The organism is Kiloniella sp. EL199 (assembly GCF_900313065.1).
Lineage (GTDB): Bacteria > Pseudomonadota > Alphaproteobacteria > Kiloniellales > Kiloniellaceae > Kiloniella.
This window is the reverse complement of record NZ_OMPU01000006.1, coordinates 402,127-459,797: the sequence shown is the minus strand read 5'-3', so window position 1 is coordinate 459,797 and position 57,671 is coordinate 402,127. Positions and strand designations below refer to the sequence as shown.

The 57,671-nt window shown below is 44.8% G+C and carries 49 protein-coding genes and 1 riboswitch (2 of these 50 only partly in view); of the genes, 23 read left to right on the top strand and 26 right to left on the bottom strand.

Annotated features, from left to right (window positions below):
• Nucleotides 1-1,339: the 5' portion of a chemotaxis protein CheW gene (locus tag D9A03_RS05465; RefSeq protein ID WP_120496184.1), read on the bottom strand. 1,421 nt of this gene lie to the left of the window's left edge; the window shows 1,339 of its 2,760 coding nt (coding positions 1-1,339); the start codon lies at nt 1,337-1,339; its stop codon lies off the left edge, out of view.
• Between the two features lie 291 nt (nt 1,340-1,630).
• Between D9A03_RS05465 and D9A03_RS05460 the strand changes: the two genes are divergently transcribed.
• Nucleotides 1,631-3,328: an iron ABC transporter permease gene (locus D9A03_RS05460; protein WP_120496183.1), complete on the top strand. Its 1,698-nt coding sequence runs from the start codon at nt 1,631-1,633 to the stop codon at nt 3,326-3,328.
• 93 nt (nt 3,329-3,421) lie between these two features.
• Here D9A03_RS05460 and D9A03_RS05455 read toward each other — a convergent pair whose 3' ends face one another.
• Both D9A03_RS05455 and D9A03_RS05450 read right to left on the bottom strand, forming a co-directional pair.
• Nucleotides 3,422-4,447: a Fe(3+) ABC transporter substrate-binding protein gene (locus D9A03_RS05455; protein ID WP_120496182.1), complete on the bottom strand. Its 1,026-nt coding sequence runs from the start codon at nt 4,445-4,447 to the stop codon at nt 3,422-3,424.
• A gap of 264 nt (nt 4,448-4,711) precedes the next feature.
• Nucleotides 4,712-5,347, bottom strand: coding sequence for a histidine phosphotransferase family protein (locus tag D9A03_RS05450; protein ID WP_120496181.1), 636 nt, complete (start codon nt 5,345-5,347; stop codon nt 4,712-4,714).
• Nucleotides 5,348-5,761: 414 nt separating this feature from the next.
• On the opposite strand from D9A03_RS05450, the gene D9A03_RS05440 reads away from it, so the two are divergent.
• The 4 genes from D9A03_RS05440 (at nt 5,762) to D9A03_RS05425 (ending at nt 12,437) form a co-directional block, all read left to right on the top strand.
• A complete protein-coding gene (locus D9A03_RS05440; protein ID WP_120496179.1) occupies nt 5,762-7,492 on the top strand; it encodes an NAD(P)H-dependent oxidoreductase subunit E in 1,731 nt (576 codons plus the stop codon).
• A complete protein-coding gene (fdhF, locus tag D9A03_RS05435; protein WP_120496178.1) occupies nt 7,492-10,272 on the top strand; it encodes a formate dehydrogenase subunit alpha in 2,781 nt (926 codons plus the stop codon). Before D9A03_RS05440 ends, fdhF begins: the two co-directional genes overlap by 1 nt.
• A gap of 224 nt (nt 10,273-10,496) precedes the next feature.
• Nucleotides 10,497-11,090 carry a cytochrome P460 family protein gene (locus D9A03_RS05430; RefSeq protein ID WP_120496177.1) on the top strand — a complete coding sequence of 198 codons (594 nt, stop codon included), beginning with the start codon at nt 10,497-10,499 and terminating at the stop codon, nt 11,088-11,090.
• 112 nt (nt 11,091-11,202) lie between these two features.
• A protein-coding gene (locus tag D9A03_RS05425; RefSeq protein WP_120496176.1) for an IS3 family transposase occupies nt 11,203-12,437 on the top strand; the annotation gives its coding sequence in 2 pieces (ribosomal slippage) (nt 11,203-11,545 and nt 11,545-12,437; 1,236 coding nt in all).
• A gap of 42 nt (nt 12,438-12,479) precedes the next feature.
• On the opposite strand, the gene D9A03_RS05420 is transcribed toward D9A03_RS05425, so the two are convergent.
• Nucleotides 12,480-14,081 carry a PAS domain-containing sensor histidine kinase gene (locus D9A03_RS05420; RefSeq protein WP_120496175.1) on the bottom strand — a complete coding sequence of 534 codons (1,602 nt, stop codon included), beginning with the start codon at nt 14,079-14,081 and terminating at the stop codon, nt 12,480-12,482.
• Between the two features lie 348 nt (nt 14,082-14,429).
• Entirely contained in the window at nt 14,430-15,887 is a 1,458-nt protein-coding gene (locus D9A03_RS05415; protein WP_120496174.1) for a catalase, read from the bottom strand.
• Between the two features lie 201 nt (nt 15,888-16,088).
• On the opposite strand from D9A03_RS05415, the gene D9A03_RS05410 reads away from it, so the two are divergent.
• Both D9A03_RS05410 and D9A03_RS05405 read left to right on the top strand, forming a co-directional pair.
• Nucleotides 16,089-17,051: a hydrogen peroxide-inducible genes activator gene (locus D9A03_RS05410; protein ID WP_216825386.1), complete on the top strand. Its 963-nt coding sequence runs from the start codon at nt 16,089-16,091 to the stop codon at nt 17,049-17,051.
• A gap of 64 nt (nt 17,052-17,115) precedes the next feature.
• Nucleotides 17,116-18,546: an amidase gene (locus tag D9A03_RS05405; protein WP_120496173.1), complete on the top strand. Its 1,431-nt coding sequence runs from the start codon at nt 17,116-17,118 to the stop codon at nt 18,544-18,546.
• Here the strand turns inward: D9A03_RS05405 and D9A03_RS05400 are convergent.
• The 7 genes from D9A03_RS05400 to D9A03_RS05370 form a co-directional block, all read right to left on the bottom strand.
• Nucleotides 18,543-20,702 (bottom strand): calcium-binding protein, encoded by a 2,160-nt coding sequence (locus D9A03_RS05400; RefSeq protein WP_120496172.1) that lies wholly within the window; start codon nt 20,700-20,702, stop codon nt 18,543-18,545. The two genes, D9A03_RS05405 and D9A03_RS05400, sit on opposite strands and share 4 nt — an antisense overlap.
• Before the next feature lie 406 nt (nt 20,703-21,108).
• Nucleotides 21,109-22,098, bottom strand: coding sequence for an ABC transporter ATP-binding protein (locus D9A03_RS05395; RefSeq protein WP_120496171.1), 990 nt, complete (start codon nt 22,096-22,098; stop codon nt 21,109-21,111).
• Entirely contained in the window at nt 22,095-23,072 is a 978-nt protein-coding gene (locus tag D9A03_RS05390; RefSeq protein WP_120496170.1) for an ABC transporter ATP-binding protein, read from the bottom strand. The genes D9A03_RS05395 and D9A03_RS05390 overlap by 4 nt, the downstream gene beginning before the upstream one ends.
• Before the next feature lie 13 nt (nt 23,073-23,085).
• Nucleotides 23,086-23,985, bottom strand: coding sequence for an ABC transporter permease subunit (locus tag D9A03_RS05385; protein WP_120496169.1), 900 nt, complete (start codon nt 23,983-23,985; stop codon nt 23,086-23,088).
• A complete protein-coding gene (gene oppB, locus D9A03_RS05380) occupies nt 23,985-24,905 on the bottom strand; it encodes an oligopeptide ABC transporter permease OppB (RefSeq protein WP_120496168.1) in 921 nt (306 codons plus the stop codon). The genes D9A03_RS05385 and oppB overlap by 1 nt, the downstream gene beginning before the upstream one ends.
• A gap of 77 nt (nt 24,906-24,982) precedes the next feature.
• Nucleotides 24,983-26,629 (bottom strand): peptide ABC transporter substrate-binding protein, encoded by a 1,647-nt coding sequence (locus tag D9A03_RS05375; protein WP_120496167.1) that lies wholly within the window; start codon nt 26,627-26,629, stop codon nt 24,983-24,985.
• 306 nt (nt 26,630-26,935) lie between these two features.
• Nucleotides 26,936-27,283, bottom strand: coding sequence for a RidA family protein (locus D9A03_RS05370; protein ID WP_120496166.1), 348 nt, complete (start codon nt 27,281-27,283; stop codon nt 26,936-26,938).
• A gap of 170 nt (nt 27,284-27,453) precedes the next feature.
• A riboswitch (TPP riboswitch) is annotated at nt 27,454-27,569 on the top strand.
• Nucleotides 27,570-27,646: 77 nt separating this feature from the next.
• Here D9A03_RS05370 and thiD point away from each other — a divergent pair.
• Genes thiD through D9A03_RS05350 form a run of 4 tightly spaced genes read left to right on the top strand, consistent with a single transcriptional unit; the run spans nt 27,647 to nt 30,981 of the window.
• Nucleotides 27,647-28,453: a bifunctional hydroxymethylpyrimidine kinase/phosphomethylpyrimidine kinase gene (gene thiD / locus D9A03_RS05365; protein WP_120496395.1), complete on the top strand. Its 807-nt coding sequence runs from the start codon at nt 27,647-27,649 to the stop codon at nt 28,451-28,453.
• 42 nt (nt 28,454-28,495) lie between these two features.
• Nucleotides 28,496-29,254 (top strand): ABC transporter ATP-binding protein, encoded by a 759-nt coding sequence (locus D9A03_RS05360; RefSeq protein WP_120496165.1) that lies wholly within the window; start codon nt 28,496-28,498, stop codon nt 29,252-29,254.
• Nucleotides 29,251-30,009, top strand: coding sequence for an ABC transporter permease (locus D9A03_RS05355; RefSeq protein ID WP_120496164.1), 759 nt, complete (start codon nt 29,251-29,253; stop codon nt 30,007-30,009). Before D9A03_RS05360 ends, D9A03_RS05355 begins: the two co-directional genes overlap by 4 nt.
• Before the next feature lie 24 nt (nt 30,010-30,033).
• Nucleotides 30,034-30,981 carry an ABC transporter substrate-binding protein gene (locus D9A03_RS05350; RefSeq protein ID WP_254054976.1) on the top strand — a complete coding sequence of 316 codons (948 nt, stop codon included), beginning with the start codon at nt 30,034-30,036 and terminating at the stop codon, nt 30,979-30,981.
• Nucleotides 30,982-31,046: 65 nt separating this feature from the next.
• Here the strand turns inward: D9A03_RS05350 and D9A03_RS05345 are convergent, their stop codons facing one another.
• The 3 genes from D9A03_RS05345 to fdhD form a co-directional block, all read right to left on the bottom strand.
• Entirely contained in the window at nt 31,047-32,357 is a 1,311-nt protein-coding gene (locus tag D9A03_RS05345) for an MFS transporter (RefSeq protein ID WP_162937983.1), read from the bottom strand.
• A gap of 419 nt (nt 32,358-32,776) precedes the next feature.
• Entirely contained in the window at nt 32,777-33,421 is a 645-nt protein-coding gene (gene mobA / locus D9A03_RS05340; RefSeq protein ID WP_120496161.1) for a molybdenum cofactor guanylyltransferase MobA, read from the bottom strand.
• Nucleotides 33,414-34,397, bottom strand: coding sequence for a formate dehydrogenase accessory sulfurtransferase FdhD (fdhD, locus tag D9A03_RS05335; RefSeq protein WP_120496394.1), 984 nt, complete (start codon nt 34,395-34,397; stop codon nt 33,414-33,416). The genes mobA and fdhD overlap by 8 nt, the downstream gene beginning before the upstream one ends.
• 368 nt (nt 34,398-34,765) lie before the next feature.
• Here fdhD and D9A03_RS05330 point away from each other — a divergent pair, with 368 nt between their 5' ends.
• The 4 genes from D9A03_RS05330 to D9A03_RS20170 all read left to right on the top strand — a co-directional run bounded on the left by D9A03_RS05330 (nt 34,766) and on the right by D9A03_RS20170 (nt 38,520).
• Complete coding sequence (locus D9A03_RS05330; protein WP_120496160.1) at nt 34,766-35,740, top strand: ABC transporter substrate-binding protein; 975 nt, start codon at nt 34,766-34,768, stop codon at nt 35,738-35,740.
• 160 nt (nt 35,741-35,900) lie between these two features.
• Nucleotides 35,901-36,797, top strand: coding sequence for an ABC transporter permease (locus D9A03_RS05325; protein ID WP_120496159.1), 897 nt, complete (start codon nt 35,901-35,903; stop codon nt 36,795-36,797).
• A 1-nt stretch (nt 36,798) separates the two neighbouring features.
• Nucleotides 36,799-37,593 (top strand): ABC transporter ATP-binding protein, encoded by a 795-nt coding sequence (locus D9A03_RS05320; protein ID WP_120496158.1) that lies wholly within the window; start codon nt 36,799-36,801, stop codon nt 37,591-37,593.
• A 105-nt stretch (nt 37,594-37,698) separates the two neighbouring features.
• The gene (locus D9A03_RS20170; RefSeq protein ID WP_120496157.1) at nt 37,699-38,520 is read left to right on the top strand and encodes a M23 family metallopeptidase; all 822 of its coding nucleotides are present in this window, start codon (nt 37,699-37,701) and stop codon (nt 38,518-38,520) included.
• A gap of 30 nt (nt 38,521-38,550) precedes the next feature.
• Here D9A03_RS20170 and D9A03_RS05310 read toward each other — a convergent pair whose 3' ends face one another.
• From D9A03_RS05310 to D9A03_RS05300, 3 genes are read right to left on the bottom strand one after another with little or no spacing between them, the layout of a single operon-like run.
• Complete coding sequence (locus tag D9A03_RS05310) at nt 38,551-39,030, bottom strand: DUF6463 family protein (protein WP_120496156.1); 480 nt, start codon at nt 39,028-39,030, stop codon at nt 38,551-38,553.
• 2 nt (nt 39,031-39,032) lie between these two features.
• A complete protein-coding gene (locus D9A03_RS05305; RefSeq protein ID WP_162937982.1) occupies nt 39,033-40,406 on the bottom strand; it encodes an AarF/ABC1/UbiB kinase family protein in 1,374 nt (457 codons plus the stop codon).
• Complete coding sequence (locus tag D9A03_RS05300; protein WP_120496154.1) at nt 40,366-41,112, bottom strand: TetR family transcriptional regulator; 747 nt, start codon at nt 41,110-41,112, stop codon at nt 40,366-40,368. Before D9A03_RS05300 ends, D9A03_RS05305 begins: the two co-directional genes overlap by 41 nt.
• Before the next feature lie 338 nt (nt 41,113-41,450).
• Between D9A03_RS05300 and D9A03_RS05295 the strand changes: the two genes are divergently transcribed.
• The 4 genes from D9A03_RS05295 (at nt 41,451) to moaA (ending at nt 46,489) form a co-directional block, all read left to right on the top strand.
• Complete coding sequence (locus D9A03_RS05295) at nt 41,451-42,764, top strand: mechanosensitive ion channel family protein (protein ID WP_120496393.1); 1,314 nt, start codon at nt 41,451-41,453, stop codon at nt 42,762-42,764.
• Between the two features lie 44 nt (nt 42,765-42,808).
• On the top strand, nt 42,809-44,269 hold the full coding sequence (locus D9A03_RS05290) for a DUF6880 family protein (protein ID WP_120496153.1): 1,461 nt from the start codon (nt 42,809-42,811) through the stop codon (nt 44,267-44,269).
• A 103-nt stretch (nt 44,270-44,372) separates the two neighbouring features.
• On the top strand, nt 44,373-45,227 hold the full coding sequence (locus D9A03_RS05285) for a C40 family peptidase (RefSeq protein WP_120496152.1): 855 nt from the start codon (nt 44,373-44,375) through the stop codon (nt 45,225-45,227).
• Between the two features lie 272 nt (nt 45,228-45,499).
• A complete protein-coding gene (moaA, locus tag D9A03_RS05280; RefSeq protein WP_216825399.1) occupies nt 45,500-46,489 on the top strand; it encodes a GTP 3',8-cyclase MoaA in 990 nt (329 codons plus the stop codon).
• A 44-nt stretch (nt 46,490-46,533) separates the two neighbouring features.
• Here moaA and D9A03_RS05275 read toward each other — a convergent pair whose 3' ends face one another.
• Together D9A03_RS05275 and D9A03_RS05270 are read right to left on the bottom strand one after the other, a co-directional pair.
• The gene (locus tag D9A03_RS05275) at nt 46,534-47,757 is read right to left on the bottom strand and encodes an MFS transporter (RefSeq protein ID WP_120496150.1); all 1,224 of its coding nucleotides are present in this window, start codon (nt 47,755-47,757) and stop codon (nt 46,534-46,536) included.
• 39 nt (nt 47,758-47,796) lie between these two features.
• The gene (locus D9A03_RS05270; protein ID WP_254054975.1) at nt 47,797-48,282 is read right to left on the bottom strand and encodes a molybdopterin-guanine dinucleotide biosynthesis protein A; all 486 of its coding nucleotides are present in this window, start codon (nt 48,280-48,282) and stop codon (nt 47,797-47,799) included.
• A gap of 158 nt (nt 48,283-48,440) precedes the next feature.
• Between D9A03_RS05270 and D9A03_RS05265 the strand changes: the two genes are divergently transcribed.
• Nucleotides 48,441-49,208, top strand: coding sequence for an NAD kinase (locus D9A03_RS05265; RefSeq protein WP_120496149.1), 768 nt, complete (start codon nt 48,441-48,443; stop codon nt 49,206-49,208).
• Nucleotides 49,209-49,395: 187 nt separating this feature from the next.
• Here the strand turns inward: D9A03_RS05265 and D9A03_RS05260 are convergent, their stop codons facing one another.
• Complete coding sequence (locus tag D9A03_RS05260; RefSeq protein ID WP_120496148.1) at nt 49,396-49,632, bottom strand: DUF1127 domain-containing protein; 237 nt, start codon at nt 49,630-49,632, stop codon at nt 49,396-49,398.
• Nucleotides 49,633-49,774: 142 nt separating this feature from the next.
• Between D9A03_RS05260 and D9A03_RS05255 the strand changes: the two genes are divergently transcribed.
• Nucleotides 49,775-50,794 carry a transcriptional regulator GcvA gene (locus D9A03_RS05255; RefSeq protein WP_120496147.1) on the top strand — a complete coding sequence of 340 codons (1,020 nt, stop codon included), beginning with the start codon at nt 49,775-49,777 and terminating at the stop codon, nt 50,792-50,794.
• A 606-nt stretch (nt 50,795-51,400) separates the two neighbouring features.
• Here D9A03_RS05255 and D9A03_RS05250 read toward each other — a convergent pair.
• From D9A03_RS05250 to D9A03_RS05235, 4 genes are all read right to left on the bottom strand, one after another.
• Nucleotides 51,401-52,456, bottom strand: coding sequence for an endonuclease/exonuclease/phosphatase family protein (locus D9A03_RS05250; protein WP_120496146.1), 1,056 nt, complete (start codon nt 52,454-52,456; stop codon nt 51,401-51,403).
• A 419-nt stretch (nt 52,457-52,875) separates the two neighbouring features.
• Nucleotides 52,876-53,211, bottom strand: coding sequence for a PilZ domain-containing protein (locus tag D9A03_RS05245; RefSeq protein WP_120496145.1), 336 nt, complete (start codon nt 53,209-53,211; stop codon nt 52,876-52,878).
• Nucleotides 53,212-53,469: 258 nt separating this feature from the next.
• The gene (locus D9A03_RS05240; protein WP_120496144.1) at nt 53,470-54,195 is read right to left on the bottom strand and encodes a molybdopterin-binding protein; all 726 of its coding nucleotides are present in this window, start codon (nt 54,193-54,195) and stop codon (nt 53,470-53,472) included.
• A 76-nt stretch (nt 54,196-54,271) separates the two neighbouring features.
• Complete coding sequence (locus tag D9A03_RS05235; protein WP_120496143.1) at nt 54,272-54,721, bottom strand: YtoQ family protein; 450 nt, start codon at nt 54,719-54,721, stop codon at nt 54,272-54,274.
• A 197-nt stretch (nt 54,722-54,918) separates the two neighbouring features.
• On the opposite strand from D9A03_RS05235, the gene D9A03_RS05230 reads away from it, so the two are divergent.
• Both D9A03_RS05230 and D9A03_RS05225 read left to right on the top strand, forming a co-directional pair.
• Nucleotides 54,919-55,287, top strand: a complete 369-nt coding sequence (locus D9A03_RS05230; RefSeq protein ID WP_120496142.1) for a DUF2946 family protein — start codon at nt 54,919-54,921, stop codon at nt 55,285-55,287.
• Between the two features lie 149 nt (nt 55,288-55,436).
• Nucleotides 55,437-56,867 (top strand): PepSY domain-containing protein, encoded by a 1,431-nt coding sequence (locus D9A03_RS05225; RefSeq protein WP_216825384.1) that lies wholly within the window; start codon nt 55,437-55,439, stop codon nt 56,865-56,867.
• Nucleotides 56,868-56,934: 67 nt separating this feature from the next.
• Here D9A03_RS05225 and D9A03_RS05220 read toward each other — a convergent pair whose 3' ends face one another.
• Nucleotides 56,935-57,671, bottom strand: the 3' portion of a protein-coding gene (locus D9A03_RS05220; protein ID WP_120496141.1) for an MFS transporter. It continues 508 nt past the right edge of the window; 737 of the gene's 1,245 nt are visible here — the last part of the coding sequence; its start codon lies beyond the right edge, outside the window; its stop codon occupies nt 56,935-56,937.

The window sequence follows — 57,671 nt, the reverse complement described above, 5'->3', positions numbered from 1 at the left end:
CAACACCACGGCCCGACACAGCAGTAACCTCAGCTGCGGTCGAGAAACCGGGCTTGAAGATAAACTGCTGGATCTGCTGATCATTCATTCCATCAAGTTCACCTTCAGAGGCAAGGCCATTTTCGATGCACTTTTCTTTAATACGATCAGTGTTTAGTCCTTTGCCATCATCAGAAATCTGGATGATAATATGTCCGCCTTCGTGGAAGGCATTAAGAATGACCTGACCTGTCTCGGGTTTACCAGCGGCAATTCGATCATTCGGCATTTCGAGGCCATGATCCGCAGAGTTACGAACCATGTGCGTAAGCGGATCTTTAATCAGCTCCAGAACCTGACGATCAAGCTCTGTTTCCGCACCTTTCATCACCAGATCAATTTTTTTGTCCAGTTCGTGTGAAAGGTCGCGAATAATACGTGGCAATTTCGCCCATGCATTTCCGATCGGCTGCATTCGGGTTTTCATCACCCCTTCCTGCAAATCGGAAACAACGTGATTCAGACGTTGCAAAGGTGTCGCAAAGTCACTTTCTTTGTGCGCACGCAAGATTTGAAGTGTCTGGTTTCTGGTCAACACAAGTTCAGAAACCATCGTCATCAAGTTCTCGAGAACTTCGACACTCACACGGATAGACTGGTTCGCAACAGAAGATCCGGCATCTCCTGCCGGGGCTGGTGGAGGTGTTGCTTTTTTCTTTGCAGCTGGTTTCGCTGCAGGGGTCGGAGCTGGAGCAGATTCCGCAGGCTCTGCCTTTAGCTCAACAACTTCAGCAACAGGTGCAGCTTCCGGTGTCGCCGCTGCTTCGGCAGCAGCTTGAGCAGCAAGTTCTTCAGGTCCAAGTGCTTCACGGAAAGCTCTTTCCAGCTCATCTTCTTCGACGTCACCATCATCTGCAACGTCTTCAGCAGGTGGCGCCGCAGGAGATGGCACAGGAGCAGTGGCGTCTGATTCTCCAGCATCTCCACCCTCTGCGTGGGCATTCAATCGACTAATCAGGTCAGAGTCATCCCCTTCAGGTTCTTCCTCTGTTGCTTCCAATGTCCCGAGAATTTCTCGAATCTGATCCAAACACTCAAGAATAAGCGATACACCAGTCGCAGAAACCGAAAGTTCCCCGTCTCTGAACTTACCCATGATGTTTTCGCCCGCATGAGCAACAGATTCAAGTCTCGGTAACCCTAGAAATCCACAGGTACCCTTAATCGTATGCATTAATCTAAAAATGCTACTCAGCAGCTCTGCGTCGTTTGGGTTCTGTTCGAGCTTAACAAGTTCCATATCGAGTGTCGTGAGACCTTCATTCGTCTCAGTCAGAAACTCACTCAAAAGATCATCCATAACCGCGCTTCCATTCCATCTCTGATCAACCAAATCGGATGCACAAACATGCAGTCCACTATTAATTCAATGACAAGCTTGGCAAAGGAAGATTAATAACCTCTTACCCAACCCCCATCCTTTATTAACTTTAGTTGGAATAACGCGTATTTTATTGATTTTCAGGGGTTAAAGGGGTCATTTATTTATGACAAAACCTATACAAACCCTAGTCGTCAGGCTTTTGCCATGTTAGCAAATGGGAGTCGCAAAAAAATTTGCGACAATGACTAGTTTGACGGATTCGAGATTATGGCTCAAGGCCCGATAGCGGTTGAACAGAAAGCTTCAACCCTTCGCTTTAAAAACAAATTCAGATTTATGACCTGGTTAGCTCTGTTTGTTTCAGCGCTGTTTACCATACCAATTCTAAGTGTTGTCGGATCTGCATTAACAACAAAAAGTGATATATGGGGTCATCTGGTTGAGACTGTTCTTACAGATTACCTTGTAAATACATTCCTTTTGGCTGTCGGTGTTGCCGTTCTTGTTTCTATCATTGGGACGGGCACAGCATGGCTTGTTACCATGTGCCGCTTTCCGGGCCACAAAGTCTTTGAATGGGCGCTGATACTTCCCATGGCTGTCCCCGCCTATGTAATGGCCTATACTTACACGGATTTTCTGCAAGTAAGTGGCCCGTTCCAGGGAATGATCCGTGATATTTTTAATGTCGAGTTTCGGGAATACTGGTTCCCGGAAATAAGGTCTTTGCCCGGCGCAATTCTTATGCTGTCATTCGTTTTATATCCGTATGTCTATATGCTTTCGAGGGTAGCATTCCTCGAACAATCCATTTGCGCACTGGAAGTCAGCCGTACACTTGGCTGTGGTCCTTGGGGCAGTTTCTTTCGTGTTGCCCTTCCTCTTGCACGACCAGCAATCATCGCTGGAACTTCCCTTGCCTTAATGGAAACACTCGCAGATTTTGGAACCGTTTCTTTCTTTGGTGTTCAAACCTTTACAACAGGCATCATGAACGCCTGGACAAATATGGGTGATCTCCCCGCTGCGCGCCAGCTTTCCGCCTGCCTTTTGATTTTTATCCTCACCGTTTTCATTTTAGAAAGGGTCAGCAGGAGAAACGCACAATATCATCACTCAACAAATCGCTATCAAAATCTACCGGGGTATAAATTAGAAGGCCTTGGACAGTTCGGAGCAATCATCGCCTGTATAACACCCTTGTTTTTTGGATTCATTCTACCCGCAGTATTATTGCTGGATATGTCAATCACTTTGGGGGATCAACAATTCGGGGCCAAGTTTATCAAACTGGTTTTCAACAGTTTCACAATAGCATTGGTTACTGCAATCACGGCTGTTTCTATTGCTATTTTACTGACCTATACCAACCGATTACAACCCAACATTCTTTCAAAGACTGCAACGCGAATAGCATCTATGGGATATTCAGTCCCGGGAACTGTTGTTGCCATTGGGACACTCTTTCCACTTGCCATGCTTGATAATGCAGTCGATGCTTGGATGCGTGAGACTTTTGATATTTCCACAGGTCTCTTATTGACGGGCTCGATCACAGCTCTTGTTTTTGCCTACCTTGTCCGTTTCCTTGCTGTTTCTCTCAATGCCGTAGAAACTGGACTTGGGAAAATACGCCCCAGTATGGAAGATGCATCACGCACGTTAGGCTATGGCCCATTCAAAACCCTTCAACATGTGCATATTCCTATTATGAGTGGCAGCATTATGACAGCAGGCTTGGTGGTTTTTGTCGACGTTATGAAAGAATTACCGGCTACTCTGGTTATGCGCCCTTTCAATTTTGATACTCTAGCAACTCAAGCCTATAATCTCGCATCTGATGAACGTTTGTCAGAATCCTCCACAGCATCGCTAACAATTGTTCTCGTGGGGATTCTTCCTTTGATACTTTTAACGCGGGCAATCTCGAAAAGTCGCGCAGGATCAGAAGCTCAAGAAAGATAAAAGAGGAACGTTAACCAGCGCAATAAAAAAGCCCTGCAACTATTCATAACAGTTGCAGGGCTTTTGTATTCTCAAACTCTTATATCCCAGGTTTTATTTCCAGCCAACGCGGTCAAAAATCTTCTGAGCAGTAACCTGATTTTTGCCATAAACAGAAACGTTCACTGTATCAACCTTGAAATCACCCAAACCTTTAACAGCTGAATTCGGGGCAACACCTGAAACAACCGGGAATTCATTGTTGCCGTCAGCAAAGTAGCTTTGTGCCTGTTGATCAGTCAGATATTCAAGGAATTTCACAGCAGCTTCTTTATTCGGGGCAGATTTCACCACACCAGCGCCAGAAATATTCACATGTGTGCCTCGATCAGACTGGTTCGGGAATACATAACCCAGTTTGTCCGCAAGGCCTTTATCTTTATCTTTTGGCTTTGTCAGCAAACGAACAAAGTAATAGGAATTGGCAACAGCAATTTCACATTCGCCAGAACCAATACCACGCAGTTGGTTCGTATCCCCCTTCACAGGTTGACGTGCAAAGTTTGTCACAACATCAGACGCCCATTTTTCAGCAACTTCTGCGCCCTTTGCTTCTACGATAGAGGCAAGTAAAGACTGGTTGTAAATATTAGAGCTCTTACGAATACAAACTTTGCCCTTCCACTTTGGATCGGCCAGATCTTCGTAGCTTGTAATCTCACCGTCTTTGATTTTGGCTTTATCAAAAAAGATCATCCGGGCACGTGTCGACAAACCATACCATTTCTGACCAGGGTGACGCAGGTTTTCAGGGATATTTGCATCCAGTTTATTTGAAGAAACAGACTGGAAAATATCTTTCTGTTCTGCACGCCACAGGTTTCCGGCATCAACAGTAATCAGAACGTCAGCAGGGCTGTTAGCACCTTCACTTTTAATACGCTCGATAAGTGCAGCACCTTTGCCTTCGATAAGATTGACTTTAATGCCTGTCTCTTTAGTGAAATTATCATAGAGCGCATCATCCGTCTGATAATGACGGGATGTATATACGTTGACGACATCTTCAGCATAAGTTGCTGTGCTACCTATCGAAGCAGCAGTAAGCATTGCAGTTGTTGCTAACCAAGCAGCCTTCATGTGACTGTCTCCTATTTTCATCGACCTCTTTGGCCGATATGAGAACTAATTGAGAGAAACCTCTCTGTGAAACCGCAAGAAATATTGCAAATCATTCTCAATTGATCAACCAAAATTATGCGAATAGTTCTCATTCTTTGTCGTAACCCAAGCACAAAAAACAGCTCTCTGAAAAAGAAAGCTGTTTTACAAACATTACAAATAGTCGGGCATTAGAACAGACAGCATGTATTTCTTTTATTAAAGAAAGGCTTTTAAATGTTTTTAGAACGATACAATAAGTTGAACATGTCCATCGACGGAGTTGTTAATCAATAAATCCGTGCCACTTTGTTGCGCCAGAAAACGAGTAAAAAATGCGTGAACATTGCGCGGTGTCAATTCCTTGGTATCAACATTATCCGTCAAAGCCTCCATGACCTCTTCACGAATCGAAACCTGTTCACCTGATACCGTCACAGCTACAAAGGTTCCTGTATCAGCATTCCCGCTCAACGCAGTAATAACGCCGCCCCTTGGTAACATCTCGACACCCAGTGCGACAAGATTAAGAAGGACTTTACCCCCATTATCCGGCAATCCCTCGGGCGCAGTCAGATCCGGCCATTTAAAATCAACTTTGGTATGAGCCAGGTAATTAACAGCCAGTTGGTTTAAAGTCGCATAATCACTGCCCATGCGGCTCCCCGCCAAACCATAAGCCAGTCGATAAAACTGTAGAGTAGCCGCTGCTTGAGAAGCTGATGCCGATGCCAATTTCAAAGCATCATCTGCCATACCAAAGGAATCATCCTCCATAAGTTCAAGGCCATTGTTAACAGCCCCTACAGGCCCAACTAAATCATGACAGAGGCGCGAGGAAAGAAGCTCAAGAACACGAAAATCAATTTTACTATTCATTGGTTACAAAAATCTCTTTTAAGGATGTAGCTATTTTTTTAGTGAGCATGAAGAATTTCATAATGTTGCATATAAAATACCCGCATGCAGTTAACCAGAGATAAACAAAATTGATAAAACTATTATTGAAGATTGTTACAACAATGGCTTGTTTCACGCTTCCAGATAACATGTTCATAAGTAAACCCTATCAAAGCATAGGACTTTGCGAATGTCCGCTTACTACACTTCCTTGGTAAAGAACTGTAAAATGTAATAAGGAAGCTTCGAGAGTACGATAGAATCGTAGCGCGTATAAGAGCGCTGCCAGGACATCTTTGCCAAGTAAGAGGTTCCCCTTAAAGCAGAACATAATCGGGACAAACCCGAACACATGCCCCAATGAAGGCAAATTGTCGTGGAGAAGCATAAATAATGTCAGATAGCAGCGTCTTGGATGTCCCCTCTAAAAAAGACAGTCCCCCAGTTAAACGCCAAATCCACCCTGGATCCGGTCGTCGTAAGCCACCAGTATTTGCCAAGGGCCGCCAGCTTGAAATAGAAGCTCACGAAGAAATCGTTGCTCTTCTTGGTAATAAATCACGCCAAAGAGATCTTTTGATCGAGCACTTACATCTTATTCAAGACAAATATGGCAGTCTGTCAGCAGGTCATTTACAAGCCTTGGCTGATGAAATGAAACTTCCCATGGCCGAAGTGTACGAAGTTGCTTCCTTTTACGCACACTTTGATATTGTACTCGATGATGAAGAGGCACCTGCGGAAATAACTGTTCGTGTCTGCGAAAGCCTGAGTTGTGAAATGGCTGGTGCAAAAGATCTGCTAAAACATCTTCCCGACTCAGTTGCCCAAAACGTTCGTATTATACCCGCCCCTTGTATGGGACGATGTGATTGTGCGCCTGTCGCTGAAGTCGGTCACAATCATGTTGATAATGCAACAGTAGAGAACATCACGGCCGCGACAGAAAACAAAGACATTCACCCTGCAGCTGTCGATTACAGAGACTACAACGCCTATGTTGCAGATGGCGGTTACAAAGTGCTCCGTGAATGTTACGAAGGTAAATATGACCGTGACGAGATTGTCGAGCTTCTTAAAAACACTGGCCTGCGGGGACTCGGAGGTGCCGGCTTCCCTACAGGCCTGAAGTGGAGCATCATTCGCCAACAACCAAAACCTCGATTAATGGCGATTAATGGTGATGAAGGCGAACCGGGAACATTCAAAGATCGGCATTACTTGGAAACTGATCCACATCGTTTCCTCGAAGGTATGTTGATCGGTGCTTGGGTCGGCGAAGTAGAAGCAAGCTATATCTATATTCGTGACGAATATCCCGCCGTTATCAAACTTCTAAACAAAGAAATCGAGCGTGTTTACGCCGAAGGTCTCAATAACGGGATTAAGATTGATCTTCGCAGGGGTGCAGGTGCCTACATCTGTGGTGAAGAATCAGCTATGATTGAATCCATCGAAGGAAAAAAAGGTTATCCTCGCCACAAACCTCCTTTCCCATCACAGGTCGGCCTGTTCGGTTTACCGACACTCACAAACAATGTAGAAACTGTCTATTGGGTGCGGGATCTTATTGAAAAAGGTCCAGAGTGGTTTACGAGCCACGGCAGAAATGGTCGCAAAGGTTTGCGATCTTTCTCTGTTTCCGGACGCGTAAAAAACCCGGGCGTTAAATTCGCACCAGCTGGTATCACGATCAAAGAGCTTATCGCAGAATATTGCGATGGCATGGCTGATGGACATGAATTCAAAGCCTATTTACCGGGGGGAGCTTCCGGGGGTATTCTCCCCGCGAGCTTGGGCGATGTTCCACTGGATTTTGATACACTTCATGAACATGGCTGTTTTATTGGCTCTGCTGCGGTAATCGTGCTTTCCGATCAGGATAACATGCGAGATGTTGCCGTAAATCTGATGCGCTTCTTCGAAGATGAAAGTTGTGGTCAGTGTACGCCATGTCGTGCAGGAACTGAAAAAGCTGTTAGTCTTATGGAACAAGACAAATGGGACAAGGATCTTCTAAAAGAACTTTCCACAGTGATGATGGATGCTTCTATTTGCGGTTTGGGTCAGGCAGCGCCTAATCCTTTACTCACAGTGATGAAACATTTTCCGGAGGAACTGTAATGTCTGTTACTGCAAACACAAAACCGGTCAACTTTACACTTAACGGAAATGAAGTCATCGCTCAGCCGGGTGAATCTATCTGGCAGGTTGCGGACCGTCTGGGCACAGAAATCCCTCACCTTTGTTATCAGCCTGAACCGGGTTACAGGTCTGATGGGAATTGCCGCGCCTGTATGGTCCAAATAGAAGGCGAGCGTACGCTTGCTGCATCATGTATACGCCAACCGGCAGAAGGTATGGTTGTTAACACAGCAACTGAGCGAGCAAAAAAAGCACGGGAAATGGTGTTTGAACTGCTCGTTGCGGACCAGCCTACTCGCGAAGAAGCCCATGAACCGGATTCAAAATTCTGGAACTGGGCATCAGATATCGGTGTCACATCCAGCCGTTTCCCCGCTCATGAACGTCCAATGGCAGATTTAAGCCATACGGCAATCGCTGTAAATTTGGATGCTTGTATTAACTGTAATCTCTGTGTCCGTGCCTGCCGCGAAGTACAGGTAAACGACGTTATTGGCATGGCTTTCCGCGGGTCGAAATCCAGCGTTGTGTTCGATTTCAATGCCGACATGGGTGACAGTACTTGTGTAGCTTGCGGTGAATGTGTCCAGGCCTGCCCAACAGGCGCGCTCATGGAAAGCTCTCTTCTGAATGATGCAGGTGTCAGAGAAGATTATGCTGATGAAATTGTAAATTCTGTTTGTCCGTTCTGCGGTGTTGGCTGCCAAACCGAAGTTCATGTCAAAGATGATAAAATTATCAAGGTTGATGGCGCAGAAGGCCCCGCAAATGAAAAACGCCTTTGTGTGAAAGGCCGCTTTGGATTTGACTATATTCACAATCCAAACCGCCTGACAAAACCGCTTATCCGTCGCGATGATGCACCACGCGGCTGGAATATTGGTGTCCCCGACAACGATTTCTCTGCTTATTTCCGTGAAGCAACATGGGAAGAAGCACTCGAACGTGCGGCATCGGGTTTGAATAAAATACGCGATGAAAAAGGTCCAAAAGCTCTTGCTGGTTTCGGATCCGCCAAAGGATCAAACGAAGAAGCCTATCTGTTCCAGAAACTTGTTCGGACAGGTTTTGGCAGCAACAACGTTGACCACTGTACACGTCTTTGCCATGCATCATCTGTTGCAGCACTGATGGAAGGTGTGGGTTCCGGTGCGGTGTCTGCGCCGTTCACCTCGGTTGCAGATGCAGAATGTATTATCATTATTGGCTGTCGTCCCGGCTGGAACCACCCGGTTGCCGCCACATACATCAAACAGGCGGCAAAAGATCCAAACAAACACTTGATTGTCATGGATCCTCGCGGGCAAAGCCTTGTGCGTTATGCTGATAATCACCTGCAGTTCAAGCCTGGCCGTGATGTCGCTATGCTAAACGCAATGATCTATACAATCATCGAAGAAAAGCTATATGATCTTCAGTACGTTCAAGCCAACACCGAAGGTTTTGAAGAGTTAAAAGAAAATATCAAGGATTTTGCCCCCGAAGATATGGCAGAAATCTGTGGTATTGATGCGCAAACCCTACGTGAGACTGCACGCCTTTATGCAACTTCCGAAGCCTCCCTTATCCTTTGGGGGATGGGTGTATCCCAGCACACCCACGGTACGGATAATGTTCGCAGCTTGATCGCCATGTCCCTGATCACAGGTCAGATTGGTCGCCCGGGTACAGGTCTTCACCCACTCCGCGGCCAAAACAATGTGCAGGGAGCATCAGACGCCGGCCTTATTCCAATGCTTTACCCAGATTATCAATCGGTCGAGAACGAAGAAATTCGCAGCCGTATGGAAGATTTCTGGGGCATGGAACTCGATAAGAAAAAAGGCCTGACCGTTGTTGAGATCATGGATGCGATTCATGATGGCAACATCACCGGTATGTTCATTCAGGGTGAAAACCCTGCGATGTCTGACCCAGATCAACAGCATGCGCGCGAAGCCCTATCCATGCTGGATCATCTGGTGGTTCAAGATATCTTCATGACAGAAACGGCTTGGCATGCTGATGTCATCTTGCCGTCTTCTGCCCATGCCGAAAAAGATGGTACCTTTACCAATACCAACCGCCAGGTTCAGATGGGGCGTGCAGCCGTACCCCCGCCGGGTGATGCCAGACAGGATTGGGAGCTCATTCAGGAACTTGCCCAACGCATGGGACTTGATTGGAGCTATACGCACCCACGTGATGTTTTCAATGAAATGGCACAGGTTATGCCATCCCTGAACAACATCACGTGGGAAAGGTTATCACGTGAAAATGTGGTCACCTATCCTTGTACAAGCAAAGATGGCCCAGGCACAGAGATCCTCTTTGCTCAAGGTTTCCCGACAGCTTCAGGCCGTGGCAAGCTTGTTTCAACAGCTCTGATTGATCCAGCAGAACTACCGGACAAGGAGTTCCCGCTTGTTCTAACCACCGGACGTCTTCTGGAGCATTGGCACACAGGCGCGATGACCCGTCGTTCTGAAGTTCTAGATAATCTAGAGCCGGAAGCTGTTGTTTTCATCAACCGTTTGGATATGAAAAAACTTGATCTGGATGCTGGTGACTGGGTGGCCGTCTCTACAAGACGTGGAACTGTTAGCCTTAAAGTTCGTCAAGATCGTGAAGTCCCAGAAGGCATGATATTTATGCCATTCTGCTTCTCTGAAGCTGCGGCGAACATGTTAACAAACCCGCAACTTGATCCATTCGGAAAGATTCCGGAATTCAAGTACAGCGCAGCAAGAATTGAACCTCTTGCCGTTGCAGCGGAATAATTCAGATACGTAAATCTTCATGTATCGAAATCTTAAAGGGTCGCATTTTGTGCGGCCCTTTTCTTATGGACGAACTTTATTTAAGCACTTGATCTCACTTGATCGTGAAGAGTCTTTACTCCTACTTTTTTACAGGAATGCTATCTAAAAAGGAGAACAAAAAAACATCGAAACGCGGGTAAGGCGGTAATTCGGTGTCAGTCAGGATAATTGGAGATACCCAAATGAAGATCACGTTCAGCTCATCTGTCAAAAGCTTTCTTCTCTCAACACTATTTGTGCCGGCACTATTTTTGGCCCCCACAGCTGTGAATGCTGAGGACATTACCCCTGAGAAAGCTCATGAACACTATGAAACTCTTTCTCCAAAAATGCGGGCTGGTTATGCGAAGTCTGGCCACCCTGTAGCGACTGAGTATTTCAACTGGACGCGTTATACAACTGCTCCGGGGAAATCAAGCACTCACGGTGGACGAATGGTTCATAACTATGCAAACGACATAGCAAAAGCTTATGGCCAATACGAAGAAATGGGAAAACTTCCTGTAGGCGCTATTGTTGCCAAGGACAGTTTCAAAATAGGTAAAAAAGGCATAAAACCGGGACCTCTTTTCTTAATGGAGAAAATGGAGGCTGGTTTTGCGCCAGAAAACGGTGATTGGAAATATACGCTCGTGACCCCAAGCGGTAAGATTTTTGGCGAAACAAATGGTCATAACTCCAAAAAAGTGAAGTTCTGTGCTGATTGCCACAATGCAGTCGGTGAAGATCAAGACTACATGTTTTTCCCTGAAGAAGACTACCGAGTTGTAAATTAGTAGTCAGTAAAGCTCATTAACTATCAAGGCTGAGTGGTGGGCACTCAGCCTTTTTTCTTTTTCTAATGATACTGTCCCGTCCTGAAATAAGTTTACATATTGGAGACTTATAATGGGACATTCAAAGACAGAGCGGGTTAGGCGTAGTCAAAAGGATTATCCTTTAGGCTTTAAATTTTCAGTTGTTGATGAGATAGAAAAAGGCGATCTGACTTATAAGCAAGCTCAGGATCTTTATGGCATTCAAGGCCGGAGTACTTGCTTAACGTGGCTTCGCAAGCATGGTAAACTTGATTGGTCGAAACCTTTGAACCATTTAGCCATGCCAAAGAACAAAGAAACTCCCGCCCAGAAGATCAAACGCCTTGAACGGGCTCTTGAGGATGAACAGCTCAAGAACATTGTTTATGGGGAAATGATGAATGTTATTCACGAAGAATACGGGATTGATCTGCGAAAAAAGTACTTAAGCACACTCTCTGGGTCAGTAAAGAAAAAGGACTGATCCAGCTCGCAAGGGTGTGCCCTTTGTTTGAGAGAAGCCGTCAGTCGGTTTATCAATGGAGAGGTCGGATTGCAGAACGTCATCGTGTTTTATCCCCGGTCAAAGATCTGGTTCTTTACTGGCGTCGTTTTATGCCTCGAATTGGGACGCGTAAGCTCTATCACCTGATCAAGTCTGAACTTGATACTCAGGGGATCAAGCTGGGGCGTGACGGGCTGTTCTCTTATTTGAAGAACGAGCGTTTATTGGTTCCTGTTCGCAGGAGTTACCAGAAAACGACACAGAGTAAGCACTGGCTCAGAAAACATCCTAACCTTTTGAAGGATCGTCAAGCGGATCAGATTGAACAGGTCTTTGTGAGTGACATCACCTATCTCCAGAGTGATGAGGGAACACATTATCTGTCTCTGGTCACCGATGCCTATTCTCGAAAGATCATGGGCTATGAAGTCAGTAATGAAATGAAGACAAGCGATGTGATCAAGGCGTTGAAGATGGCAATGACACAGAGAAGAACAGATAAACCTGCTATTCATCATTCTGATCGCGGACTGCAATATTGTTCTGGTGAGTATCAAAAACTCCTAGCCCAACAAAAGATATCACCCTCTATGACAGATGGATATGATTGCTATCAGAATGCAATGGCTGAGAGAGTGAACGGGATCCTCAAACAAGAGTTCCTGCTCTATAAATGCAAAACCTTGGCTGAACTGAAGAAGCTGGTTGCTCAGTCCATTACAATATACAATCAACTCAGACCGCACTTGAGCCTGGGTATGAAAACACCTGAACAGGTGCACAAAAAAGCCAGCTGCAATACACAGCTGGCTATAACTTAAAAACCGTCAACATATTTCAGGACGGGTCATACTCAAGTAATTTTAAGCTGTCAGTTTTCGCACAGAGGTCTTGGATTGTAATCCCGTCAGGGCCGTTTCCTTTGCAACGACCCGATCGACCGGGAAGTTTAAAACAACTGATGTCCCAAGCCCGACTTCACTCTCAATAGACAAATCACCGCCATGCAAATGCATAAGAGATCTCGCCAAGGATAGCCCCAGGCCGGTTCCCTCTATCGTTTTTGTATAGCTGGATTCACATTGTTCAAAAGGCTTAATAACCCGTTCAATATCGTCTTTGGCAATGCCAATTCCCGTATCAGAAATAACAATCGCGATACCGTTATCTTCATCAACTCGCCTAATCTCAGCTTTAATCAAGCCGCCATCCGGTGTGAATTTCACAGCATTGGTTACCAGGTTAATGATAACCTGTTTAATCAAACGCTCATCAGCAAAAAGATACGGCAAGTCATCACCAAGCTCGGCATCAAGCGTGATATTTTTTACCTTCGCCTGACGCTTTACAAAACGATAGGCAGATAAAATCGACTGGCGCACACACATCACGGTCTCATTTAGTTGAATCTCGCCAGCTTCAACACGCGATAAATCCAGAATATCATTCACAATGGTCAACAGGTGCCGCCCACTATCCAGTATATCCCCTATATATTCGCGGTATTTAGGGTGCGCTATTGGCCCCAGATGTTCTTCGGTAATAAATTCTGAAAATCCGATAATAGCATTTAGTGGTGTCCTAAGCTCATGACTCATATTTGCCAGAAACGATGATTTCATTTGGCTGGCAATTTCAGCCATCTCTTTTGCTTCACGGAGCTGATTTTGAACTTTAATACGTTCAGAAACATCGCGAACAACAGCTGCAAAAGTCTGTTGCTTTCCCTTACCAATCTTTATGATCGTTGCTTCCGCGGGGAAAACTTCACCATTCTCACGCAAACCGGAAATAGCACCTCGTGCCCCCATGCCACGAGTATCAATTGCTCCCGCGTCAAAATCAGTCATGTAGGCACTATGATCGCCGCGATGCTCTTCAGGAATTAGATTATTCAGGTGTTTGCCTAAAATATCATCAGTACGATAGCCAAAAGTATCTTCTGCTCCTCTGTTAAAAAGTGTGAGATAACCATTTTGATCGGTTGCAATAATTGCATCACCAACCCCGGCAACAATACTTCCCATTAACTGTTGGGAAGATTCCAGCTCCCGGCTGATGGAAACCCGCGCACTGATATCACGTACCAGAAAAGTAAACTGCCGCTGAGATGAAATTTCGGTTACAAAAGATCTAAGTTGAACGTCAATCTGATCACCTCCACTGGATTTAATAAAACCAGGAAGAATGATCTCTGACTCAGGCAAGATATCTTTGTCGCAAACTTTTAAGAGCTTGTTTTGATCATCTTCACTAACAGTAAAGACATCAAAAACTGACTGAAAATAAAGATCTTCTAACCGATACCCGAAGCTTCTGCTAACGGCTGGGTTCGTGTATAGAATTTGTCCCTTCATATCGGTGACAAGAACAGCCTCGAAGCTATTTTCGAGTAATATATTGCTCACATTACTTCGTGCTTCCGAAGTAAGAGCATGCTCATTACGACAATGCTCGCTGGTCATACACACAGCCCATTTCAACTTGAATTACCGGGCTTCTATGTTCTCAAACCAATACTAAAGCGCCGTCTCTGTCATCAGAAAGCAAATAGAACATAAAAGATCAATTTAATTTTGAGCATTAACCATATTATTTCTGTAATACTTAAAAAAAAAGAATATTTACCCAAACATCAGCATCAATAAGATGAATTTAAGCAAAATATATACACGCCTAAGTTACTTTAATTTTTATATTCAGTTTCCTTAAATACCGTTGTAATCACTTCGACATAACTAACCAGTTATTCAAATACAAAAAAGGGAAGGCCCGGCGCGACCTTCCCTTTCGTACTGCCTTTGAATAATTTCTTATTCTGCGGCAGCTATCTCTTCAACATTCAAGCCTAATGCTTTGGCAACACCAGCACCATAGGCAGGGTCTGCTTTGTAACAATTCCGAATATGACGATGCTGAATTTCCAATTTTGCACCACCAACAGCTCTTGCTGTGTTTTCGAACAGAGTTTGTTGCTGCTCAGCAGTCATCAGTTGGAACAAAGCACGCGGTTGAGAATAGTAATCGTCATCCTCTCTGTGGTTCCAGTGATCTGCCGCCCCTTCGATTGACAAAGGTGGTTCAGCAAAATCAGGTTGCTCGTTCCATTCATCCTTCGTATTAGGTTCGTAACCAATCCGACTACCACCATTACCATCAACACGCATTGCCCCATCACGGTGATAAGAATGAAACGGGCAACGAGGGGCATTAACGGGGATCTGGCTATGATTGACACCAAGACGATAACGCTGGGTATCACCGTATGAGAACAGACGCCCTTGCAGCATTTTGTCTGGCGAGAAGCTAATACCAGGAACAACATTTCCGGGGTTAAAAGCAGACTGCTCAACTTCCGCAAAATAGTTTTCAGGATTACGGTTCAGTTCAAATTCACCGACTTCAATCAACGGATAATCTGCTTTTGGCCACACCTTCGTCAGATCGAACGGATTGACATGATAAGACCCCGCTTCTTTTTCAGGCATCACCTGAACAAAGAGTATCCATTTGGGGAAATCACCATTTTCGATTGCATCAAATAGATCCTTTTGATGGCTTTCGCGGTCTTGGCCAACTAGCTCGGCAGCTTCCTGATCTGTAAGGTTTTTAATACCTTGCTGGGTTTTAAAATGGAATTTCACCCAATAGCGCTCATTATTAGCACTGATGAAGCTAAAGGTATGACTACCAAAACCATCCATATGACGATAGGTCGCCGGAATCCCCCGGTCACTCATGACAATTGTCACTTGATGCAGAGCTTCCGGTAAACTCGTCCAGAAATCCCAATTATTATCAGCACTGCGCATGTTTGTTTTTGGATCACGCTTTACAGCATGGTTTAGATCCGGGAACTTCATAGGGTCCCGAAGAAAAAATACAGGAGTGTTATTTCCGACAAGATCCCAGTTTCCTTCTTCTGTATAAAACTTCATTGCAAAACCACGAATATCTCGCTCGGCATCAGCCGCACCACGTTCACCTGCGACTGTCGAAAAACGAAGAAACATTTCCGTCTTTTTACCGATTTCAGAAAAAATCTTGGCCTTAGTATATTTTGTAATGTCATGCGTTACTGTAAATGTACCGTAAGCAGCAGACCCCTTGGCATGCATACGTCTTTCTGGAATGACCTCTCTGTCAAAATGAGCCATTTTTTCCAAAAACCAAACATCTTGTAGTAGAGCTGGACCACGCGGGCCAGCGGTCTGGATGTTCTGGTTATCTACAACCGGAGCACCGAATGCAGTTGTAAGTTTATTTTTCATGCTGCTTACCTTCTCTCCTTGCCCCAGCCTTAAATAAAGCTGGATTTTGATTAAATCTACTTCATCCGGCCTGTTGTGAAGTTGAAATTATTTTTACTTATATTGTCTGGATTGCGCCGGTCGATGAATAAACATTACGCCCTTGATTTAAATCGATCCAACAAGTTATTATGATCACAATAATTGGAAAAATCGATTAATATGCATATACCTACTTTAAAGCAGCTAAAATATCTGGTTGAGCTAGAACGCCATGGTCATTTTGGACGGGCAGCAGATGCTTGTTTTGTCACACAGTCAACACTGAGTGCAGGTATTCAAGAGCTTGAGAATTTACTGGGTTGCAAACTCGTTGAACGGACCAAACGCCGGGTTTTATTCACTGAGCTAGGCAATGACATTGTTCTTCGTGCAATCGAACTCATACGCGGTGCAGAAGATATTGCAACAATGGCACGACACAGTGCGGAAACCCTCAGTGGAGATCTAAAACTTGGTGCGATTCCAACAATTGCCCCTTATCTCTTGCCACAGACACTTCCCCAGTTACGTACAGAATATCGGGACTTGAAGCTCTACTTGGTCGAAGACGAAACTTCTCGGCTCATTGACAGGTTAAGAGCAGGTACAATAGATGCCGCCTTGATGGCTTTTCCCTATAGCGACCCCGGTCTGGAGTGGGTAGAGCTTGCTGAAGATCCCTTTCTTCTTGCCCATCCTATTGATCATCCTATTGCCACGATGGATGCCGCACAACGGAACCGCCTGTTGCAAAGTCAAGCTCTGCAAAGCCAGTTGATCCTTCTCGAAGAGGGGCATTGTTTACGTGATCATGCTTTGGCTGTTTGCCATATGACAAAATTAAAACCGGGTCAAACACTACAGGCATCAAGCTTGCTTACACTCGTACATATGGTCGCAAACGGCCTTGGTGTCACTCTTTTACCTGCACTCTCCTGCCAATCATCACTACTCTCGGGCACAAACGTGACACTAACACCTCTGGAAGAAAACTCAGGTCACAGAAAACTTGGCTTGGCCTGGCGGAAGAGCTCAGTCAGAAAGACAGATCTCAAATTACTCGCCGAACAACTTGCCCAGACCGCACAGAAACAAATCAATTCATTTCTGTCCAAAATGCTATCGACCAAAGAAGCCGGATAGGTATAAGCTAACCGACACAATCTCTCATTGATCCCCTTCTCTATTGTTTTCTCTGGACCTCAAAATGCCTGCAAACAGCACAAATGAACTCATCAATGCCACCGCTTGTGCAATAAGAGATCGCCTTGTGCGCAAGGATATCAAACCAACAGATCTGCTCGATGCGCTTGAAGATCGAATTCAAAATGTGGATGGTCAGGTTAATGCCTTGCCAACGCTTTGTTTTGAACGTGCCTGCGATTTTGCAAAAAAACTTGAAAACAAGCCAATTGAAGAGCGTGGATTACTAGCAGGTATTCCCGTCCCAGTGAAAGATTTAACCGCAGTAAAAGGCGTACGGACAACATCTGGCAGTCCGATTTTTGCAGATCGGATACCAGATTGGTCAGATATTTTGGTTGAAACAATGGAAACAAATGGTGCCATAGTCTATGCCAAATCAAATACACCAGAATTTGGCGCCGGCGCACATACATTCAACCCCGTTCTGGGTACAACCAGAAACCCGTGGGATCTATCAAAATCAGCCGCTGGTTCTTCTGGCGGTGCCGCCGCTGCTCTCGCCACAGGATGTGCTTGGCTGGCTCATGGTTCAGATATGGGTGGGTCACTTCGTAATCCGGCAAGCTTTTGTGGGGTTGTCGGCTTACGCCCCTCTATGCACAGATTGTCCGACGGACCGGGAACATCGCCGTTCCAAACTCTATCCATGCAAGGGCCAATGGCACGAAATGTAGCAGACACAGCTTTATTGCTGGATGCTATGGTTGGCTTCAAAAATATGAACCCCTTGGCACAACCAAGCCCCGAAAATAGCTTCCTGTCTGTTACCAATCAAAAAATTAAACCTACAAAGATTGCATACAGTCCTGACCTCGGTGTTAGTCCGGTTGATCCAGAAGTTGCTGAAATATGCAAAAGCGCCGCCCTACAGTTCGAGAATGCTGATGTCATTGTTGAAGAGAAAACACCCGATCTCAGTGATGCTCCCGAAGTATTTAAACGCTTGCGTGGTTTAGATTTTGTTGTCGGTCTGGGACCTCTTTTAGATCAACATCGAGATAAGCTAAAAGAAGACATCATCTGGAACATTGAATACGGACGCTCTTTAAGCGCAGAAGATATTGCATGGGCAGAGCGCAAAAGAGGCGAAATTTACTACTCCATGCGACAGTTTTTTACTGAATACGATCTGTTGATTTGTCCCACAACCATTGTTCCACCTTTCCCAGTAGAGCAAAGATATGTGGATGAATGTGCTGGCCAGAAGCTGGAAACTTACATTGACTGGTTGGCAATAGTATCGACGATAACGCTCACCGCATCTCCCGCCATTTCAATCCCCTGTGGTCTGACAAGAACGGGACTGCCAGTCGGACTACAACTTGTTGGCAAACCACAAGGTGAAGGGCCTTTGCTCTCTGTAGCAAACCTGTTGGAAGAAATACTCCCCAAGATACAAACACCTATTGATCCAAGAAACAAACCTACTTAGACAACATCAATCATAATGCCATGATCTTCCAGATCCTGTAATGAATCCAATGTATTTCCAGCAGTTCCCAAACCTCTTAAAGTAACGCTATCCCCGTTACCAAATGTAATATCAACGTTGCGACCTGCCCCACCATCTGTAACAGAAACATCGCCCAAACTATCAAGAGCCGCTAACGGATCAGCAGGATTACCCAGATCGGTAAGAATATCTGAAAGAACCAGTGTGTCTCCAGCCTCAAAATCCATTATGGTGTCTCGCCCTTCAGCAAAACTGTTACCAGATCCATCAAGTGAGATATCAAAAACAAAACGATCATTTCCCGCACCACCACGAAGAACGTCGTTACCACTACCGCCAATCAATATATCTGCGCCATCACCACCAGCAAGGTAGTCATTTCCCGTGCCACCAATGATAATATCATCACCGGATGAACCAACAACATGGTCGTTACCGGCACCAGCATCTATGCGATCAACACCTGTAAGCGTCGTGTTGCTCAGATCAATATGATTRCGCGCCGATGTACCGGACAGAACATTTGTCCCTGTTCCAAGATCAATTTCCTCAATGGAATCTGATTTGGTCAGGTGAGAAACCACAAGTGTCTGATCRCCGTCGCTGCCTTGAATCTTATCGGAGCCTGTTCCACCTCTGTAGCGATCAACACCCTGATCATTGCCATCAACAAGAAAAGTATCATTACCGGCACCACCAGCAAGGTAATCATTTCCGGTACCACCAATAATCGTATCATCATCGGATGAACCAACAATATGATCGTTACCGGCACCAGCATCTATGCGATCAACACCTGTAAGCGTCGTGTTGCTCAGATCAATATGATTACGTGCTGATGTACCGGACAGAACATTTGTCCCTGTTCCAAGATCAATTTCCTCAATGGAATCTGATTTGGTCAGGTGAGAAACCACAAGTGTCTGATCACCGTCRCTGCCTTGAATCTTATCGGAGCCTGCTCCACCTCTGTAGCGATCAACACCCTGATCATTGCCATCAACAAGAAAAGTATCATTACCGGCACCACCAGCAAGGTAGTCATTTCCCGTGCCACCAATGATAATATCATCACCGGATGAACCAACAATATGATCGTTACCGGCACCAGCATCTATGCGGTCAACACCTGTAAGCGTCGTGTTGCTCAGATCAATGTGATTGCGCGCCGATGTACCGGACAGAACGTTTTCGCCACCGCACCCATTAATTTCCTCAATGGAATCGCCGCGTGTCAGGTGACTTACGGTGATTACATCGTCCCCTTTGGATCCGTGGATTGTATCTTTTCCAGAACCACCGCTAAAGCGATCAACCCCCTGATCATTCCCCTCAACAAGAAAGAAATCATCTCCTTCTTGCCCATAAAGTCGATCATTTCCTTTGCCGCCAACAATCACATCAGCAGAATCTCCACCATAAATTCTGTCGTGTCCGTCATTACCTTGAATTTCATCTGAACCAGTCGTACCACGTAGCACATTATTCCCATTTGTCCCCTGAATGAGATTCAATGCATCCGGAAGTTTTAACGAACAATCTTCTGGGTCTGGTGTTACTGGGTCTAGTCCCACAACTGTTGTATCAGCATTTGCTTCAGCCACTTGTGGAAGCAAGTCAAGCTCATCGTCTTCTCCATCAATCAGATCGAGTGATAAAGCGTCTACCCCATCAAGAGCTTCGCTTGTAGATAATCCATCAAGGTTCTCGCCCAGTTCATCGTTATAGGTCGAACCCCCGCCACCTTGCGCTGTGAGGTTGCCTCCCGCCGCAGTTTCCAAAGGATCTTCGCCATTCAATGATGCAAGTAATTCGAACAAGGCAAGAATATCAATTGCTTCACCATTGGCGTTGATGATTGGCGTAATCCCGTCTTCATAACCGGAAAGATTAAGGAAAGTAATTTTACTTTCATCTGGGAAGGATAGTGTCAACTGACCTTCAGAACGGCTTGAGACCTGAGCGTTAGATAAATCAAAATCAAGATCGTAAATCTGTCCTGGCTGAGCTTCGACCACAAAGCTTTGCCCTGTATCAGGCTTGCCGACACGGGTCACAGCCTGACCACTATCTAGAAGATCAGTTTCAGGATTATCAGAGTTTACGATTTCTGTTTCGCTTACGGTGCCAGCCATCTAAATCACCAAGAAGTAATAAACATTATTTACACTACATGGTGATTATAACACTAGTAACAACAAAAATTATTAACGGAATTTACTTATAAGTAATTATACTTATACTTAATATATGTTAAATATATAGTATTTTTGTGTAAAATTTTAAATAAAATCAATACATATATTTTTCATTAATTTTCAAATAGATAAGTTTTTCCCAATATCAAAACTTTTCAATTTTCCAGATAAATAAATCAACTTTGAAGTATTCACATAAATATAGATAAAATACGAAATAAAAGAATCGCCTTTAAAAGATAAAAAATAAGGTCACACTCCAGCAAAAGAGTGTGACCTTATTAACTTTTAAGCTTGCTCGTTAGACGCCAAAAGTGACTCTAAACTAAAACTCCTTGCCTGCTTATTCTTCAATAAAGTGGCATGCGGCTTCCCTGTCTCCTGCAAAGGACTTTAAGCCCGGAACTTCCGCTGCACATATATCCTTGGCAAAGGGACAACGCGTTCTGAAAACACAGCCTGATGGCGGGTTTAAAGGACTAGGTAAATCGCCCTTCAAGGCCACGTGCTCTTTATTGCGTTCAATCTCTGGATCGGGGATTGGCACAGCAGAAATCAAAGCTTTGGTATAGGGGTGCAGGGGCTTAGCATAGATAGCATCCCTGTCCGCGACTTCCATCATCCGACCGAGATACAAGACCATGATACGGTGGCTGATATGACGAACAATACTCAGATTGTGCGATATGAATATCAGGCTAAGCCCGAATTCTTTTTGCAATCCCATCAACAGATTAACAATCTGCGCCTGAATAGAAACATCCAGTGCACTCACAGCTTCATCACAGACAATAAGCTTTGGTTCAAGAATCATCGCCCGTGCAATACCAATACGTTGGCACTGACCACCAGAAAACTCGTGCGGATAGCGATTGACCTGCTCGGGAAGAAGGCCGACCTTCGCCATCATTGCCTTGACTTTTTCCTTTACTTCGGCTTTCGACAGCTTGGGGTAATGGGTAATCAAAGGCTCACCAATGATCTGTCCAATTGTCATACGAGGATCAAGAGAAGCCAAAGGATCTTGAAAGATAACCTGAAGATCAGAGCGCACATTTCGGAGCTCTTCCGATTTCATGTCGCCCATTTCCTGACCAAACCAGGCAACCTTTCCGTCGGTTGGCTTTAAAAGGCGTAAAACGGCACGTCCAAGCGTGGACTTACCACAGCCAGACTCACCAACGACCCCCAGTGTTTCGCCCGCTTTGACCTGGAATGAAACACCATCAACGGCTTTCAGTAACCCCGGTTTTTTGAAAAGCTTGCCACTTGGGATCGAAAAATGAACTTTGAGATTCTTTACATCAAGAAGGACTTCCTGTGACATACTCATGCGACCTCCTCCTCTCTATAACAGGCATTATGACTTCCGCTCGGCGTTTCAAATAACGGCGGGCGCTCACAAAGACATCGATCTTTCACATGAGCACACCGCGGTGCAAAGGCACAACCTTGCGGCAAACGCTGCAGGTTTGGGGGTTGTCCGGGAATGGTTACCAGTTCATTGTCATGCGTTTTTTCATCCAGTCTTGGTGTTGAGGCCAAAAGCCCCTGGCTATAGGGGTGACGCGGGGCAGAGAAGACTTCATCAACGGATGAGCGTTCGACAATGCGCCCGGCATACATAACGTTTAAAGTGTCACACAATCCAGCAACAACGCCCAGGTCATGGGTAATCATGACAATTGCCGTATTGAACTCACTTTTCAGTTTTCGCATCAAGTCAAGGATTTGTGCCTGAATAGTCACATCCAATGCCGTTGTTGGCTCATCAGCAATCAACAGGGCTGGCTCACACAACAACGCCATCGCAATCATAACACGCTGACGCATGCCACCTGAAAATTCATGCGGATACATATCAAAGCGTTTCTTCGCTTCGGGAATCCCCACCTTTTCCAACATACTAAGGGCTTCTGCTCTCGCAGCTTGCTCCCCCATACCTTTGTGCAAAACCAAAACTTCAGTCAGCTGTTTTGACACTTTCAGATAAGGGTTCAGCGATGTCATCGGGTCCTGAAAGATCATGGACATTGACTGTCCACGGATCTTGTTCAACTCATCAGCATTCAAGCCAATCAACTCACGTCCCAAAAGCTTGGCACTACCAGTCGTTTTCCCATTCGAAGCCAATAACCCCATTATAGAGAGGAAAGTTTGGCTTTTACCGGACCCGGATTCACCAACAACACCTAGTGCTTCGCCCGCTTTAATCGTGAAGTTCATATTATTCACGGCGTTCACGGGGCCTTCTGGCGTTGAAAAAGTTACAGAAAGGTCTTTCACCTCGAGAATAATATCACTCATTTTTCAGACCTCCCTAGCGATCACGAGGATCAAGCGCATCACGCAGACCATCGCCAATAAAGTTAAAGCAGAAAAGGATGATTGCCAGCGCACTCGCCGGGAACAAAAGTGTCCAAGGCGCAGATTCCATCTGTTGGGCACCTTCTGAAATCAACACACCCAGACTTGTCATCGGTTCTTGCACACCAAGACCAAGGAAAGAAAGGAAGCTTTCGATCAAAATCACCTGCGGAATTGTCAAGGTTACATAAACAATCACAGGCCCCAGTGCGTTGGGAATAATATGTCGGCGGATAATATTAAAATTACTGACACCTGAAGCACGTGCAGCTTCGACAAACTCTCTGTTTTTGATCGAAAGTGCCTGACCACGAACAATACGTGCCATTGTTAGCCACTCAACCGCCCCCAATGCAGCAAAGATCAGGAAGATGTTTCGTCCAAAGATTACCATCAACAAAATCACAAAGAACATGAAAGGCATGGAGTACATAATATCCACAAAGCGCATCATGATATGATCTGTACGACCACCGATGTATCCGGAAATCGCCCCATAGGTAACACCAATTACCAATGAAACACCTGTTGCAACCAGACCAACAAGCATAGAGACACGAATGCCATACAAAGTTCGAACAAAAAGGTCGCGGCCATTGGTATCGGTGCCAAAGTAAAAGCCTGCCTCCATGTCCGGGGCTGCCTGAATGTAATCCCAGTAAACTTCATCAAAGGGATTAGGATGTATCCATGGCCCCACAACAGCGATGAGAACGATAGTTAAAAGGACAACACAGCTAACGACTGAGGCTTTGTTTGTCAGCAAACGCCTGAAAGCATCCTGCCAAAGACTGCGACCCTGTATCTCTTTTTCAACGGAGCCCGCGCTATTCATTCCTATTTCAACAGCCATTATCCCATCCTCACTTTTGGATCGAGGAAACCATAGATAATATCAACAATCAGATTGAACGAGATAATCAACGTTCCATAAAAAATCACAACGCCCATTACGAGGGTATAGTCACGGTTTAAAGCCCCCTGTACAAAGTACCGTCCAATGCCCGGAATTCCGAAGATTTGTTCTATTACAACAGAACCGGTAATCACAGCAGCTGAAGCCGGCCCCAAATAGGAAACAACAGGTAACATGGCAGCCTTTAATGCATGGCGACTAAGCATCAAACGTTCAGGCAAACCTTTTGCCCGCGCAGTTCGCACAAAATTGGATCGGAGAACTTCAATCATTGATCCACGAGTCAAACGTGCGATATAGGCAATTTGTGGCAAAGCCAATGCGATAATTGGCAACACAGCCTGAGACATACCATCGCCCCACCCCCCCACAGGAAGCATGTGTAGATAAACACCAAAAACCAAGGTCAAGAGAGGCGCCATAACAAAGTTCGGAATGGTAATTCCAGTCATCGCCGTCGCCATTACAGCATAATCTATAAATGAATTTTGTTTGAGCGCCGCAACGGCACCAAGTGACACACCGACGGTAATCGCCAGAAAAATAGCGGTTAATCCGAGTGTTAATGATACAGGAAAACCAGATGCAATAAGCTCGGTAACCGAGAAATCTCTATATTGAAAAGAGGGTCCAAAATCCCCCTGAATAGCGCTCCCAAGATAGTATAGATACTGCTCCCATAAGGGATCATCCAAGTGATAAACTGCATTCAGATTTGCAGCAACTTCCGGGGGTATCGTGCGTTCTTTATCAAATGGTCCGCCTGGGGCTGAACGGATAAGAAAGAAGGCAAGTGTAACAATTATAAGTAGCGTCGGAATAGCCCCGGCCAGACGCTTTAAGATAAACGATAACATATATTCGTCCTGACAAAAAAGTCCGGCGCGCCACCAACGTGATGACGCGCCGAGTTTTATTGGGAAACCGGGACTTCCTATTTCTCGACAGTGATATACTGAGAACGGATGTGATCCATCACATTACTCTGCCAGCCTTTCACATATGGCTTAACCATACGCTTGGTCACATAGTGATAGATTGGTGCAACTGCGTTCGCTTCCAAGAAGATTGCTTCAGCTTTCATCAGCAACTCTTTGCGTTTGGTTGCATCCTGCTCTAGGCCAGCCTGCTTAAGAAGGCTATCGAATTCAGGGTTATCAAAACCAGTGTCGTTCAGGCCTGAATCTGACAACCAAAGTTCAAGAAAGGTATTTGGATCATTATAATCCCCGATCCATCCTGCACGGAAAGCCTGTGTCACTTGTTTTTGCTTACGAGTTTCCAGATAGACTTTCCACTCTTCGTTTACCAAGTTTACTTTCGCACCAAAAGCTTTCTTCCACATACTTGCAATCGCAATTGCGATCTTCTTATGGTTATCATTTGTGTTGTAGCGCAACTCAATTTCAATCGGATTGTCTTTGGAATAACCAGCTTCTTCATAAAGTTTCAGAGCAGCCGCGTTACGTGCTTTTTGATCACCAGCTTTAAAATCAGCATAAACGGAGTCATAACCAGTAACACCTGGAACAACAAAAGCGTAAGCAGGTACTTCGCCTGCAGTCACGATTTTTGATGTCAGGATTTCGCGATCAATAGCCATAGAAAATGCTTTACGCAATTTCGGGTCATTGAAAGGTGGTTTTGTCATATTAAAACCGTAGTAATAAACGCCGAGATAGTTAGATACAGAGAATTCATCAGCCAAGTTCTCTTTAATCCACTTGATTTGGTCGTTTGGAACTTCGTAAGTCCAGTCCAATTCCCCAGCACGATACCTTTTTAGTTCTGAAGTCGGGCTTTCCGTAGGATGATACACAACCTTATCAAGCTTAACGGTATCTTTATTCCAGTATGTATCAGATTTTTCAGCAACAATACGGGATTGCGGGGTCCATTCAGTAACTTTGAATGCGCCATTGGAAACCATATTCTCTGGACGTGTCCAGGCTTCACCATGAGCTACCACCGTTGCCTTATGAACCGGATAGGCAACCGAGTGTGTGATCATACCCAAGAAGTAAGGCGCAGGACCTTCCAACTGAACTTCCAGCGTCTTGTCATCAGCAGCTTTTACACCAAGCTGTGCTAACTCCTTTTCTTCACCGCCAGCAATTGCTTGCGCATTTTTAAGAGGATATAGCAAGAATGAGTATTCAGATCCAGTTTTGGGATCAACTGCGCGCTGCCAAGCAAAAACAAAATCATGTGCTGTTACAGGATCGCCATTGCTCCACACAGCATCATCACGGATTTTAAAGGTAAATTGCGTCCCATCATCGCTAATTGTCCAGCTTTCTGCCTGACCAGGGATAATTGAACCATCAGTGTTTTCAGCAGTCAAACCTTCGAATACATCACGTAGAATGTGTGCAGAAGGAACACCCTCTGAAATTTGAGGGTCCAGTGACCCTGGTTCTGCACCATTACCACGGTTAAAGACCATTTCAGCAGATGCCAATGAAGGTGCAACCAATGCAGTTGTGCCAGCTAGAAGAGAAACGCCAAGTGCCACAGCACGTGTTGTTTTTACAAATGTTCCGTCAGTTAGGAACCGTTTGATGCCTGATTTGAACTCCATAACTCTTTCCCTGTTGTTATCGTTCGTTGTGCGCGCCAGATAAACTTATATCCCTGCGTGTAATTCACGCAGGGTGACCTTCTTTTCGCTCAATAACAAGAGGAGGTCCTTGTTTTAGATTAACTCCGCAAGAAACGTAGCGAAATAGCTATTTTTCTTTATGAATTGATCAAAACTGGCGAGCATTTAGGCATTATACTTTATACAAAGATGAGAATCCAGCCTAAGTCGCTTAGGTCATAAAAAAAGCTGCCCGATTCATCCCATCGAGCAGCTCAAAAGCGACTATATACCCTTGATATACGACTATTTTGCAGCCGTAATAATAATTTCAACACTGAGTTCTGCACGTGCAAGTTTAGCTTCCCCACAAGCACGGGCAGGTGCATGCCCTTCCGGAACCCAGACATTCCACACTTCGTTTAATTCTGCGAAGTATTTCATATCACTTAACCAAATCACGGCTTGAAGAATTTTGCTTTTGTCACTCCCAACAGACTCAAGGCATGTGTCAATTTTGTTTAAAATTTCTTTTGTCTGTTGAGCAACGGATTCTCCCGCCGTTCCCACTTGACCTGACAGATAAACTGTATTGCCGTGCTCAACAATTTTACTGGACCGTGCCGTCGTGTCGTGACGGATAATTTCACTCATTTAAATCACTCCCTTTAAAGAAACACACCCCTGCCAGATTTCTCTGTGGGTTGAGAAAGTCTATATGCCTGTAAATCACCCCATAGGTCCAGATTTGACTATGATATAAACCAGACAATTCAAAAATAACTTTCCCTCTTGCCAATTTTTAAAAGCACCGCATAATTCAAGGAATCTCGTCGGGGTGCTCAATCATGCAATATGTTGACTGAGCTGAGAGGCTAACGCTAACCCGCAGAACCTGATCCGGTTAATACCGGCGGAGGAAATTGAGATGCTGGGATTGACAAGAGCCAACAATCCACAATCCCCAAAATGGGAACAGCATCAACAACTTCCTCTGAGCATAAAACGGAGGAAAGCATGTCTGCATCAATAGCTCTTACAATCGCCGGATCAGACAGCGGTGGTGGCGCTGGTATTCAGGCTGATATAAAAACTATGTCAGCTCTGGGTGTTTATGCTGCATCGGTCATCACTGCCCTGACAGCGCAAAATACCTGTAAAGTGCATTCAATCTTTCCGGTATCGACAGGTTTCATACAGGACCAGCTATATACAGTTTTTGAGGATCTAAACATCAAGGCTATCAAAATAGGTATGCTGGGCACCCCGGATATTATCAGTTCTGTTGCAGATGTTCTGAAACACTTTCCGCAAATCCCAGTCGTCCTTGACCCTGTTATGGTGGCAAAAAGTGGCGACAAACTACTTCAAGATGATGCTGTTGCCAGTTTAAAGGAAAACCTGCTACCTCTTGCAGAAATCATTACCCCTAATCTTCCGGAAGCAGCTGTCTTAACAGGAGAGAAAGAACCAACCACCATCGAAGAAATGAAAGCCATGCTCACAGCCCTTCAAGCCATCATCCCCAAAGCCATTCTTCTGAAAGGCGGACACCTTGGCGGAGACAAAAGTGATGATTTGCTCTTTGACGGACAAACTGAGATCTGCCTGAGTTCGCAGCGTATAGATACTAAAAATAGTCACGGAACCGGTTGTACACTCTCTGCTGCCATTGCAGCAGGAATTGCTAAAGGTCTCTCGCTTCTGGAAGCCGTTAATGCTGCCAAAGAGTATCTAACCGAGGCTCTTCGCCATGCCGATAAGTTAGATATAGGAAAAGGTCACGGCCCCGTTCACCATTTCCACGCCAATTGGAAAGCTTAAACACAACGTTTTTACCAACAAAATAATAAATTGTGTTTAATAATGCTCCATACAGCAGGCGACATTCATATTCAAAACTTCTGCCTTTCTTATAAAGAAAAGCAAGTCTTCGAAAACTTTTCTCTCTGCCTAGAAGGCGGAAAGTGGAACGTATTACTGGGGCGTAGCGGCGTTGGAAAATCATCATTGCTAAAGGCTATTGCAGGCCTTCTTCCGCCCTCGTTTTATAAAGGAACAATCAAAACAGCAGATGGCTCTTCTTTATCCGGACAAATAAGCTGGATGACGCAAGACGCCCTGTTGCTTCCCTGGCTCAGTGTTTTACAAAATGCTCTGATTGGCAACAAGCTGAGACAACTTTCTGAGAGAGACGCAATTAGCGATAAACAAGCAAGATCACTATTGTCGGATTTAGGTTTGGAGCCATATCTGGATATGAAGCCAGATAGTCTGTCTGGCGGTATGCGACAAAGAACAGCCTTGGCAAGAACCCTGTTGGAAGATCATCCAATTGTTCTTTTGGACGAACCCTTTTCTGCACTGGATGCCATAACGCGTGCAGAAATGCACGACCTTACTAGTCACTATCTGACGGGTAAAACCGTTGTCATGATTACCCATGACCCTCTTGAAGCACTGAAACTCTCTGACATAATCTACGTCTTAAAAGGCCCTGTAATTAAGAGTGCAGAAACATTAACGCCGTCCTCTAGACCGCTACGTAACATCAAAGACAGTTCTCTATTGCAAGAGCACGAAGTGCTGATGAAGCAACTATCTGATAGCAAAGCCCTGTCATGATAAAATTCATCCGCCCTTTCGCCATCATCACTGGGCTTTTGCTCGCTTGGCAGGCTCTTGTTTATATCACAGAAGCACCACCCTATATCCTGCCCGATCCTCTTGCCGTGTCTCAAACTCTGTACAGGCGCCTTGACACATTGATCAATCACGCTGGAATAACTTTTCTTGAAATTATTCTTGGCTTTCTTTTTGGTAGCCTGCTGGGTTGTTGTTCAGCCCTGATCCTTGCCACAGTCAAATCAGCCCGGGACTGGCTGACACCAGTCCTTGTTATCACTCAATCGCTGCCCGTTTTTGCGCTCGCCCCCATCCTTGTTTTATGGCTGGGCTATGGCTTGCCATCCAAGGTTGCCATGACGGTTTTGATCATCTACTTCCCGGTAACAGCCGCCTTTTACGATGGACTAAGACGCACCCCAAAAGATTGGCAGGCATTGGCCAAAGTAATGAACGCAAAGCCAATGGCTTTTCTCATACATGTTCGCATCCCTCTTGCTCTACCATCTTTGTCATCAGGCCTACGCGTCGCCATGGCAACAGCCCCGATTGGCGCCATTGTTGGTGAGTGGGTCGGATCATCAGAAGGTTTAGGTTACCTGATGCTTCATGCAAATGGCCGTATGCAAATTGATCTGATGTTCGCCGCCTTGCTCATCCTCTCAATAATGGCTGTCTCCCTCTACCTCACAACAGACCATCTCTTACACAGACTTCTCCGGCATCTTTCACTAGATGACCACAAAACACGATAAATAACCTTACTTAAGGATTTTATGATGCTACGAAAAATTACTGTTGCGGCATTCGCCTTGGGCGGCTTGTTAAGCCTTTCCTCACAAGCAATTGCCAACGAAAAGCTAACTGTCTTGCTCGACTGGTTTGTGAACCCGGATCACGCCACGCTTGTCGTAGCCAAGGAAAAGGGCTTTTTTAGTGAACAAGGTCTTGATGTGGATCTGATTGCCCCTGCAGATCCGAACGATCCCCCGAAGCTGGTCGCGGCAGGAAAAGCAGAGCTCGCTGTTTCCTATCAACCCCAACTTCACTTGCAAGTCGCCGAGGGACTTCCTTTAACACGTGTGGGCACGCTGGTCGCAACACCTTTGAATTCTCTTGTAGTTCTGAAAGACAGTCCAATCAAATCCATTGCTGATTTGAAAGGCCGTAAAGTTGGTTATTCCGTTGGTGGCTTCGAAGATGTCATTTTGGACGCAATGCTTGAAAAACATGGCTTGGATGTAAAAGATGTTGAGCTAATCAATGTTAACTTCACGCTGTCCCCTTCGCTTATCTCTGGCCAAGTCGACGCTGTAATCGGGGCTTTTCGAAACTTTGAGCTGAACCAGATGGACATCGTCAAAAAACCGGGTCGTGCTTTTTATGTGGAAGAAGAAGGTGTTCCCTCTTATGACGAACTTATTCTTGTGGCGAACAATCAGAATGTAGAAGACCCACGCTTCCCTCGCTTCCTCAAAGCATTAGAACAAGCCACCACCTATCTGATTAATCATCCGCAAGAAAGCTGGGATCTTTTCATTAAAGCTTATCCAGATCTGGACGACGAACTGAATCGAAGAGCTTGGAAAGATACCCTTCCGCGGTTTGCCCTACGTCCCGCAGCCTTGGATGAAAGACGTTACAGTGATTTTGCTGATTTCTTGAAGGCCAAAGATTTGATTAAGGAAACCGGTGACGTATCAAACTATGCCGTCACCATTAAGTAAAAAATCTTTACCATGAAACCAAATAAGGACTGCCTATCCAGAGCAGTCCTTATTTACATTTTATATCACTTAAAAGGATTTTGCTTTTCTTTGGCAAAGAGTACCAAAATGGCAGCAACAACCAGCCAAATAATCATAGGAATGAACCCGGCCTCAAAAGCAGGAACATTATAAACACGTTGCCCGGCTTCAGTTGCACCACTCCAGTTCAAATCAATTAGAATGCCTGTCAGAGGCTGTAAAACCATAGGACCAATCATAACGCCCGTATTACACCAGCCTAACGATGTTCCCTGCAGACGGGCCGGAACTGCTTCTTTAGCCCAAGATAATCCGACAATCATCACACAGCTTCCTGATGCTGCCGTCAATAACCCCAAACCAAGAACGACTATTGGAAGATCAGGTATCTGTGTAACCACAAACCATCCCAATGCAGCAATAAGTGCCAGAACTGTAAAAGGTAACTTCCGTTTCCCCGATGCATCAGACCAATGCCCCAACAAAACACCACTCCCAGCCCAAACAAGCAAGGTCACAGTGGTTATCAACGCAGCCTCAGATGTCGTAAAACCATAAGCAACTTTGAGAAAAGGCACGCCCCATAGCCCACCAAAGGTAAGCATTGACCCAGCCGATGCCCCGCATGCCAGCGTCAAAAGAAAAACTGTCCGATAGGTAATTGCTTCTTTTAAATCGGCTAGTATGGATTGTTTGGGTTGCGTTTCATCGTGCTCATGACCATAGCTTTTATAACCGAGATCCGTCGGATCATCCCGCAACCAGATCCCTGTTGCCAATGCCAGTAAGCCAGTAATGCCAGCAAAACCAAGCATGACATAACGCCAGCCAATCAACTCAATCATTTGCTGTAACGGCGCGCCGGCAACGACAGCCCCCAGATTGCCGGATAAAAGCCCTAGACCAACCAGCAATGCAAAACGCTTAAGGTCAAACCAATGCAGGGCGATTTTCATCATTGTGACAAAGGCCACAGCAACTGAACCACCGATCAACAGACGACCAAAACTAATAATCCAGTAATTAGGCGCAAGCGCAAAAATCGCCGTCCCAATTGCAGCAATAACCGCCCCCGTGGTTAAGAGTTTTCGGGGACCGAAACGGTCTGCCATAACCCCTACAGGCACCTGCATAACGACATAGCTATAATAATAGAAACTCGCCAAGGTTCCCAAAGTTGTTGCCGTCAACCCAAACTCTATGGTCAGAGGTTCCGCCATAACACCAAAGGCAATACGATGAAAGAACCCGATCAAAAAGAGCATCGCACCCAACAACCACATCAACCATGACAGGCTGGCAGGGGGTTTTTCCAAAGGCGTCGGACGCTCAGACATAACAACAGATTGCGACAAATGAATTTTCCCATAACAGAAATGCGAAGAAAGAACTGGCCGAGTAAGAAGTATTTCAGCCTCTATCCACAAACGGGGGAGTTTTGAAATTAATCAAATCATGTAACTGATATCAGCACAGTAGACAAAGAAATCAAGCTGATTTCACATCAACTTTATAGCCAAACAAGAATTTATATCCCAAACTCATTTCAGAGCACATAATCTCACCTGGATGAAATATCCCCCAGAATAGTACTCTTTGTAAAGTTTGGGATATAAAAGACTGGCAAGCTTCTAATAGGCATAATTTCAAGAAAATTAGCAAAGCCTATTGTTACACATTCAGGTTCGCAAAAATGCCAAGCATCTGAAAAGGGATGCCATGCTTGTTAGGCGCATACCTAATCACACAACACGCCTAACGTTCTTTCATATATCTATTTTTGCCTATCCAATAAACTCTCAACCCTCACCAGATCGTCCGGTTTATTCGCGTTATAGAAGGGATCGAAAGACTCATTCCCAATAACAATATCATCAAAAGAAACATGACAAATTCCATGTCGTTCGGTCCAGCGATCAACCTTACGCATTTCTTCCTGCACAATTGCCTGTCGTAAATCATCACGTAATGCGACAGACCATAAGCCAACAACGGGATGCGTTCGACCGTGCGACATGGCACAAGCCAGAGGCATGCTCTGTTTTGTAGCCTCGGATCGTAATCTTTCCACAAGATCCATTGGAAGAAAGGGGGCATCACACGGAACAGATACCATCCATTTCACATCAGGTGCATGTGCTGCGACCCATTCCAACCCTGTCAGGATACCAGCCAAGGGCCCGGGGTTATCGCCAATAACATCTGCCGCAACAGGTAATGAAAATGCCTTGAAACGTTGGCTATCACCATTGGCGTTTAGCACCAACGGCCCGACTTGAGGCTTAATGCGCTTAACAATACGAGCAAGCAGGCTTTCGCCGGCCAAGGATTTCATCCCCTTGTCACCGCCGCCCATCCGACGAGCCAAGCCACCCGCTAAGATGACACCCGCAACATCATTCTCGTCAACATCAATCATTGATCTGACTTTCTTTAATTTCAGTTCCTTGGGCTTTAGTCTCTGTTCCTCGGGCTGCGGCTCTTTGATGTCGGGGATCTTCATCTTTCAAATCAATGGCCTGATGGTCGAATACAATCCGATCCTGTCCAGCAAGGGCCGTAAAACGCTTACCTTTGGCCCGACCTATTAATGTAAGCCCAGCTTCTTTTGCCAAGTCAACGCCCCAAGCCGTAAAACCGGAACGGGAAATCAGTACGGGAATACCCATCTGTACCGTTTTAATGACCATCTCTGATGTCAAACGACCTGTTGTATAGAAAATCTTGTCCGATGCTGTAACGTTATTCAAAAACATGTAGCCCGCAATTTTATCGACGGCATTATGACGCCCAACGTCTTCGATATAAATCAAAGGCTGGTCGCCCTGACACAAAACACATCCATGTATCGCACCAGCTTCCAGATACAGACTGGGCACCATATTGATCTTGCGGCTGAGTGCATAGATCCATGATGTATGTATTTTGACATCATCAGGAAGTTTTATATCTTCAAATTTTTCCATCAAGTCCCCAAAAACGGTTCCTTGGGCGCAGCCAGATGTGCGGGTTTTCTTCTTGAGCTTTTCCTCATAGTTGGTTTCACGTTCAGTACGAACAACAACCAGATCAAGTTCTTGATCCACGTCAATCGACGTGATCACATCATCACGGCGCAACATGTTCTGATTTAGAAGGTACCCAACCGCCAGGTAGTCAGGGTAGTCACCAATGGTCATCATTGTCACAATTTCCTGACCATTCAGGAAAAGTGTCAACGGTTTCTCGACCACAACAGGAATTTCTATAGTATTGCCATCCTGATCAGTTCCCACCACTGCTTCTGTTAAACCTTCCTTGGCGGGATCGGGCCTCAGAATAAATTCGTCCAGCGTTTTTGCATCCGCTTTCGCCACACGATGGCGCGTCTTTTTTCCCTGATCGATATTTTTCATTAGACGGTCCACAACAATCTTCATAGCTCTCTTATATCTTGTACGATTTACACTTTGTCAGACACGCGCATCACATTGAATATACTATGTCGAGTTTTCTTTTCGGGAACAAGCAAAGCCCTGATAGAGAATAGCTATCTTGTATAAGGATGACATATCACTGCCGCCGTTTTAACAATGCTTTCAAATTTAAACCCAAACGAGAAACATCAAGTCTTTCCAATATATCCTCTTGCTTTCATGGTGGTGACGAGGATTAATACACATCAACAAATCTGGACAGACTCCTGATGCGTTATTTATGTGCGGTTGTTATGCGGGTCTGAACCATTCAAATAAATATATAATTGCTATCTCGGAGGCACATCATGATTTCCAAAGATTTGGGATCCAAAATTTTTGCAGCTACTATAGCACTTGGCCTCGCGCTTCCTTTTACAGCGCAAGCAGAAGATGTTGTTGTTGCCACAACTGCTATTGTTGAGCACCCTGCCCTTGATGCCGTACGTGACGGTGTACGTGACGAACTCAAAGCCCAAGGATTCGAAGAAGGCAAGAACCTGACCTTCCTGTACAAAAGTGCACAAGGAAACCCGGCCACTGCAGCACAGATTGCCAGAGAATACGTTGGTAACGGTCCAAATGTAATTGTGCCAATTGCCACACCTTCTGCTCAGGCTGTTGTCGCTGCAACAAAAGATATTCCAGTTGTCTTCTCTGCCGTTACCGATCCTGTCGCTGCCAAGCTGGTCGCTGGCGAAGGTCCATCAGGGACAAATGTGACAGGGGTCAGCGATCTGTCACCAATCGATCAGCATATTGCCTTGATCAAGGAACTCACACCAAATGCGAAAAGCATCGGGGTTCCCTATAACCCAGGCGAGGCAAACTCAGTTGTTCTACTGGACCTCGTGAAAAAACACGGTGCAGCCCAAGGCTATGAAGTTATTGCTTCTCCAGCGACAAAAACAGGCGAAGTTCTAACCGCAGCACAAAACCTGATCGGTAAAGCTGACGTTATTTACGTTGCAACAGACAATACAATCATCTCAGCCTTCGAAGCCGTGGTGAAAGTTGGTATTGATAACCAGATCCCTGTTTATGCTGGTGATACTGATTCTGTAAAACGTGGCGCATTGGCTGCTCTTGGCTTTGATTACTACGATGTTGGACGTCAAACAGGTAAAGTTGTTGTTGATATCCTCAAAGGTAAGGCAGCAGGCGATATTGCATTTCAAGGCGTAAGCAAAACCAATCTTTTTGTGAACCCAGCCATGGCAGAAAAAATGGGTGTAACCCTTTCCTCGGAAGTTATTGCCCGCGCAACTGAAGTGATAAAATAAGATCCTTTTTTCTTTTCCTGTCAAAAAGACAGAGATAGAAAAGCACTTAAAGAAGACGAAATTCGTTTTGCGGATTTCGTCTTCTTGCGTTATGGAACTACCCAAGCAGCGTAATCGACGCAAAAACACAACAGTTAGAGAGCCGCAAGGCTTCGGATAAATGAACCTTATTGCCTTTATGGGTGCCATCGAATTAGGCCTGATCTATGGCCTGATTGCTTTAGCCGTCTTCTTGTCATTCAGAATTCTGGACTTTCCCGATCTAACGATCGACGGATCTTTTCCTCTAGGGGCAGCCGTCTGTGCAACCATGATTGTCTCTGGCTACAATCCTTTATTATCCACAGTTATTGCTTTTTTAGCCGGCGGCATGTCTGGGCTGGTCACCGCTTTTTTGAACTTACGTTTCAAGATTCTCAATCTCTTGGCCTCTATCCTGACCATGATTGCGCTCTATTCAATCAATTTACGCATTATGGGACGTCCGAACGTGGCGATCATTACGGAAGAGACAATTCTCACCCCCTTTGAAGGACAAGGACTGCCCGGTTATTACCTGAAACCGATCATTGCTGCTGTTATCGTTTTTGTCGTTGCTCTTATCGTGGCTCGCTTCCTTAATTCCAACTATGGATTAGCCATGCGCTCAACCGGCGCAAACCAAAAAATGGCGCGTGCTCAAGGAATTGACACCAACAAGACAACCTATATCGGTATGGCACTTTCAAATGCCCTTGTGGGTCTGACCGGGGCTTTGTTCGCACAAATGAACGGTTTCGCAGATATCACCATCGGGACTGGTACAATTGTTATTGGTCTTGCTGCCCTTATTGCAGGTGAAGCAATCTTCTCGACACGCGGCATGTTAATGGCTGTTCTAGCCTGTATCTTTGGCTCAATCGTCTATCGCATTGCCATTGGCCTTGCCCTCAACGCTGATAGCATCGGGTTGGAGCCTTCTGATCTTAATCTTGTCACCGCTTTACTGGTTACAATTGCCTTGATTTTACCCGGGGCCAAAAACCCCCTCAAAAAACTGATGAAGCGGGGTAACTAAAATGATCAATGTTCAAGATCTCCGCATCACTTTTGGCAAAGATACACCAAATGAAAACAAAGCGCTTCAGGGTGTAAACCTGTCTGTTGCCGAAGGGGAATTCGTTACTGTCATAGGGTCAAACGGTGCGGGAAAATCCACATTTATGAACTGTTTGACGGGTGAATTAATTGCAGACAGCGGCGCCATTACAATTGATGAAAAAAACGTTAGTCGTTGGAAAGCTGCCCGACGCAGTAGCTTGGTTTCTCGTGTTTTTCAGGATCCTCTTGCAGGAACCTGCGAAGCCTTAACCATCGAAGAAAACCTCTCACTTGCCCATTCAAGAGGACAAAAGCGTGGCTTTGGTCTGGCGATCAACAACACCAAGCGTGAACTTTTCAAAGGGCGCCTGTCTCGCCTGCGGTTAGGTTTGGAAGACCGTTTAGCAGACAAAATGGGATTGCTCAGTGGTGGCCAGCGACAGGCCGTAAGTTTGATTATGGCAACATTACAGCCAACAAAATGTTTGCTGCTTGATGAACACACAGCCGCACTTGACCCTAGAATGCAGGCCTTTGTGCTGGAACTAACCAATGACATTGTCAAAGAAACCGACATCACGACCTTGATGATTACCCATTCGATGGGACAGGCTCTGCAGTTTGGCACAAGAACAGTCATGCTGCACGAAGGGCAAGTTGTATTGGATGTTTCCGGGGAAGAGCGTAGTTCCATGACAATCCATGATCTGGTAGATATGTTCGGCAAGGTTAGAGGCGAAGAATTGGACAGCGATAGCCTATTACTTGGGTAAATCTGTTTTCACAAATAGGTCATTAGCGATTACATTCAAAAGAAAAAGAAACTAAAAATAGCTAATTAGAACAGGCTAGCTAAAACTGAGGAGTGACGTAAGAATATGAAACATCTTTCCCTTACGCCTCTCTCCCTCGTTTGCTTTACCACTGCTCTACTTATCTGTTTTTTATTTCACTCGACAGAAACCAAATCCGATGAACGCAAGACTTGTTTTCATCATGACAAGATTTGTTACCTGACCCTAGAAGATAACAAAAGTGCCCATATTAGTGCTCAGAACAACTATGCTTTTCCTATGCGCATATCCTTGCATATTACAGGGCAAAATATTACGCCTGCCCTAAAAACAGAGAACGTGCTACTTGGCTCTAAGGAAATAAAAAGCATTATATCCATTCAGGCAAAAAGTCATGGCGAATGGCGTTACAACTGGACATCGCAACTTCATCCGGAAACAGATGGTGCCAAACATGATGACACCGTACTCTATGAATTCCCATTTCCAAAAACAAAATCCTACCCAATATCCCAAGGTCCGAACGGAACCTTTTCTCATACGGGCCCGAATAGCTTTGCCATAGACTGGGCAATGCCTGTGGGATCAGAAATTCTGGCTGCACGCGAAGGGATAGTCATTGCCTTGAGAGAAGATTCATCCCGTGGCGGGGCTTCAAACCAGTATAAAAGTGAAGAAAATTACCTCTGGATCAAACATGTTGATGGAACGATAGGGCAATACCTGCATCTCAAAAAAGATGGCGCCGTTGTCAAGGTGGGCGACAAGGTAGAAAAAGGTCAACTTATCGCCTATTCAGGCAATACGGGTTATTCCACAGCCCCTCACCTGCATTTTCATGTATCAAGCTCTCAACCACATGGCGCAGCCTTTAAAAGCCATCCTATTAATTTTGCTCCTCGCTAATTTCCCAATTTACTTCTTGGAAACACTGGTTCAATTCCAGTTCTCATTGGCTGATTTGTTTTTCAGATAAAATCCGAAGACTGCGGGAACCATCAACCAAAACCCCGACGCAGGTATCAACATTATTCCCAACGCCGTCATACAAACCAGTGTAAAGAGTAAAACTTCCTGAAAAGGGGGCATCGTATTTTTTTTCTCATCCCGATCTATCATAAGCCCAACAAGAAAAAGTGGCATACCAAAGAAAAAGAACCATACAGTATTGCTGATCTCATAGTTCGTAATTCCCATATCAAAAAAACCATTCATAAAGATGAAAGCAATCTGAGTGGGAAAAAGAATAAAGGTCAGGACAATATGAGTTATTGCCACCGCCATAATCCAACGCCCGACCCATCGCTGTGCAATGAAATGCGTCAGCAATTTTCCCCAATAATTTTTCAGGAAGAGATTTTCTTGAGACAGCTTATGATGTAACAGATCTTTGTGACTTCTCATCACTGTTGGCATGATCACACTCCGATCCATTTATTTCCGGTTTTGACTGTTGCTCCCAGTTTACTTAACAACAGAATTATTCCACGGTAAGTTCGATCAAAATACAGGAGGTTTCGATTAATCTCTTTCATAAAGGGTGTTATTTTTCGAGTATCCGCCATCTTGATTTCTGGCCATTCCCAATTGGTGAAATCAAATTCCCCTTCAAGATAGGGGGCAATCATCCATTTTTGAATGACGTCTAACTGAGGTTGCAAAATCGACCGGAATTCCGCATCCGTCATCTCGTCCTTGCTTAACTCAAGATCCTCATAAAAACTTCTTAGCTTGTTGTAATCTGGCTCGACCGTATGATGATGAATGAGGAATTTGTAATAATCAGATATGGTTTTTGTGAAACCGCTGTCCATTTTTCGTACACAGCCAAAATCCAGTAATCCTAGCTGACTATTCTCCATGAAGAGAAAATTACCCGGGTGTGGATCAGCATGCACAAAACCCAGTTCAAAGAAACTATCGAAGAAAAAATCAAACAAGAGCTGACCATAAGCATTTTTCTCTTCCTGCGAAGGTTTGGTCGCCAGCCACTCATCTAAATGAAGCCCTGTTAACAGTTCGGTCGTTAAAATACGTTCCGAGCTATAGTCATCGTAAATGGCCGGCACGATGATGCGTTCGTTTTTAACGTTGTCCTTAAACCACTTGAGGCTCTCTGCCTCTTGAAAATAATCAACTTCCCTATGAAGTTGAATGGAGATCTCATCCAAAACCGTATCGACAATATTTCTGTCCGGCATTAAGTCCGTTGAGGCTGAAAAGACCGTCAACAAACCACCAAGCATCTTCATATCACTTTTAATGGATGCTGCAATTCCCGGATACTGAACCTTAACGGCAACATCCTGCCCTGACACCAACTTAGCCTTGTGTACCTGCCCCAAACTTGCCGCCGCAAATGCTCTTGAATCAAAAGTTTTAAAAATTGTCCCTGGACTCTTCGCAAACTGATCACGAAAAACCTTGTCAACCAAAGCCCGGTTTAATGGCGTTGCCTTGTAGCAAGCTTTTGATAATTCTCGCCGAATACCTTCGGGAAGAATATCCGCTTCCATGCTCAGAATTTGTGAGGCTTTTAAAGCAGTTCCCTTGAGCTGGTTCAAAGCCTTGAAAAGTGTTTTCCCGATGTCTTCTTCATGTTTGGTGCGTGCTGCTTCATCCAACTCTGGCGAGGAATGACCTGCAATTATTTTCTTCTTTCCAACATGTCCCAGATGGCGCAATCCAACTTTGGTAGCTGTTAGACCTATTGCCGCCGAACGTTGCAACTTTCTCGTTGCAATTGATCCCCTAGCCCCCATGTTTCCAGCCCCCATTACGAGCCATGGCACTGAATCCCTTCATCAGAGTTGAAAAACCCTGACCATTTTCCAAAAACCGCATCATCTGACTTTTGATCATGAAGCCGACAAGATCTACGCCCTTGCCAAGAACATCGCTCTTTAGCAATGTCACAAAAAAGCTTGTAGAGATTTCTACAAACTGGGTTGTGTGCATGAACTCTTCGCTATCATCCTGCAGCCAATAGAGAATTATTCCCAATAATGCATCGACCATCAAATGTGCCACAGCACTCTCAAAGGGAACCTCCGGAATTTCTTCGCTATCAACTGACTGCTCCAAGATCTCAATGATTTTCTTTTTAAGAGCCTTGCTTGCCGGGAATTCACGTTGCATCAAAAAAGCAGGGGATGCGCGCAGTATCTCTATGCTTTCTGCAACAAACTCCCGATTTTCAATCAGAATATCCAAGTAATTATAGATAAAGAATTGTAATTTTTCTTCAAGCGTAAAGTCTGCGAAATCTTCAGCTTCCTCAACAAGTCGTAGAACATTGTTCAATACCGTCTCGTGATAGGACAACAGGAACTTATCCTTGTTGGGGAAATACTTATAAATCGTTGACCCCCCCATTTCTGCAGCTTTTGAAATCTGCTTCATAGAAACATTGTGAAAGCCATGCTCGGAAAAAAGATCCACTGCAACAGCAATCAACCTAGCTTTGTTCGCTTCTTTCTGCTTGTTAGATATTTTCATTTTGAGAACAACTTTCCAATAAATTCAATTTATAACTCAATAATGCATATAAATACCTAATAATTACAACCTTAAAATATACAAAGATCACTTAACAAAAAGAAAAACTCTCTAAAATTGCAACTATATCAATCCACTAAATTAAAAATGCCAAATTGACGCAGGAAACACTTGAACATGAACACAGAACGTTCCCTGTTCGCCCCAGGATAAAATTGCTAAACTTGCACGGCAGAGCATAAGAAGATTACGATATCTATCATTACAAAGCCCTTTTGAATGTGTGACAAACACACTTCTAGGAAAACAAAATCAGGAGGATAGGTTTGGATTTTTTGATGATCCCAAACCAAGAAGAGATTACGAGTTGGCTCGATCAGATTACCAGCTGGTTAGGGCAAAATCTCTTGAGTTGGCCCGTCATTTTCCAACTTGGCTTTCTTCTTGTCCTTCTTCCGCTCAGTCGTTACCTCGGCAATAAACTCCGCCCCGCAGCGAGTGAATGGAAACAGTTCTCAAAAACACCTCAGGCTTTCAAACTTATCCTGACCAATCTGTTACCCATGATCCCTTGGGTGATATTCCTATTAATGCTTTGGGTCACACTGGGGGCTTTAATACAGCTTGAGATGCCTGTCCGGACAAGGTTCCTGATCAATACGGTTGCCAGTCTGACCTTGGCGTGGGTTATTATCAACCTGACAACAAGCATAATTAAAACCCGTATACTCGCACGATTGGTCTCTCTTTTTATCTGGTCAGTTGCTGCCCTCAACATTCTCGGACTTCTGGACTTAGCTGAAGAAATTCTTGACGCAGCTGCACTTGATGTTGGTGGACTGCGCATATCAATCCTAATGGTGCTTAAAGGCGTTATTTCACTGGCGGTTTTACTTTGGGCCGCCATTGCCTTCAGCTCACTACTTGAACGCCGTGTAAAGGCCGTACCTGAATTAACGCCTTCAGTTCAGGTTCTTCTTGGAAAGCTATTAAAAGTTACCTTTATTGGGATCGCTGTGATTGTTGGTCTAAAAACAGTCGGGATTGATCTTTCAGCCTTCGCTCTTTTTGGCGGTGCTTTGGGTGTGGGTATCGGCTTTGGGCTGCAAAAAGTCATATCCAATCTGGTATCCGGTATTATTCTGTTAATGGACAGGTCAATTAAACCTGGTGATGTAATCGCCGTAAATGACACCTATGGATGGGTTAAATCATTTGGGGCCCGCTATGCTTCGGTCATCACTCGCGATGGTATTGAACACCTGATCCCAAATGAAGAATTCATCACACAAAGAGTTGAGAACTGGTCTTACACCAACAGTTGGGTTCGTGTGCGTGTTCCTATCGGTGTTTCTTATAATTCAGACCTTCACAAAGCGATTGATCTTTGTATCGAAGCCGCATCAGAAAACAAACGCATCCTTGATGATCCCAAGGCTAATTGCCTTGTTCGAAACTTTGGCGACAACTCCGTAAATCTTGAAGTCCGCGTCTGGATTGCAGACCCCCAGAACGGCATAGGTAATATAACCAGCGAATTATTACTGGCAATTTGGGATAAGTTTAAAGAAGAAGGTGTTGAATTTCCGTTCCCTCAACGCGACCTGCATATCAAGGATCCAATCCAGATCAGAAACGTACCGCCTTCTTGAAACTTATTGCCACTCTTAAAAATAAATATACTTGATGAACAATCATGCCCAAAAAATCACAAAAGACACTCACCAAAACCAATCTTGTTAACCTTGGTTCAAACAGGTTAGCTGAACTTCTTCTGGAAATAAGCTCAAAAAATGCTGAAGTAAAAAAACGTGTGAAGTTGGAACTATCATATGCTGTAAGTTTGGAAGATCTTGGGCGCGAAGTAAAAAAGCGCCTTGATTCTATAAAAAGATCAACCACTTTTATACCGTGGAATAAGCAACAGTCCATGATCAATGATCTAGACACTCACTATCATATAATCATCAACAAAATTGCCCCTACTAATCCAACACTCGCATTCGAACTGTTATGGCAGTTCACCGAACTGGCAGAATCAGTCTATGAACGACTTGACGATAACGACGGTGTAATTGGTGAGATATTCCACGATGCAATCTCATACTTTGAGGAACTGGGTCCAAAGGCCAATATTGCTCCGGATGTTTTGGCTCAAAAAACCTTTACTGCATTGCTGGAGAACAGCTACGGACAATACGATTATTTAATTACTCATCTAAGCTCAGCCTTAGGAAAATCCGGGTTGGAAAAATTGCAATCTATGGCCGAGGAATATAAAGCAAAACTAGCCATAAAAAACACATCTCATCATGATAATACCTCTAATAAACAGAAAGCCCTATCACATTATCCAATCGCCTCAATATCATATGAAAAACGGACCCCCCAGGTTGTCACGATTATCCTTCGGGAAATAGCAGACCAGCTAGGAAATGCAGATTTATATATCGCACAATATGAACCCGGAGATTTAGAAAATCCGTTTCATGCAGCAAACGTAGCATCCAGACTTCTACTAGAAAATCGGGCAAGCGAAGCACTGGATATATTGGTTGCAGCTAAAAAATCAGATGACAAATACAATAGATACTCAAGCTGGAATTCTGCCTACGTTAACACTCTTGAGAAGCTTCAAAAATTTGAAGAATTAAGATCCTTTCGATGGCAATTGTTCAAAGAAACATTAGACATCCCATGCCTGAAGGATTTACTTAAATCACTCCCAGATTTTGAAGATATCGAAGCCGAAGATTACGCCAAAGATTGGGCAATGCACTACCCCGAATTTAATCAAGCACTACACTTTTTACTTAACTGGCCGGATTTTGAACGTACAGCAAAGCTTATTAAGACCAGGACGAGTGAAATGAATGGCAATATGTACGAATTATTAACCCCGACTGCAGATATGCTACAGGATAAACACCCTCTTGCTTCTGTCCTCGCCCGGCGTGCAATGATCAATCATACATTAGAAAGAGCAAAATCCACACGCTACGGTCATGCTATTCGACATATGCTGGAATGCAAATCCGCAGATAGATACATTGATGATTATCAAGATATCCCGACACATAACGAATACGAGCAACAGCTACGTACCAAAAATCCAAAAAAAACATCATTTTGGGATAAACTAGAGAAAACGTCCTAACGCCACTCTGCCACGAGAACAAAATCAACAGTACTTTATTTATTTCCCCAATAGTGGCAAGCTAGGTACTAGATTGGACTGACAAAGAAAACCTGATACTGCTATGTCACAAACATTGGACCCTCGCCTTCACCCATTGAGAGAAGATCTCGCCGCCGAATACCTACGCGACAAAACAGAGGCACCAAAGTTCAGCAAAGGCTATGCGGCACAGGTATCAAAGGGGATCGTCCCCCTGCGCCGTCATCCATCAGATGAGGCCGGTCAGGATACAGAGTTACTCTTTGGCGAGAAAGTGACTGTTTACGAAGAGAAGGATGATTGGGCATGGGTCCAAAATGCTAAAGATAGTTACGTTGGTTATATCAGGACCGACAGTCTGTCACGGGAAGTACGACAAACAACACATAGAGTAAAAGCGCTTCGCACCTATGTTTACCCTCAACCCGATATGAAAATCCCCCCCATAGATATACTCTCCATGGAATCAACTGTTCTCGCCTTGAAAGAAGAAGGACGTTATACCCAGATACAAGGTGGCGGATGGGTCTTTACCGATCACATTTGCTCGCTTGAGACAAAAGCTCTCAGCCACGTGGATATCGCTTATCAATTTTTAGGCACCCCCTATTTTTGGGGTGGAAAGTCTTCTGTCGGGATCGACTGCTCCGGCCTGGTTCAGGTTTCCCTGAGTGCCAGTGGCATTAACACGCAAAGAGACACCTATGTTCAGGAAACAACAGCTGGTTATCCTGTAAATTCAGAACAGTGCACCGAAGGTGACCTCGTTTACTGGCCCGGTCATGTTGCAATTGCGCTGGACAAAGATAATGCGATTCATGCTACCGCTAATTCTATGGATGTTGTCATTGAACCTATTGCCCATATTACGGAACGGGTAAAGATGGAAACAGGTGGAACAGGAATAACCGCTATTAAACGAGTATCAGCCAACTAAACTTACGAATAAGCTTTCTACTCAATAAAAGATGCTTGATATATGACAGAGCGACCCCCTTTTGCCTGAGTTAAAAAGAAGAGATATAAATTGACTTGCAATTAACGCCCTATACGCCAAAGTGTAGGAAAGATTTTCGGGCACAATCAACGGAAGATCCGAAAACGCAGGAGAAACAATTGATGATCAATTCGTCAAACATCCAGAAGGGACTCGTTTCGTCAACTTCTGTTGCCAACAAAGAGGATAACATTCAGGGTGCTCACCCCGGGATGATAGATCCTTTTGGCCGCATGGTTGACTATCTTCGGATATCAGTCACTGACAGATGCGATTTTCGCTGTGTTTATTGCATGTCAGAAGACATGAACTTTTTGCCCAAAAAAGAGTTGCTGACGATTGAAGAATTGGAAAGAGTTTCAGCAGCCTTCATCAACCTTGGTGTAAAAAAACTCCGTTTTACTGGCGGAGAACCACTTGTCCGCAAAAACATTATGAGGCTGTTTAATGGCCTGACCCCTTACCTGGAATCAGGACAGCTCAGAGAAATGACTCTGACCACAAACGGAAGTCAGCTGGAAAAATATTCGCAACAACTTGCGGATGCGGGAATGCAACGGATCAATGTCTCCCTTGATACCCTCAATAAAGATAAGTTTGCGGCGATCACGCGCTGGGGGAAACTGGATCAGGTTCTCGAAGGATTACAAGCCGCAAAAAAAGCCGGTTTGAAGGTCAAGATCAACACTGTTGCTCTACGCGGCGTAAATGACGATGAACTACACACACTTGTCTCTTGGTGCGGTGACGAGGGTTTTGACATTACCTTTATCGAAGTCATGCCGATGGGCGATATCGGGAATGAAAACCGTGTTGATCAATACCTGCCCCTAACAGAAGTGCGATCCATTTTGGGTGAGCATTGGACCTTGAATGAAAGCGATCATAAAACGGGCGGGCCAGCACGATATGTTGACGTTAAAGAAACCGGTGGGAAAATCGGTTTTATTACCCCCATGACCCATAATTTCTGTGAAAGCTGCAATCGTGTGCGAATGACGTGCACAGGTACACTCTATCTTTGCCTTGGTCAGGACGATGCCATGGATTTGCGGGAACCTTTGCGCAGCAGCGATGAAAATGGCCCGCTGGAACAGGCCATCTTTGAAGCGATTGCCAGAAAGCCCAAAGGGCATGATTTCATTATTGATCGGGAAGCCGATCCATCAGTAGCACGACACATGAGTGTCACGGGCGGATAAAGATGAAGGGAGCTTCAAGTAAGCTCCCTTTGTTCATAACGATATTACGCTGATGACTTTTTTTCCATCATCAACGGAAAAAGATAATACCACCCCATACCGATTAACTGTGCGGCAAGCAACATAATAATGCCGGCCTGATATCCTTCGACAGCATAACCGCCAGAAGCCTGTGCAGGCCATAACTCTATCACCGCACCAACTGCCCACTGTCCAACGAAAGCAACCACAAATACCAAAGAATTTAAGGCCGTATTGACCCGTCCAGCCAGGTGACTTGGGAAAAATTGCGAAAATCCGGGATAGACAAGATATCCCCCCGTCCCCAACAAGCCAAAAGTCATCCAGACAATGCTAACTATCAGGAAGGAATTTATTTCAAGCAGCAAAAGAGCTTGGGGTATCATACAAAGCAACATGCCATAAAACCCGATTGTAATCGGGCTAATGTTATGACGGCGCAACCAGTCAGTTACTATACCACCGACAAGAAAGCCGGCAAAAACCGCAATCGCAATCAGTGTTAGCCCCCATGCAACGATATCGCGATCAAAGCCGCCAACATCACGCAACCAAGGGCCAGACCATAGCGCTTGCAATGAAAAAAATGCAGCCTGAGACATCACTGTAAAGGGTGTGATTCGCCAGAAAAAAGGACTTTTGAAAACCAATCCATAGTCTTTGATTTGCTTTGCCACACTTTCGCTAGCTGGGATTTCATCACGCCGCGGAATTGCAATGTAAATTAATGCTGAAATAGCCAAAGACATCACCGCAAGGACGACAAAAACACCGCGCCATCCCATAAGGTCAGCAAGAAACTCAACAGGAGCCGTTCCTGCAATAGCCCCTAGACCACCCGCTGCAAGATGACATCCATTGACCAGAGCAAGCCGTTCTTTGGGAACCCAACTGACATAAGCCTTGAACGCCGCCATCATACAGGCAGATACACCAAACCCGATAAGAGCCCGCCCAAGAACGAGAAGAATGAAGCTCTCTGCCCAAGAAAACAAAAATGCGCCAGCCGCAGTTAAAAGCAAAAAAGCACTCTCAACCTTCCGTGGGCCATAACGATCCAACAAAAGCCCCAAGGGCAGCTGTGTTAAAGCAAATGCTATAAAAAAAGTGCTGGTCAGCAACCCCAGATCTGCTGCAGACAAGCTCAATTCAGAGACCAGATCAGGTGCAATAACTGCATTAACAACCCGTAATAAAAACGAGAGAAAATAGCCAATCGCAAAGGGAAGGAAAATACGGGCAATCATAACGCTCTGTTACTTAGCAACGCAGAATAGATGAATATATCACTGAAGAATAACCTGATGGGTAAAATTCCGGCCATTCGTAATGGTAATCTGGGTAAATCCCATCAAGGCCGCAAGATCAAAGAAGGTAAAGACATCTTCAACACCCAACTCCTGAAAAACCGGAAGCGTTCTGGCCCCCGCAGTCATATTGGCAAAGATTGCCCGCGCGCGATAGATTGTATCCAGCCGGCCATCTTCCAAACCAACAATAATAAGCTTTTGCGCGTCATCTCCCTTGGCAAAAATAGCCGCCGTAGGGGCAAATTCCCGTTGCATGTTCTGTTGCGTAATAGAAGTCACGAAAGCAATACGTGTTTTGCGGTTTGATGTTGCAATTTGCTTGGCTCTGGCTTTGTAGATTTCCCGGTAGACAGGTTCAGGATAATAATAACCTGCATGTCTGTCAGCGGCCTGAAGTGATGTACTGAAAAAACTGCTATAACCGATGATGGTCAGAATTGTGAAAAGCAATGGACGGATCAAAATAAGCACCCCTTTTGACTATTTTATTTCTTAATCAGTATCAGACATTTTGACAGCGCTGCAAGTGGCTGTCAGTCTATTGTTATTATTTGTGAAATACATATCAGTAGTGTTTGTGATGTTTTGCGGGAAAAGCTGGCTGCCATGAGAATAAAGCGATGAGCAGAAAACGTATTGCATTTGTTGCTTCTGAAACAGAACGGGCAACCAATGCACTGGAATGTCTAAAGAATAAATACCAAGCTGCTTCTCCGGACGAAGCAGACGTGATCGTTGCCTTGGGGGGGGATGGCTTCATGCTGGAAACCTTGCATCAATTTATCGGGCTGGACGTTCCTATCTACGGTATGAACCGTGGCACCATTGGCTTTTTGCTCAATGAATATAACGAAGATCAACTTGATCAACGCATTGAAAAGGCCGTAAAGATCACCTTGCACCCTTTACGTATGTCTGTAGAAACCGTCAGCGGACAAAAGTTTGAAGCCCTTGCTATCAACGAAGTTTCCCTGCATCGAGATAGCCGTCAGGCAGCGAGCATCAGGATAGATATTGATAGTATAGAACGCATGCAGGAACTCGTATGTGATGGTGTCATTCTATCAACACCCGCAGGTAGCACAGCCTATAACCTGTCCGCCCACGGCCCTATTGTCCCCATAGGTGCATCTCTCTTGGCCATGACACCCATTAGCGCTTTTAGACCAAGGCGATGGCGGGGCGCACTCCTTCCGGCAACAGCAGAAGTTACCTTCAGAACCCTGGACACGGAAAAACGTCCCATATCAGCAACCGCTGACTTTACGGAAATTAAACACGTCAAGCGCGTTAGTGTGCGTCAGGATGATAGCGTGGACATGAATCTTCTTTTTGATGAAGAGCATAATCTTGAAGAACGCATCATTCGCGAACAGTTTCTTCCCTGATTAAATTTCGACTAAGAAACTGGCTTTTCTTTCTGGATCTAGCAAGAAATCCCCTTAAGAACTTCAAAAGCCCATCAACAGCTGTCGGCGAACTGTTAACGGGCTTTATAAAGTTCCACAAAGGAAGTTGCGCTACCTTCTTGTCAGAAGAACCCGATAGCGCGTCGGGGCAGGGTAACTTGGTATCTTAACGAACCCAAAATGGCTTTGATGCTTCGCTTTGTGCTGCCTGGGTCGAAATTCCCATGTCTAACAGCAAATGAGCATCGGCATCACGAAGGCTGGCACGCTCGTTCAACCGTTCTTGCCATGTGATCAGTTTCTGGATGATACTAGCAATTGGCGCCTTCAAAAAGGATACGCTCTGCTTGTTCTTCTGCAACATACCAAAAGCGTATGTTTTATGCATTGTTACATTTGCCATAACAGTTCTCCTTATCTGAAATAATGCGCCCAAACGGGCTATTGTACTCTGTGTTCTTTGATACAGTTAAAATATGACTGTTTGATTTCAATCTCAAACGATGTTATTTCATATATCGGATTAGATTTTATAATGTGAAACAATGTTAAGACCCCTGCCCCCTCTGAATGCTTTACGCGCCTTTGAAGCCGCCGCCCGACAGCTCTCTTTCACGAAGGCTGCCCAAGAACTTTTTGTGACCCAGGCAGCTATTAGTCATCAAATCAAGTCACTTGAAGATCATCTGGGAATTCAACTTTTCCGACGGATGAATCGTCGCCTTATCCTTACGGACGAAGCACAAATTCTATTACCTGCTGTCAGCGAAGCTTTTGATATTATTAAATCTACCACGCAGAAGCTTTATGATGGCGGAGATCGCGGTACTCTTAAAGTCTCTGTGATGCCGTCATTTGCCGCAAAATGGCTGTTACCACGCCTTCCTAAATTCCGCAGGAAACATCCCGAGATTGATATTCTGGTTTCTGCGACGATTACAAAAAGCAACTTCTCACGAGATGATGTCGATTTAGCGATCAGGTTCGGGGCGGGGCAATATCCTGGTTGTCGCGTAGATAATATGATGGAAGACGAAAGTTTTGTTGTCTGTAGCCCCCATCTGTTAAAAGGCCCTCTTCCACTTCGAACACCGCATGACCTGAAATATCACACATTACTTCATGATGATGTTGGTGAAGAGCCGTTCGCGGTTAACTGGCGCCGATGGTTACATATCGCCGGCGTGACAGATATAGATCCGGACAAGGGACCGGGATACAACGATTCCAGTCTTATTTTACAAGCAGCCATAGAAGGACAAGGTGTTGCATTAGGCCGCACCTCTCTTACTTATGATGATCTTAAAGCCGGTCGACTGGTGTGCCCTTTTGGACCACGGGCCCCTTCAAGCTATCAATACTATGTCGTAACCCCACAAAGCACATCAGAGATTACAAAAATTAAAGTTTTCCGGGAATGGTTGCTCGCTGAAGCCACAGCCGATGACTTCATCCCCAACGTACAAGTTGACTTGGATCGGGCGAAAGAAAGCGGTGAAATGAACACCGAAGACCTCGATACACATAATATTGATCAGAACAAAACACGTGATCAAAAATTTTAATGTCGTTGAAAATCAAATTCTTGCCCTATTGCAAGAGCACATACTTTATTTGGTGAAAAATCAAAAAAAGTTTCAAAAGTCAAAAACGAATCATTGACACAAAGCCACTTTCGGGCGAGAGATTTCCCCACAAAGTGTCCTAGACAACACGTGCGGACGTGGTGGAATTGGTAGACACGACGGACTTAAAAAATTGAGTGCCTTTGGGGAAACCCAGAGAGTAGAACTGCTCAAATTCGGGGAAAGCTTAGATCGCAAGATGATGCCAATCCCGAGCCAAGCCTGAGACTTGAACGAGACTTGGGAAGGTGTAGAGACTAGACGGGCAGCACCTACGGCAAGGATCAGTGAGTTAGGCCTTGTTATGGTGAAGGGATAGTCCAGACCACAAACGCGCGGTGCTTGCACCTAAGGCGTGGCAGTGAAAGCTGTAGATGGTATGAAAATCCGTTGGCTTCGGCCGTGCGGGTTCAAGTCCCGCCGTCCGCACCACTTTGTAACAATGCCCTTTAAGATGATTGATTATCTTAAAGGGCATTGTTATTTCTATAACATTCAATCAGTTTAATACTCAAAAAATTTAAACTTACATATACTTACAATATCTTATGCACCGGGTCGTGGAGTTAATGTTACACAAACCGGCGCATGATCTGTCGTTAACAGTTTACTCGCATCATCAAAATGATCTGAATAAATCTTCAAATCTGTCACAGATGCTACATGATGAGGATTTTTTGGATTCAATGCATTAGAGACAAGAATATAATCTAATGTTTCTGCAGGATAACGCCATCCGGCAGCATGCGTCACAGGGCGAGTTGCAGAGTTTTGACTGGGCAAAAGACTATAAGCATCAAAAAGTTGCCACGTAAAATTCCAGGCTCGGTCCCTTGCCTCCTCAATACCGGCACGCCGTTTACCAGCAATATTATCAATCCACTCTTGCTGAGTGAGAATTCTCAACGTGGATGACCGGGGATTATCATTCATGTCTCCGACAACAATAAGGGGTTTATTGTTGTCATCGTCCAGTTCATCCATTGCTGCGAGATACACACCTGCAGCATCACCACTCCGGCGAACAAGTTGATCTGTGTCTTTTATTGCACGAGCACGAAGGTGTTCGCGAAATCTGGTTTTCCAGCCATCATGAGCAGCAACTGCATCACTATCAATGAAAGCACCTTGAGACTTGAAATGACAAACATACACTACAACCTGGCCAAATTGCGGTGTATCAATCTCTGCACGCGTGATAGCGCGCCGAAAATTAAAATCTTCTTCAAGCTGTGTATCATCACGTAATTCCTGAGGAAATTTCAATGCGGCTGGCTGCATAGTAAAAGGGTGGCGCGAAGCAATACCTGTTACAGGCCCTAAAAAAACACTGTCGTCTTCCGGATCAATGGCAGGGTCATCAACGACGGCGACATGTGGATACCCCTGCTCCGTCATAAAAGCCTTGAACTCATCAACACTAAAGATTTCCTGAAAACCAATAATATCAGCGTCTAGCTTCACCAGCATATCGCCAATCCAGTTTTTTTTCTCAGACCATTGATCCGGTTCATAGTCATTACGTTCATCACGTTCGTACCAGTATGTCCCGGGCTTGGCGAATTGATAAAGGTTCCAGGTGGCAATCTTCAAGTCCATCATTTTATTCTCATCAATCAAGAGGATAATTCTACAGGAAACACAAAAAGATCCTAGCAGTTCCCACAATAAACCAAAGTTATAAATATATGAATATTGGCTATTCAGAAATAACACTTGGAATTCCGAAACAGCTCAAGAAGGTATTACACGGCCTGTCGCACTCGCGTAGTTTCCAGCATTGCCAAAACCCACACGCCAGCTACCAAGGCTAACGCAAAGGCCCTTCCAAAAAAAGCTTTGGACATGGCCACAGCATACTTTTTATCTGCATCTGAAAGAAACCGGATGGAAGATAACCACAGACTTTCAAAAAAATAGAAAATCCTGCTAAAATTCCTCAAATAAAAATAACCAACTTGGACACGCCAAAGCTTTTTATATCTCCTGGTAAATTTTGGATAAAGTACAGGTGATCTCGCTTAACTATGCAAAACCCGCATGTCGTCACTGCTAAGAAAACCAGACAGACGCTCTGCTATTTTTTCAGGCGCATTTCTAAACTTCAGGCCCACCTGCAGCCCATGACGCCACATTACCTCACCACCAAAATGAACCGATCCCGGTAAAATGAGTGTAACTTCACTATTGAGAGGTACTGTATCAGCAAGTTGAACCTTTACGCCTGTCACCGAAACATCCACTACTTTGCAACTTGTGGAAAGTTCCGGGCCAAATTTCAAGCTTCCGCTCAAAGCAGCGCCAACACGTGCCTTGCCACGGCGTTCTTCAATATTTGCTTTTAATACGTCTTGCATTTCTATCGATCCCCCGTCGACTTCAGTGCATTTTCATAAAATCCCATACACTTCAAACTGAACCAAAAACGTAAAAATTACAAGAAAATAAACAACCTAATGATAAATAAAACCATACTATTGGTATTTTTATAGTAGCAACTATGGTTAATATATTTAAGCATAACCTTTTTACATTACTCTATTATTATCTGTGATTAAGCAGAAAAAATACCTGACCTTACAATTAATTGACAAATGAACCACTGCTTGGACTGATCATGTATAGCTGTTAAGAACAACATCAACTTCTTCTTCACACTTCATGAGTAAACCTTCATCAGTGGAGCGCATCACAATGCGCACACCTGTACCACCACGCCCCATAAACGGGTAGCTACCGACATCAACGTCAGGGTATTTTCGCTGAATATCACCGAGATCCTTGGCAATTTCGCCCTCTTTTGCATGAGACGTCAAAGTTCTGGAAATCATTGGTTTCCCACCCGTAAGATCCGGTGCCAACTTAGCGAACATTGATTGCATTATCTTGGGCACGCCCGCCAGGACAAAAACGTTTTCGATCTGATATCCCGGGGCAATCGATATATCATTTTCTATCAACCTGGCACCCTGCGGAACATGGGCCATTCGCAAACGAGCTTCGGTTAACTGCTCTTCGCCATAAAATGATAACATTGCCTTGTGCGCATCAGGGTGAAGAATCAGCGGAACGGCAAAAGCATCAGCAACACATTGTGATGTTATATCGTCATGGGTCGGACCAATCCCGCCTGTTGTAAAGACATAATCAAAATGGCTTCGCACTTCATTAACGGTATTTATGATGCGTTCTGGAATATCGGGCACAACTCTGGCTTCTTCCATTCTGATCCCGATTTTATTCAGCTGTTCACCTAGAAAAGAGAGATTTGAATCCTGAGTGCGCCCTGACAGAATTTCATTTCCAATGATAACCAGACACGCCTTATAAATACGTTCCATCTTACCCTTTAACCCCAATTCGCTTTTGCTGACACATTTCAAACCACTTAGGTTAAGTCAGTATTTCCCTAGTAAATTAAAGCTCTCCACGGATCACATATCGTAAAACATTCACAACTTCATCCGGTGTTCGGGTAACAGCAAGTGCCGCAGCGTCAACTTCTTTCAAAGCATGCTGATGATCTGGACCGTGCATAATGATCAGCGATTTTCCCAAAGCAGATGCATAACCAGCATCAAAAGCAGCATTCCACTGTTTATATTTCTCTCCAAAGCACACCACGACAATGTCGGACTTCTCAATCAGTGTTCGGGTTCGAATCGCGTTTACTCTTGCCCCTTTATTATCATGCCAGAATTTATCTTCTTCTGCCCCGAGGATAGAGACACCACAATCATCAGAAGATGCGTGATCAGTAACGGGTGCATAGATTTTAACAGGTAACTCCAAAGCCTTTACCTGTTGTTCTATTTCTTCGCGCCAGTTTGTATGAATTTCGCCAGATAAATAGATCTTCCAATTCATGATAATCTTAGTCCTTGCAAATAATAAGACGGCAAACAGTAAAAGAAAAAATGGTAGAAAAAAAGCTACACAAACGACTTGATCAGGCTACAAACAATGCCTTCTCGAAACAACAATCTTCTCAGGATTGCCACAAATTTAGAGTTGTCCTGACGCGCTTTTGTCAACTATAAGCACAATAACAAAAGGACTTATTGATGAACTGGCAATCAGGGACAGTAACAGGAAAGATAGTAAAGCTTGTGCTTTTACTACAGTTTCTTGCTGTCTCATTAATTCCGCAAGGGATGATGACCAGTTTTGCCAATGATAGTTTTACCCTTGTTATATGTACCCCTGAGGGCATAAAAGAAATTGCGGTTCCTTCTGACGAAGAACAACAGCTTGAAACGAGCTCTGACTGTGTGTTTTCTCTGCACGCGGATCAACATCTATCAGTACTCAGCTACCATGTAGAACTTGTCACTCTATCAACACACTCAAGCAACAGAGTTTCTGATAGTCATCTGGCATCTCTACAAAGACATTTGGCCTATGGCTCAAGGGCACCGCCCTATTCCTCCTAAGTAAACTCTCTATATCACCTGTTGTTTTTGGAATTACATAAACAGAATTTTCAGTCGAAATCTTTTCGCCCCCAGCTGTTTACGCACCTCCCAAAAATCAGCGTCAAAAATAATTATCTCATCAAGATGAGAATACTCAGGAGTTTGTCATGTCAGATATGGCGACAAATAATGTATCTATGAGCGATGATGGCACAGAAGCCACCCCACAAACAATATCTCAGAAATTCTATCGTGCAGCTTGGCGTTGGCATTTTTACGCCGGATTATATGTCATCCCGTTTCTTCTCGTGCTCGCCATAACTGGCCTGATCATGGTGTATTTCAATTCCATTGAAACCCGTTTTGGCGAAAAGCTTTATATAGCGCCGAAAGCAGAAATGTTGCTCCCCACCGCACAACAGAGAGCTGTCGCTAATGCTTATCCCGGCAGTTTCATCACACAATATATGCCACCACCGGCAGCTGATCGCACCAGCCTTTTCACCATCAAAGTCGATGGTGAAAAAACTATCGTTTCCGTTGATCCCTATACTGCAGAAATTGTGGGGGCAGTAAAAAAAGATTCCACCTGGTTTTACTTCGCCAGCGACATTCATGGCAGTCTCCTTATCGGAGATCTCGGAGATCGATTATTGGAAATTGCCGCTGGCCTGACCATCGTTCTGATTGCAACTGGGCTGTACCTGTGGTGGCCGCGGAATGGAAAGGGTCTAAAAGACGCTCTGTTTCCTGATCTATCCGGAAAAGGACGCAATATCTGGAAAGAACTCCACGTCTCTATTGGTTTTTATATTTCAATAGTCCTGTTTTTCTTCCTCATTTCCGGCTTATCCTGGGCAGGTATCTGGGGCGGAAAGTTTGTACAACCCTGGAGCACTTTTCCCGCAGAAAAATGGGATAACGTTCCTCTTTCCGACCAATATCACGGCATGATGAATGACGGCGCGGTCAAAGAAGTTCCCTGGGGACTTGAGCTTACAAAAATGCCTATGTCCGGTTCCGATGCTGGTACTATTGGTATACCAGAGGGCTATGCAATTAATTTAAACTCAATCATTGTTCTGGCCCATGGCATTGGCTTTAACAAACAATTCCGTGTCAACCTTCCCGGATCACCAACAGGTGTTTACACCATATCCGCAGACTCTATGGACGGCGATACAGAAACCCCAACCAGCGACAAAACAGTTCACGTTGATCAATATACAGGCAAAATTTTGGGCGAAGTTGGCTATGAAGACTATTCGCTGATGGCCAAATCGATGGCTGTTGGTATTGCTCTGCACCAAGGGGATATGGGCTGGTGGAACACAATACTAAACACCCTTTTCTGCCTTGCGGTAATTTTCCTGTGCATTAGTGGAATTGTCATGTGGTGGATCCGCCGCCCCAAAGGAGCTGGAAGACTTGTAGCACCCCCCCTGCCAAAAAACCTTCCACTATGGAAAGGAGCAGTATTTATCATGCTCCTGCTTTCTCTCGCATTTCCCCTGGTGGGACTTACACTTCTTGGCGTACTTGCGATAGATCTCCTTATTCTTTCTCAACTACCGTTTATGAAACGTGCTTTTAACTAAGTCACGAACAACAAAGGGAGGTATCATAACCTCCCTTTTCTGATACTCCACAGCAAAGAGGTATCCTTTACCTCCCAGCCTTTCTGTTTAGAATTTTCCTTTGTGCCCCCCAGAGACACATCGTGGCTAACACACACCAGACAACACAGCCCATAACCACCGCTTCGGATGACACATTCTGATCAAAGAGCCAGCCAAACAGAGCTGGCGAAAGCGCAGAAGCCAAAACCGAGACAGACATCGCCATTGCACGGATCGCCCCGATATGCTTTGTCCCATAGACCTCAGCCCAGATAGCACTCGTCACTGTTGACCCAAAGCCCACAGAAATACCAATGAAGCTCATAAAAAGCGTTGCAGCATAAAGATGCTCTGATAGTCCCAAAAACAATAATCCAATCACAAAGACAGGAATATGAACAAGCAATAATCGTACAGCACCAAAGCGATCAACCAAAGAACCTGCCATCACCGCGCTGATGGTTATCATCACAGCGTAAATTGTGAAGTTCCCGGCAAACCACGCCATAGACCACCCTTTGCCCGTCACAATATGAATTTGATGAAAAAAGACCCCGGTCACAATAAAAGCCAAAGTACTCAACCCCGGTAACATCAGATAAAATGCGGGATCACGCAAAACATCACGCCGCATCCACTGCCTGTGTAAATTATTACTTCCTGATGCTAACGACTGATTTTTAATTTGCTCATTCATGCGTGCATCACGTTCGCTATGCCCACGCAAAAGCATAAACACCAAAGGCATTAGAACGAAACCTAAAAACCCGGCATTCAAAACCC

Excerpts from the sequence above, each read along its gene's own strand:
- D9A03_RS05460 (WP_120496183.1), top strand. The coding sequence starts at position 1,631 with ATGGCTCAAGGCCCGATAGCGGTTGAACAGAAAGCTTCAACCCTTCGC.
- D9A03_RS05455 (WP_120496182.1), bottom strand. The coding sequence starts at position 4,447 with ATGAAGGCTGCTTGGTTAGCAACAACTGCAATGCTTACTGCTGCTTCG.
- D9A03_RS05450 (WP_120496181.1), bottom strand. The coding sequence starts at position 5,347 with ATGAATAGTAAAATTGATTTTCGTGTTCTTGAGCTTCTTTCCTCGCGC.
- D9A03_RS05440 (WP_120496179.1), top strand. The coding sequence starts at position 5,762 with ATGTCAGATAGCAGCGTCTTGGATGTCCCCTCTAAAAAAGACAGTCCC.
- fdhF (WP_120496178.1), top strand. The coding sequence starts at position 7,492 with ATGTCTGTTACTGCAAACACAAAACCGGTCAACTTTACACTTAACGGA.
- D9A03_RS05430 (WP_120496177.1), top strand. The coding sequence starts at position 10,497 with ATGAAGATCACGTTCAGCTCATCTGTCAAAAGCTTTCTTCTCTCAACA.
- D9A03_RS05420 (WP_120496175.1), bottom strand. The coding sequence starts at position 14,081 with ATGACCAGCGAGCATTGTCGTAATGAGCATGCTCTTACTTCGGAAGCA.
- D9A03_RS05415 (WP_120496174.1), bottom strand. The coding sequence starts at position 15,887 with ATGAAAAATAAACTTACAACTGCATTCGGTGCTCCGGTTGTAGATAAC.
- D9A03_RS05410 (WP_216825386.1), top strand. The coding sequence starts at position 16,089 with ATGCATATACCTACTTTAAAGCAGCTAAAATATCTGGTTGAGCTAGAA.
- D9A03_RS05405 (WP_120496173.1), top strand. The coding sequence starts at position 17,116 with ATGCCTGCAAACAGCACAAATGAACTCATCAATGCCACCGCTTGTGCA.
- D9A03_RS05395 (WP_120496171.1), bottom strand. The coding sequence starts at position 22,098 with ATGAGTATGTCACAGGAAGTCCTTCTTGATGTAAAGAATCTCAAAGTT.
- D9A03_RS05390 (WP_120496170.1), bottom strand. The coding sequence starts at position 23,072 with ATGAGTGATATTATTCTCGAGGTGAAAGACCTTTCTGTAACTTTTTCA.
- D9A03_RS05385 (WP_120496169.1), bottom strand. The coding sequence starts at position 23,985 with ATGGCTGTTGAAATAGGAATGAATAGCGCGGGCTCCGTTGAAAAAGAG.
- oppB (WP_120496168.1), bottom strand. The coding sequence starts at position 24,905 with ATGTTATCGTTTATCTTAAAGCGTCTGGCCGGGGCTATTCCGACGCTA.
- D9A03_RS05375 (WP_120496167.1), bottom strand. The coding sequence starts at position 26,629 with ATGGAGTTCAAATCAGGCATCAAACGGTTCCTAACTGACGGAACATTT.
- D9A03_RS05370 (WP_120496166.1), bottom strand. The coding sequence starts at position 27,283 with ATGAGTGAAATTATCCGTCACGACACGACGGCACGGTCCAGTAAAATT.
- thiD (WP_120496395.1), top strand. The coding sequence starts at position 27,647 with ATGTCTGCATCAATAGCTCTTACAATCGCCGGATCAGACAGCGGTGGT.
- D9A03_RS05360 (WP_120496165.1), top strand. The coding sequence starts at position 28,496 with ATGCTCCATACAGCAGGCGACATTCATATTCAAAACTTCTGCCTTTCT.
- D9A03_RS05355 (WP_120496164.1), top strand. The coding sequence starts at position 29,251 with ATGATAAAATTCATCCGCCCTTTCGCCATCATCACTGGGCTTTTGCTC.
- D9A03_RS05350 (WP_254054976.1), top strand. The coding sequence starts at position 30,034 with ATGCTACGAAAAATTACTGTTGCGGCATTCGCCTTGGGCGGCTTGTTA.
- mobA (WP_120496161.1), bottom strand. The coding sequence starts at position 33,421 with ATGATTGATGTTGACGAGAATGATGTTGCGGGTGTCATCTTAGCGGGT.
- fdhD (WP_120496394.1), bottom strand. The coding sequence starts at position 34,397 with ATGAAAAATATCGATCAGGGAAAAAAGACGCGCCATCGTGTGGCGAAA.
- D9A03_RS05330 (WP_120496160.1), top strand. The coding sequence starts at position 34,766 with ATGATTTCCAAAGATTTGGGATCCAAAATTTTTGCAGCTACTATAGCA.
- D9A03_RS05325 (WP_120496159.1), top strand. The coding sequence starts at position 35,901 with ATGAACCTTATTGCCTTTATGGGTGCCATCGAATTAGGCCTGATCTAT.
- D9A03_RS05320 (WP_120496158.1), top strand. The coding sequence starts at position 36,799 with ATGATCAATGTTCAAGATCTCCGCATCACTTTTGGCAAAGATACACCA.
- D9A03_RS20170 (WP_120496157.1), top strand. The coding sequence starts at position 37,699 with ATGAAACATCTTTCCCTTACGCCTCTCTCCCTCGTTTGCTTTACCACT.
- D9A03_RS05310 (WP_120496156.1), bottom strand. The coding sequence starts at position 39,030 with ATGCCAACAGTGATGAGAAGTCACAAAGATCTGTTACATCATAAGCTG.
- D9A03_RS05300 (WP_120496154.1), bottom strand. The coding sequence starts at position 41,112 with ATGAAAATATCTAACAAGCAGAAAGAAGCGAACAAAGCTAGGTTGATT.
- D9A03_RS05295 (WP_120496393.1), top strand. The coding sequence starts at position 41,451 with ATGATCCCAAACCAAGAAGAGATTACGAGTTGGCTCGATCAGATTACC.
- D9A03_RS05290 (WP_120496153.1), top strand. The coding sequence starts at position 42,809 with ATGCCCAAAAAATCACAAAAGACACTCACCAAAACCAATCTTGTTAAC.
- D9A03_RS05285 (WP_120496152.1), top strand. The coding sequence starts at position 44,373 with ATGTCACAAACATTGGACCCTCGCCTTCACCCATTGAGAGAAGATCTC.
- moaA (WP_216825399.1), top strand. The coding sequence starts at position 45,500 with ATGATAGATCCTTTTGGCCGCATGGTTGACTATCTTCGGATATCAGTC.
- D9A03_RS05275 (WP_120496150.1), bottom strand. The coding sequence starts at position 47,757 with ATGATTGCCCGTATTTTCCTTCCCTTTGCGATTGGCTATTTTCTCTCG.
- D9A03_RS05265 (WP_120496149.1), top strand. The coding sequence starts at position 48,441 with ATGAGCAGAAAACGTATTGCATTTGTTGCTTCTGAAACAGAACGGGCA.
- D9A03_RS05260 (WP_120496148.1), bottom strand. The coding sequence starts at position 49,632 with ATGGCAAATGTAACAATGCATAAAACATACGCTTTTGGTATGTTGCAG.
- D9A03_RS05255 (WP_120496147.1), top strand. The coding sequence starts at position 49,775 with ATGTTAAGACCCCTGCCCCCTCTGAATGCTTTACGCGCCTTTGAAGCC.
- D9A03_RS05250 (WP_120496146.1), bottom strand. The coding sequence starts at position 52,456 with ATGATGGACTTGAAGATTGCCACCTGGAACCTTTATCAATTCGCCAAG.
- D9A03_RS05245 (WP_120496145.1), bottom strand. The coding sequence starts at position 53,211 with ATGCAAGACGTATTAAAAGCAAATATTGAAGAACGCCGTGGCAAGGCA.
- D9A03_RS05240 (WP_120496144.1), bottom strand. The coding sequence starts at position 54,195 with ATGGAACGTATTTATAAGGCGTGTCTGGTTATCATTGGAAATGAAATT.
- D9A03_RS05235 (WP_120496143.1), bottom strand. The coding sequence starts at position 54,721 with ATGAATTGGAAGATCTATTTATCTGGCGAAATTCATACAAACTGGCGC.
- D9A03_RS05230 (WP_120496142.1), top strand. The coding sequence starts at position 54,919 with ATGAACTGGCAATCAGGGACAGTAACAGGAAAGATAGTAAAGCTTGTG.
- D9A03_RS05225 (WP_216825384.1), top strand. The coding sequence starts at position 55,437 with ATGTCAGATATGGCGACAAATAATGTATCTATGAGCGATGATGGCACA.